Source organism: Georgenia sp. M64 (assembly GCF_038049925.1).
GTDB lineage: Bacteria > Actinomycetota > Actinomycetes > Actinomycetales > Actinomycetaceae > Georgenia.
Map to the genome: position 1 here is coordinate 1,778,511 of NZ_CP145809.1, position 55,663 is coordinate 1,834,173.

Sequence of the window (55,663 nt, forward strand, 5' to 3'; positions counted from 1 at the left end):
TCAGGACCGACTCCGAGCACCTCGTGAAGGTCGCGACGGTGTGGGGCCCCACCTGGCAGCGCAACGGGTGGAAGCAGCGCGACGGGCAGCGCCCGGAGAACCTCGACCTCGTCGAGCCGCTCCTGACCACCATCGCGAAGAGGGCCGGCCGCGCCAGGTTCGGGCTGGCCGACAGCGGAGACGAGTTCATCGTGGCCGCGAGCCGAAGTGCGCTTGAGGCCGCGCACGAAGAGAGCTCCTGACCGAGTCGCCGGCCGGCGGGGCATCCGAGGCGGTCGAGATCGCCCCGGCACGACGACCTCAATGACGGGTCCCCGGCAGCCGTGGCGCCCTGGCCGAGCAGTTCCTAGGGGTGCGTCGTCATGCCCAGAGCGGCACGGGCCAGGGCGGCGGCCACGGGGCTCATGCGGCGATGCTCACGCCGCACCGCCGGTTCGGGGGAGAGGTCCAGGAGCACGCCGTAGACGTTGCGGTCGTACGTGCGCACGGCGTGCTCGTCCACCACGGTGCCGTCGGAGTAGCGGTAGCCCAGGTCGGTCAGGGTTGCGGCGACCTGGCTCAGCGGCAGCACCTTGTCCTCGCCGACCGCTGCGTACGCCAGCACGAGCAGGTCGGCGTCGCGCTCGAACTCCCGACCCTCGCGCGGCCTCAGTCGCCCGGCGAGGTGCTCGAACAGCGCTCGCGGGTCCACGTGGGCCGCGGCACCGGCCCTGGTGAGCACGAGCCGGCCCCTGTGCTTGCGCAGCAGGCCCAGGTGGCGAATGAGCGACTCGCGGAAGGCGGCCACCGGCCAGGTCAGGTCCTCACGGTTGGCCTTGCCGATCCACCCCGCCATCCCCGGGACCAGGGGTGCGAGCGCCTCGACATCGGCCGGCTTGAGGTAGCCGGCCGCCGTGAGCGGGATCCCGTCGGAGGCGGCGCGGTCGAGCACCCACAGGTGCGGGCGCAGGACGGCGGCGATCTCCGCGGTGGAGGGCCCGGGCGCCGCTGGATCGAGGGAGGCCAGGCGGTGGGCCAGGTCGTCGGTGCCTGGCCCGGCGACGAGCTCGAGCACCGGGAGCAGCTCGAGCAGCCGCCGCGGCAGTCCGCGCTGCCGGAGGACGTAGTACGGCCGGGTGAGGCGGGCGTTGACATCGGCAGGGTCGAAGTAGGCCGGGTCGTCCAGCACCTCAGCAAGGGACTCCGCGTCCCGGATCGAGCCCGAGTCCTCCGGCGGTGCGCCCCGGTGACCGCCGACGCACGCGGCCGGGGGAGCGGTGGTGCGCGGGTGGCACACCTCCTCCAGGCGCAGCGTCAGGTCCCAGCTGTCGCCGTAGTCGTAGACGTACCGCAGCACGTCGCCCGGCTCGCCCATGGTCTCGTCGAGGCGGACCAGCTCCTCCGGCGTGCCGCCGTCCTCGTTCTCGGGGTCGTCCACGTCGTACGGGCACAGGAACGCCTCGCCCCGCGGGTCCCAGACGTCGTCGGCGCCGAGCACGAACCGGTGCAGGTGGGAGTCGGTCCAGGAGAAGGCGTCCTGCAGGACCTGGTGGACGACGTCGAGCGTGAGATCCGAGCGCACGTCGAGACGCCGCCAGATCGGCGGTGCCGCGTCGTTGAGGTCCACCCGGAGCCGGAACACGGCCGGTTCGGGCCGGGCCGGGCGCCGGCGCGATTCCACCGGCTCAGCGGCGGCCTGGCCGGCCTGGGTGAGGACCTGCCCGGTCAGCGCCCGCAGGTCCTCCAGGCCCATGCCGTCGATCATCGCCTGGAACCGGCGGAGCACCTCGTCCTCGCTCACGGGCGCCACCGTACCTGCCTCCAGGGCCGAGCTTCCGCGTGTGCCAACAGCCCGTCGGACGGAGCGGCACGGAGTACGGTCGAAAGACACAGCAGGGACGGACGCCGAGCTGCGCGGGTCCTCGTCACGACGCGGCCCGTCACGGCGACGGCGTACCCACGACGGCGAAGGGACTCCACATGCGCGCTGCCCGCTACCACGGCCGAGGGGACATCCGGATCGAGGAGCTGCCGGAGCCGGAGGTGAGGCCCGGCGAGGTCGGCATCGACGTCGCGTGGTGCGGCATCTGCGGGTCCGACCTCCACGAGTACCTGGAGGGCCCGATCTTCGTGCCGGCGCCAGGCCACCCGCACCCGCTCTCGGGCGAGTCGGCACCGATCACGCTGGGTCACGAGTTCTCCGGGGTGGTCTACGCCCTGGGCGAGGGCGTGGACGACATCGAGGTGGGCCAGCACGTCGTCGTCGAGCCGTACATCATCCGCGACGACGTCGACACCGGTCCGCAGAGCAAGGACTACCACGTCTCGCCGGACATGGGCTTCATCGGCCTGTCCGGCAACGGTGGCGGCCTGGGCGAGAAGGTCTCCGTCAAGCGCAGGTGGGTCCACCCGATCGACAACGACGTGCCGCTGGACGAGGCGGCGCTGCTGGAGCCGCTGTCCGTGGGCTACCACGCGGTGGACCGGTCCGGTGCGAAGGCCGGGGACTTCGTGCTGGTCGGTGGCGCCGGCCCGATCGGCCTGCTCACGGCCGCGGTGCTCAAGGCGAAGGGCGCCACCGTGGCGGTGACCGAGCTCAGCGAGCTGCGCCGGCAGCGTGCCCTCGACACGGGCGTCGCCGACCACGCGTTCGACCCCACGCAGGTCGACGTCGTCGAGGAGGTCAAGCGGCTGACCGGCGGACAAGGGGCCGACATCGCGATCGAGGCCACGAGCGCCCAGCCGGTGCTCGACACGCTCATGAACGCGCTACGGCCCACTGGTGTCCTGCAGGTGGTGTCCATCTGGAGCAAGCCGGCGTCCGTCGACCTCTTCCAGCTGGTCATGAAGGAGATCGACGTGCGCGGCTCCATCGCCTACGTCAACAACCACCCCGACACCATCGCGCTCGTGGAGTCCGGCACGATCGACCTCAAGCCGTTCATCACCGGCAAGATCGGTCTCGACGACATCGTCGACAAGGGTTTCGAGACGCTCATCCATCACAACGAGACCGCCGTGAAGATCCTCGTCTCCCCGTCGGGGAAGGGGCTCTGAGGCGGCGCGGTCGGCCTACGTCGGGGGCCGGAGGGGATCGTCGTCTCCTTGGCCGAGTGCATCGGTTGAGCGTCGACGGGCTCAGGCCGTGCGCGTGAACGTGAGGTGGGTGACGCCGGAGGGGGAGGAGACCGCCTCGATGGCGTAGGAGTCCTCAAGGGCCTCCAGGCCGTCCCAGAGGCGGACACCGCGGCCGAGGACGATCGGTACCTGGACGAGGTGCATGTGGTCGATGAGCCCGGCGGCGAGGCAGTCGCGGACGACGGTGGGCCCGCCGCCGATCCGGACGTCCTGGCCGTCGGCTGCCTGACGGGCGGTCTCGAGTGCCTCGGCCGGGGAGGTGTCGATGAAGTGGAACGTGGTGCCGCCCTCCATGGCGACCGGCGGGCGCGTGCGGTGGGTGAGCACGAAGGTCGGCGTGTGGAACGGCGGGTTCGGGCCCCACCAACCCGTCCAGTCCGGGTCGTCCTGCCAGCCGGGCGGACCGAACTTGTGGGCGCCCATGATCTCGGACCCGATGCCGGGGCCGTGGCGCTGGGCGAAGGCGTCGTCGACCCCTGCGGTTCCACCCTCGTGCCAGAAGCGGGTTGCCAGCATCCACTCGTGCAGTCGCTCGCCGGCGTGGCCGAACGGTGCCTCGGCGGACTGCGGCTCACCGGTGGCGAAGCCGTCGAGGGAGATGGACATGTTGTGGACCCTGACTGCCATCGCGCGCTCCTTCGTCGGTGCCTGCCGGCCTCCTGGTCGCACCCCAAGGTAGCGGGGGCGTCAGACACCGCCCGGCGCTGCGACCACGACGCGAGGTCTACCGTTGCGACCATGTCGAGCCGTCCGAAGTTCCAGACCACCCGATCCGACGACCAGTCGCACACCTATGACGGCCCGCTGAAGTTCAGGGCCTCCTGTGAGCGGTGCTCCCAGCCGCGCAACAGGCACTGCGGGTCCTGCAAGGGCTGCCCCGGTTACCACGCGGCGGCCTGCCGGTACGACTCCGCGCAGCCGACCGAGCGCTGACTCAGGCGACGCGGACGTACTCCGCGTCCCGGGCCAGCAGCGCCAGGGCGTCGCGGTCGTCCGCGTCGTGGAGCTCGCCGTCGCACGTCCTCAGCACGCAGGAGCGGCCGCGGCTCACCCCTCGGAACGTGAGCAGCAGGAACTGGTCGAGCGGGACGCCCAGGGTGTGGGCGGCGAGGACGGTGATGCTCGGGTCCATCGTGATCCATCTCCCGGCCCGGCGGGGTCGCCGCAGAGCCCGTTCATCTCGGTGGCCGACGGGTCGCGCCGACCACCTCCATCGTCCCGCGCGGCGAGGGCAGGCGCAGCGGACCTTGGTGCCGGGCGTCGTGCAGGCCGACATCCGGGTCCCCACCCGCAGGCCAGGGCGACACCGAGCTCGGCGGCGGCGTCGGTGACGCTGAGCCGTCCCCGGTCCCGCACGGGGCTGGGTCGAGGTCAGCCGTCCAGCGGAAGGCGCAGGATGACCTCGCCGTCGGGGTCGAGGTCTCCTCTCGGGACGAACCCGAGCCGGGCGTAGAAGCCGGCCGGGCCGCCCTCGCCCGGGACGTGGCTGGTGAGCACCTCGGTGCCGCCGTGGGCGCGCACGAGCTCGACGACCTGCCGCACGACCTCGCGGCCGTAGCCCGAGCGCTGGTGCCGGTGGTCGATGAGCAGCTTCCACAGGAACCAGGGTCCGTTGACCTCGGGCGGTCGAGGCTCGACGTCCCAGCTCAGCATGACGAACCCGACGGGGTGCTCGTCGGCGTAGACGGCCCGGAACCAGGGGTTGCCCTCCGGGTGGGCGGCGGCCTCCGCCAGTGAGTCCCGCACGGTGGTGACGAACCGCTCCTGGTCGCGCGTGATCTCCACCGCGAGGACGGACTCGTGGTTGTCCTCGGTGATCTCCCGCAGGGTGATCGTCACGCCCGTCACGGTAGCCGAGCGGGTCGCCAGGTGATCGACCTCCTGTCCACCGACCAGGAGGACGTCGTGAGGTTCTGCCGGGCCACGGGCGATGATGAGGATCCCCGCGCCGCACGCTCGCGGTCGCCGCCTGACCGGCGCGGCAGCGTCCGGGACCTGTGTTGTCCGGCTGTTGGTGGTGCGGACATCTCGTCCGTTCTCGCGGTCTCGGTGTTCGGTCCGCTCCCTCGTGATCGGTGGGCCAACAGCGGTGCATCGACCGGACGCAGGAGCCGCTTCGTCGAGCGCTACGTCGGCGTTCCCGACAGCGCGGCGGTGCCGTGCGGTGCACGTGCCGGTGCCGGCGCGGGGTACACGTGTCGGCGCGGACGGTCGACGCAGGCTCCGGTCTGCCGGTGAGTGGCGCAGGACGGGGCAGGTGTCCGGTCCGAGCCTGTTCGCGCAGATGCTGCGTGTGGGTCCCACGCCGGCTCACACCGGGTGGCGGCACGCGCGCCGCGGCCCCGCCGGGTGATCGCAGGACCCCGTCATCGCCCGGCGGACCGTCACGGTTCGCGCGGGGACGTGCCGTGCCACCAGGCGAGAAGGCGTCGCCCGGAGGGACGGCGAGCGTCTAGCCTGCGCCACGACGCCCCCGCCGCCAGGCCCGCCCGCCGGAAGGACCCACCATGAAGCGCCCCGCGCGCCTGCTCAGCTCCCTCACCGCCGCCGGACTCCTCCTCGCCGGGTGCGGCTCCGCCGACGGCGACGCCGAGCCCGCCGCGGACGGTACCGCCGTGGCCGGTGAGGCGGTCGAGATCGGCATCACCCAGATCGTCTCCCACCCGTCCCTCGACGCCGCGCGGGAGGGCTTCAAGCGCGCGCTCGAGGAGAACGGGGTCGAGGCCACGTACGACGAGCAGAACGCCCAGGGTGACCAGTCCACCGCCACGTCCATCGCCAACACGTTCGCCACGGACGGCAAGGACCTCGTCCTGGCGATCGCCACCCCCACGGCGCAGGCCGCCGCACAGGCGATCACTGACGTCCCGGTGCTGTTCACCGCCGTCACGGAGCCCGAGGAGGCCGGGCTGGTGGACAGCTGGGAGACGCCGGGGGGGAACCTCACGGGCACCTCGGACCTCAACCCGGTCCGTGAACAGCTGGAGCTGCTGGTCGAGATCGCGCCCGACGCGGAGACGATCGGCATCGTCTACAGCTCCGGCGAGGTCAACTCCGAGGTGCAGGTCGAGCTCGCCAAGGAGGCGGCCGACGAGCTCGGCCTGACGATCGAGGAGGCCACCGTGAGCACCTCCGCCGAGGTCCAGCAGGCCGCCCAGTCCCTCGAGGTCGACGCGTTCTACATCCCCACGGACAACGCCGTCGTCTCGGCGCTCGAGTCCGTGATCGCCGTCGCCGAGCAGCGCCAGGTGCCCCTCGTCGTCGGCGAGTCCGACAGCGTCGAGCGCGGCGGCCTGGCCACCTACGGCATCGACTACGACAAGCTCGGCTACCAGACCGGGCTCATGGCCGTTCAGATCCTCACCGAGGGCGCCGACCCGGCCGAGATGCCGGTGGAGACGCTCGAGGAGCTCACCCTCGTCGTCAACAGCGGCGCGGCCGAGCGCATGGGCGTGAGCATTCCGCAGGCGGTCCTCGACCGCGCGGACACGGTCGTCGAGTAGTGGTCGTCGCCGTCGAGCTGGGCCTCCTCTACGCCGTCATGGCGCTGGGGGTCTATCTCACCTTCCGGATCCTCGACTTCCCCGACCTCACGGTCGACGGGTCGTTCACCACGGGCGGTGCGACGGCGGCCATGCTCATCATCTCCGGCACCCCGCCGCTGCTCGCGACGGCGGCGGCGGGTGTGACCGGACTGGCCGCCGGGGTCATCACCGGCGTCCTGCACACCAAGGGCAGGATCAACGGCCTCCTCGCCGGCATCCTCACCCAGATCGGGCTGTACTCGATCAACCTGCGGATCATGGGCGGCAAGGCCAACCTGCCGCTGCTGCGCGAGGAGACGCTGTTCACCCCGCTGCGGGACTCGGCCCTGCTCGGCACCGCGGTCGCCGTCGGCATCTTCACCGTCGGCGCCCTCCTCCTCAAGCTCGTGCTCGACTGGTTCCTCCACACCGACACCGGTCTGGCCATGCAGGCCACGGGCGACAACGAGGAGATGATCCGTTCCTTCGGCGTCTCCACGGACTTCATGAAGGTGCTCGGGCTGGCGCTGTCCAACGGGCTCGTGGCGGTGTGCGGGGCGCTCATCGCGCAGTACCAGGGCTTCGCCGACGTCGGCATGGGGATCGGTCTCATCGTCGCCGGTCTCGCGTCGGTCATCATCGGGCAGGCGATCGTGGGACAGCGGGTCATCCTGGTGGCCACGCTGGCCGTCGTCGTCGGCTCGGTGCTCTACCGCGTGGTCATCCAGGTGGCCCTCGGCGCGGGCCTGAACCCCAACGACATGAAGCTCATCTCGGCCGTTCTCGTCGTCCTCGCCCTCGTCCTGCCGCGCTGGTCGGTACTGCGGCGGTTCAAGCCGGCCCGGCGGGTGCGGGACGTGACCGTAGGGGCGGAGGCCTGATGCTCCACGTCGACGGCGTCACCCAGACCTTCTTCCCGGGCAGCGTGAACGAGCGGGTCGCGCTGCGGGAGGTGGGGCTCCGGCTCTTCGAGGGCGAGTTCGTCACCGTCATCGGGTCCAACGGTGCGGGGAAGTCGACGCTGCTCAACGTCGTCTCCGGAAAGCTCCGGCCGGAGGCCGGGAGGGTACGGATCGACGAGCGGGACGTCAGCCGGCTCGCCGACTTCCAGCGGGCCCGCTACATCGGCCGGGTCTTCCAGAACCCGATGGCCGGGACGGCCCCGCACATGACGATCGAGGAGAACCTCGCGATCGCGTTCGAGCGTGGCCGTCGGCGCGGCCTGCGGCGCGGGGTGACGGGCGCGAAGCGGGAGCGGTTCCGCGAGGACCTCGCCAGCCTCGAGCTCGGCCTGGAGAACCGGCTGCGGGCGAAGGTCGGCCTGCTCTCCGGCGGTCAGCGCCAGGCGCTCTCCCTGCTCATGGCGACCTTCTCCGAGCCGCGCATCCTGCTGCTCGACGAGCACACCGCGGCTCTCGACCCGCAGCGCGCAGCCCTGATCTCCCGGCTCACCTCCGAGCTCGTCGAGCGCCACCGGCTGACGACGCTCATGGTCACGCACAACATGGAGCAGGCCCTGAGCATGGGCACGCGGCTCATCATGATGCACGAGGGCCGCATCATCCTCGACGTCGACGACGCCCGGAAGTCGCGCATGAGCCCGGCCGACCTGCTGGCCGAGTTCGAGAAGATCAAGGGCGGCGGTCTCGACGACCGCACCCTCCTGCAGTAGTACGGGTCCACGGCGCCCGAGAAGGACCTGGACCGCACGTCGCCCGGCGTCCGGTCGGACCCGCGTCCGAGCCCGGGGGCCGGACGGGAACCTACCGGCCACGGGGCCCACCGGCCGCCCGTCGAGACGCCTCCAGCGCCCGGGCCAGGGACTCGGTGTCGTGCGGGCCCGTGTGCCGGGCCGCGCCGACGAAGAAGGTGGGCGTGCCACGCGCCCCGCTGGCCTCGGCGCTCGCCACGTCAGCCCGGACCAGGGCAGCGGTGTCCTCCTCGTCCAGGTCACGCAGGAAGGCCTCGACGTCCAGGCCGAGGTCCCGGGCGTACCCGGCGAGGTCGGCGAGGTCGAGCCGGTCCTGGTGCGAGAACAGCAGGTCGTGCATCTCCCAGAAGTGGCCCTGCCGCTGCGCGGCGACCGCGGCACGGGCGGCCCGCTCGGCCCGGGGGTGCACGTCGACGAGGGGAAGGTGGCGGAAGACGTAGCGGAGGTCGTCGCCGAAGCGGTCCCGCAGCTCATCGGTCACCCCGGTGGCACGGGCGCAGAACGGGCACTCGAAGTCGCCGTACTCCACCAGCGTGAGGGGTGCGTCGACCGGGCCACGGATCTGGTCGCCGGCCGGGTCCACCGGCCGGTCGAGGAACCGGGGGAGGTCCGCGTCCGTCTGGCCGCGGAGGACGGCGGCGAGGCGGAAGACGGCCCAGCCGAGGGCGGTCGCGACCACGGCCGCGACGAGGACGCCGACCGTCGCCTGGTCGCGCAGCACCGGGTCGTCGAACGCGAGCCCGGCGATGAGGAGGGAGACGGTGAAGCCGATCCCCGACAGGGCTGCACCGCCCAGGACGTGCCCGAACCCCACGCCGGCGGGTAGGCGCCCCAGACCGGCACGGACCGCAGCCCAGGACGTCAGGCCCACACCGAGAAGCTTGCCGACGACGAGCGCCGCCACCACCGCCCACGTGAGGCGGGACGAGAGCGCCTCGACGAGCACGCCGTCGCGCAGGTCGACCCCGGCGTTGGCCAGGGCGAACAGGGGCACCACGACGTAGCCGGTCCACGGGTGCAGGGTGGTCTGCAGCCGCTCGTTGACCGACACGGCGCGGACCAGGCCCAGGCGCGCGGACCGGCCGACCACGACGTCGGGAGACTGGCGGAACGCGCGGAACCGCACCGCCGCTCCCTCGACCAGGTCGCGTGCGGGCGGGTGGGCCGCCACCAGCAGGCCGCCGAGCATGCCGGCGATCGAGGCGTGAAGACCCGCCTGGACGGCGGCCACCCACAGGCCGAGGCCGACCGCGACGTACGGGGCCGCCCGCCACACGCCGAGCCGGCTGAACACCGCCAGCAGCGCCCCGAGGGCCGCCATGGCGACGAGTGCGGCCACGTCGAGGGACTCGCTGTAGAACACGCCGATGACGCTGACGGCGACGATGTCGTCGATGACCGTCAGGGTGAGGAGGAAGACCCGCAGCTGGGTGGCGAACGTGGGGCCCACCACGGCCAGGGCGCCGAGCATGAAGGCCGTGTCGGTCCCGATCACCACACCCCACCCGCGGGCCGCGTCACCACCCGGTGCCAGCGCGAGGAAGAGCAGCGCCGGGACGGCCAGGCCGCCCAGGGCGGCGGCCACCGGGACGGCGGCGCGCCGGAGGTCGGTGAGCTCACCGACCGAGAGCTCGCGCCGGACCTCCAGGCCGATGACGAAGAAGAACAGCGCCATGAGGCCGTCGTTGACCCAGTGGCCCAGATCCGTCGACAGCTCCCAGCCGGCCACCGAGACGCCCGCCTCGACCGCCCAGAACGCGACGTAGGCGTCGGACCACGGCGAGTTCGCCCAGGCCAGGGCGACGACGGTGGCCGCCAGCAGCAGCCCTGCGCTCCCGGCCTCCGTGCTGAGGAACCGCCGGGCCGGTGCCGACAGCTGGGCGAGGAGGGCGCGCCGACCCGCCCGGGTCTGCACCCGTCCCCGTGGGTCGGCCGACATCGTGATGGTGGTGGTCGTGGTGGTGGTGGTCGGACGGGGCCGTCAGTTGCCGGCCGCGCGGTACCTCTCGACCACGTCGGCGCTGATGCGTCCGCGCGGGCTCACGGTGATGCCCTGGCCCACCGCCCACGCGCGGACGGCGGCGGGGTCGAACCCCCGCTTCGTGGTGCTCGACGCCGACGTCCGGCGGATCCCCACCTTCCGGGCGGCCTCGAGGTAGGGCGCCAGCGACTTCTCGAAGGCGGCGACCTCGTCGTTGGTCAGGTCGACCCGGCAGAGCACGCCCTCGTAGGAGAAGTCGACCGACCGGCCCCTGCCGCGCTCGATGGGCCTGCCGGAGAGGTCGGAGACCAGCTCGGTGATCGTCTTCGTCGCCATGGTCGTCAACCTAGCCTGCTCGGTGGTCCGTCGAGGCCGGCGAGGGCGCTGCCGTCACCGATCCTGTCGGCCGGGATGACGCTGAGGGTGCCGTCGCTCTCGAGGACGATCGCGGCGACCTCGGCCAGGGAGCCGGTACCGGTGCCGCGGACGGCCTGGCGCAGCTCGTCCATGGTGAGGCGCTGCTCGCGCATCGCCGCCGGGAGCGGCTCGCCGTCGCGCAGAACCAGGGTGGGTCCGGACGTCAGGGCGGACCGCAGACGCGGCCGCCGCGACGACGTCCAGGTCACGGCCAGCTGCAGGACCGCGAGGACGCCGAGAGCGAGCGCGCCCTCGCTCCACGAGATGTCCGAGCTGAGCAGGATGGTGGCCAGGGTCGATCCGAGCGCCACGGTGACCACGAGGTCGAAGGCGTTGAGCTTTGCCAGCGCCCGTTTCCCGGCGACGCGGAGCACGACGACGACCGTGACGTAGGCGGCCGTGCCGACGACGGCGATGCGGAGGAGGTCGGACCACGAGTCGAACCACATGCGGCCAGCCTCCCAGGGTCGCGAGCGACGTGCGGTCACCTCCGGGCCCTGTGTCACGGGAACGCCCCGATGTGAGCGCTAACCTGGCTCCGGACCCGGACAGGACGACGCCCGCGACGACGCAGGGCGAGAACGGAGCACTGCGATGGAGCACCAGGACGAGGCACAGGCACAGATCCGTGCCGCGCTGACCGAGGGGCGCACGGCGCTGGGGATCGAGCTGGGCTCGACGAACATCAAGGCCTCGCTCATCGGGCCCGACCAGGTCCCGCTCGCCAGCGGGAGCCACGCCTGGGAGAACGAGTTCGTCGACCGGGTGTGGACGTACTCCCTCGACGCGGTGTGGGCGGGCGTCCAGGCGGCCGTCGCGGCGGTGCTCGCCGACGCCGAGCAGCGCCACGGCGTCCGCCCCGCCACCGTGGGGGCGGTCGGCGTCTCCGCGATGATGCACGGCTACCTCGCCCTCGACGGCGGCGGGGAGCTCCTCGTGCCCTTCCGCACCTGGCGCAACACCAGCACCGGTGAGGCGGCCGCCGAGCTCACGGACGCGCTGGCCTTCAACGTGCCCCTGCGCTGGTCCGTCGCCCACCTGTACCAGGCCGTTCTCGACGACGAGCCGCACGTACCGCAGATCCGGTTCCTCACCACGCTCGCCGGCTACGTGCACTGGCGGCTGACGGGCGAGAAGGTGCTGGGCGTGGGTGACGCGTCGGGCATGTTCCCGATCGACCCCGCCACCGGTGACTACGACGCCGGGATGCTCGCCACGGTGGACCGACTGATCTCCTCGCACGGCGCCGACGTCCGGCTCGCCGACGTGCTGCCCCGGGTCCTGCCCGCGGGCGGCGACGCCGGGACGCTCACCGACGAGGGGGCGGCCCTCCTCGACCCGAGCGGCACCCTGCGCGCCGGGGTGCCGCTCTGCCCGCCCGAGGGCGACGCGGGCACCGGGATGGTGGCCACCAACGCGGTGGCCCCGCGCACCGGCAACGTCAGCGCGGGCACCAGCATCTTCGCGATGGTCGTCCTGGAGAGGGCGCTGGAGCGGGTGCACCACGAGATCGACGTCGTCACCACGCCGGCGGGCGACCCGGTGGCGATGGTCCACTGCAACAACGGGGCGAGCGAGCTCGGCGCCTGGGCCGGGATGCTCGGCGAGCTGGCCGCGGCGCTGGGGCACCCGGCCGAGCCGGCCGAGGTGTTCGGCGCCCTGCTGCGCAGCGCCCTGGAGGGTGAGGCGGACGGCGGCGGTCTGCTCGCCTACAACTACCTCTCGGGTGAGCCCATCACGGGGCTCGAGGAGGGCCGGCCGCTCTTCGTGCGCACCCCGGGCTCGCGCCTCACGCTCGCCAACTTCGCGCGCACCCAGGTCCTCGGCGTCTTCGCCACCCTCAGCCTGGGGATGCGGGTGCTGGCGGAGGAGGGGGTGGCCGTCGACTCGATGTTCGCGCACGGCGGCCTGTTCCGGACCGCGGGGGTGGCGCAGCGCCTGCTCGCAGCGGCGACGGGTGCGCCGGTGGCCGTCGGCACCACGGCGGGCGAGGGCGGCGCGTGGGGGATCGCGGTGCTCGCCGCCTACCGCCGGGCGGTCGCGGACGGCAGCGCGGGGGAGCGTGGCCTGGCGTCGTGGCTGACGGAGGAGGTCTTCGCGGACGTCACGCTCGACGTCGTCGAGCCGGACGCCGACGACGTGACGGGGTACGCGGCGTACCTCGAGCGCTACACCGCGGGGCTCGCGATCGAGCGGGCCGCCGTCGAGGCGGTCCACTGACCGTCACACGAGGAGCGACTGCCCGCCGTCGATCCACACCTCGGTGCCGGTGATGTGGGCGGCTGCGTCCGAGGCGAGGAACAGCACGAGGTCTGCGACCTGCTGCGCGCTGCCGGGCCGGCCGTGGGTGAGCGGGATCTGACCCTCCGGGTACTCCACCGGGACCTGGACGTCGTCGAGGTCGCGCTGCTCGGTGTTGTCGTCGATCTCGGTCTCGATGGCGCCCGGGCAGATGACGTTGACGCGCACCCGGTCCTGGGCGAGCTCGACGGCCACCATCTTGGCGAAGGCCACCTGGCCGGCCTTGCTGCTGCTGTACGCGGAGGCGCCGGTGTTGCTGAACGTCCGCGTGCCGTTGATCGAGGACGTGATGACCACCGAGCCCCCCTGCCGCCGGAGCAGCGGGGCGGCGTACTTGACCGTTATGAACGTGCCGGTGAGGTTGGTGTCGATGGTGGTGCGCCACTCGTCGACCGTCAGCTCGTCGAGCGGCGCCCACACGCCGTTGATCCCGGCGTTGGCGAGCACGACGTCCAGCCGTCCGAACCGCTCGTCGACCTGGTCGACGATGCCGGCCATGCCCGCCTCGTCGGCGACGTCCCCGCCCACCGCCATGCCGGTGCCCCCGGCGCGCTCGATCTCGGCGAGGACGTCGTCGGCGTGCTCCTTCCGGTGGCCGAGGACCACGACCGCGGCCCCGGCGCCGGCCAACGCAAGGGCAGACGCCCTGCCGATCCCCGAGCCGGCCCCGGTCACCAGCGCCACCTTGCCGTCGAGTCGCATGCGTGCCTCCTGATCGTCCGAGCCACCAGGGTGGGGCGCGTCGTGCGGGTCGGCAAGCGGGAACCCGGTTACGACGCCGGCTGGAGCTCGCCGTCGCTCTCCGCCGTGCGGTCCCAGTCACGGGGGGTGAGGTCGGGACGACGGTTCTCGTAGTCGCTGCCCAGGAGCGGCGACGAGATGAGCATGTCCGCCGTCGCGACGTTGCACGCCATCGGGACGTTCCACACGGCCCCGATCCGCAGGAGCGCCTTGACGTCGGGGTCGTGCGGCTGCGCCTCCAGCGGGTCCCAGAAGAAGACCAGCATGGTGATGCTGCCCTCGGCGATCCTGGCGCCGATCTGCTGGTCGCCGCCGACGGGGCCCGAGAGAAAGCGGTGGACGGGCAGGCCGAGCTCGAACTCGAGCATCGTCCCGGTCGTGCCGGTGGCGTAGAGCTGGTGCTGGGCGAGGGTGCCTCGGTTGTACTCCGCCCAGCGCAGCAGCTCCACCTTCATGTTGTCGTGGGCGACGAGGGCGATGTGTCGGGGCTTGATGTTCGGGCTCATGGCGAGCTCCTCCGGTCGAGCAGTGGTGCAGGACCGCCGCCGCGCCGTTGCAAGCGCCGTGGCACCAACACTGGCGCATGCCGGGCGGACTGTCACGAGTCGTGGCGCTGTCGTGCCCGGCGAACCATCGTCGTCCGTCGCTGACCTGCGCAGACGCCGCCGGAGGTGACCGAGGGCACGTACGCCGGGGTGGGACGACGTCGTCGACGCCGACGTCCCGGTCGTGTACGTCACCCAGGGACCGCGAATGCCGGACCCCCGCACCCCGGTGGTATCGGGCCTGTCCGACATGTGAGAACCGTTGACACCATGCGGACCGTCCCGCAAACTCGACACATGTCCACGGCCCGGCCTCTGAACTCGCTCTCCGCGAGCTCCGTCGACGTCTCGTCGATGTGCCGTTGCCTGTGTCGAATGTGCCGCTGACCTCTCGCGTCCGGTCCCCTCAGCTCTGAGGAGCCCCAGGCATGACGCCTGGACCGCGTGGACCCTACCGCTGCATCGCGGCGCACCCCGACACCGCAGGACCTGGCAGGAACCAGGGCGCCCGGCGTCGGCCCGGACCAGTGCATCACCGAACGCCGAAGGAATCGACGTGTCGAACCCCAGCCGTACCGACGTCCTGCCCATCCAGGAAGTGGTCGCCAAGGCCTCCCCGAGCGCGTGGCTCGACGGCCTCGTCCTCTCCAGCCGTCCCGCTGAGCTCACCGTCGTCCTGCTGGACGGCGGCGTGCGGACGCTGACCACCGGGGCCGGCGCGCCCGTGGGCGAGCCCGTCGCCGTGCACCCCGTCGCCGAGCTCGTCGCGGTCGGCGGGGTGTGGTTCTCGGCGCGAGCCGAGGTGATCGTCGAGGCTTAGGCGCTCGTCATCGACGACATCATCGACGAGCACGCCTCGACCATCGCACGGCACGCCATCGCGCAGATCCGGCAGTGCTCGGACATGGCGGCGTGCGTCTCGCACTCCGCCGCGCAGGCCTCGCCCATGCTCATGCAGGCCGATGTCATCGCGGTCATGACGGTCATGTCGTAACCGGTCGGCCGCATCATCATGCGCATCATCGCCGTCGCGACGTCGGCGGTGTTGGTACACATGGCGGCGCAGCGCCCCATGCCCTCGCCCGCATCGGCGTCGGCGCACATCGTCGCCGCCATCGCCGCCGCGGAGCACGCCTCGATGCACTGCTGCATCATGGGCATCTCCATGCCGGCCTTCTCCGCCATCGGCATGGACTTCATCATGTCGGCCATCATGTTCATCGCAGCTCGCCCGCCCTCGTCGTCACGTGACCTCTGTCACGTGACGACGTTACGCCGGGCGTGATCCGCCACGCCAGAGGGCGGTTTGCCCGGAACCTACGGTGTGAGCTCGACGTCCTCGCCGCGGAGCAGGGCCCGGAACCCGTCGTCCTGGACCGTGACGTCCCGGAGCACGAGACCCTCGGGCAGTCCTTCGAGCTCGTGCTCGATGGTGACGAGCTCGCGCACGAGCGCGGCGAGGGCACCGGAGAGGAAGGACGGGCCGCCGACGTCGATGGAGAGTGGCTCGACGACGAGGCGGCCGTCCTCGACCTCGACCGTCCCGGTGGCGACGACGGGGAGCTCCCGGCCGAGGACCTCCACGGTCCGGACGACGCTCGCCTGGCCGCCGTCGGCCTCGCGCACGGTGGTCCCCTCGCCCAGCTCGGCCGCGACGACGTCGAACGGCACGGTCGCCTCGAGGGTGAGCCTCGCCGCGACGATCCGCTCGTCGCTCGTGACCACGTCCCGGCCGACGGCGGTCACGTCGAGGAACGTCGAGCCCGCGGCCGTGACGGCGCCGGCGTCGAGGGTGAGGTCGCTCAGCCACACCTCGTCCTCGCGGAGGTCGGCCGGTGGGCCGGTGGCCGGCGACCCGGCGCCCGGCGCCGGCGGGGCGGGGTCCCGGTCGTCGCGGGCCGGCTCGGTCACCGCCCACCACGCGAGGACCAGACCGAGCGCCAGGACGAGGAGCATCGCCGTGGCGCCGATGAGCCAGTCCTTCACGCGTGCCCGGTCCATCCGCACAGTCTGGGGGGTCGGCGGCCGGCCCGCCGCCCGGCGGCGCAAGCCGGACGCGCCACGGAGCACCTCGCCGGCCCCGCACCACCGGCGGGGCGGTAGGATGACGCTGCACAGACGCGCAGTCGGGACGCCGGGAACGGACGGACCGGTGCCGGACCGTCGACCCGGCGAGCTGCCGTCCGTGGCCGGCCCCTGACCGGGGGGCCGGAGCGTTCTGCCCTGCGGGGACGAACAGATCATGGTGGGCCGCCCGCGACCGTCACGTCGATCTCCCGAGATCCGTGCGGCGGGGTCACCACCGCAGGCGGCCGGCCAGGCCGCTCGAGTCGACGGTTCCCGGGCAGCGGGTCCCCGTGGGTCCCTCACCCCGGCCGTCAACGCAGGAGGAGCACCGAGTGGCGCAGAGAGCCCAGCGACAGTCCGGCACGCGCCGTCCCCAGCGCGACCAGCGACGCGCCCGCCACCACGACAACGAGGGCATCATGCCGGTGCTCGCCCGCCTCGTCCGTGAGGTCGAGGCGTCCGTCCAGCGCGGCCGGGTGGTGCCCTCGGTGCGTTCGAAGTTCCAGGTGGTGGCCCTGCTGGTGCGCGAGGAGCGGGCCCGCCTCAAGGCGGAGACGACCCTCCCGGAGGCCCGGCGCGCCGAGGAGCTCAAGCGCCTGGACGGCATCGCGGGGATCCTGGCCCGGACCGCGGTGCGTGACTCCTCCCTCATGGCGCTGCTCGACGACGACGCGGTGGTCTCCGACGCGGCGAAGGAGCTCCGGCGCGAGCTGCTGCAGGGCCTGGGCGTCGAGGTCGAGCCCGACGAGGACGACGAGCCCGAGGCGGTCGAGACCGCGGCGACCGCACGGCGGGTGGTGCCGCAGTCGGTCGTCTCGCGCCAGCTCGCCAACCCCTTCCTCGCGCCCGACTACTCCGCCGCCGGACGGCGGGCCGTCCGGCCGCGACGCCTCGCCGGCTGGGAGCTGCTCGGCCCGCTGTTCCGATCCTTCGAGCTGGGTGGGGCGTCGTCCTGCATGGACCTGCCCGAGCCGTCGCCGGTGCGCCTGCCGGGCGGCCTGGAGCTCATGCCGCACCAGGCGCGGGTCGTCGCCGCGGCCGCGGCGGGGCACCGCACCTTCCTCCTGGCCGACGAGCCGGGCCTGGGCAAGACGGCGCAGGCGCTGCTCGCCGCGCAGGCCGCCGACGCCTACCCGCTCCTCGTCGTCGTGCCCAACGTCGTCAAGACGAACTGGGCCCGGGAGGTCGGGCTGTGGACGCCCCACCGGCGGGCCACGGTCGTCCACGGTGACGGGCACACCGTCGACGCGTTCGCCGACATCGTCGTCGTCAACTACGAGGTGCTCGACCGGCACGTCGGCTGGCTGGGCGACCTGGGGTTCCGGGGCATGGTGGTCGACGAGGCGCACTACATCAAGAACAAGAGGTCGCAGCGCTCCCAGCACGTCCTGGAGATCGCCGAGCGGATCCGCTTCCGCACCGGCAACCCGCTGCTCATGGCACTGACGGGCACCCCGCTCATCAACGACATCGAGGACTTCCAGGCCATCTGGGAGTTCCTGGGCTGGATCGACGACAAGAAGCCGCTCGGCGAGCTCATGGCCGCGCTGGAGGAGACGGGTCTGACGCCCGCCGACCACGAGTTCTACGCCGCGGCGCGGGCGGCGGTCATCGACCGGGGGATCGTGCGCCGGCGCAAGATCGACGTGGCCGCCGACATCCCGGCCCGCCGGGTCGCCGACCTGCCTGTCGAGCTCGACGGGGAGGCCGGCCGCTCCGTCCGGGCGGCCGAGCAGGCCCTGGCCCGGCGCCTCGTGCGGCGGTACGACATGGCGCTCGAGGCGCGGCACGGCGCCGAGGTGGTCGAGGGCCTCGACCTCGAGCTCGTCCGCCAGGTCGCCCGGTGGGAGCGCAACGACAAGGCCGCGGCGAAGTCGGACGAGAACGTCTTCTCCATGATGCGACGCATCGGCGAGGCGAAGGCGGGTCCCGCGGCGGACTACGCCGCCCAGCTGGTGCGCAGCGTCGGCAAGGTGGTCTTCTTCGCCAAGCACATCGACGTCCTCGACGCCGCGGAGGAGACCTTCGCCCAGCGCGGGATCCGGTACGCGTCCATCCGGGGCGACCAGACGGCGTCGGCCCGGCAGAAGCACATCGACGCGTTCACGAACGACCCCGACGTCGCCGTCGCCGTCTGCTCGCTCACGGCCGCGGGGGTGGGGATCAACCTCCAGGTCGCGTCCAACATGGTGCTCGCGGAGCTGTCGTGGACCGACGCGGAGCAGACCCAGGCCATCGACCGCATCCACCGCATCGGTCAGGCGGAGCCCGTCACCGCGTGGCGGATCATCGCCGCGCAGACGCTCGACGCCAAGATCGCCGAGCTCATCGACGCCAAGGCGGGCCTCGCCGCCCGGGCGCTGGACGGGTCGGACGAGGAGATCGGGTCCTCGAGCGACGTCCAGCTCGACGCGCTCGTCGCCCTCCTCACCGACGCGCTCACCGAGCGCGCCGCCGGGTAGCGGCGCGGCGTCAGCGTCGCGCCAGGGCGCCGGCCATGCGCTCGACCGCCTGCTCGAGCAGCGGCCGCGGCAGCGCGAAGTTCAGGCGCACGAAGCCCCGGCCGGCGCGGCCGCACGCCGCGCCGTCGGTCAGCGCCACGTCCGCCTCGTGGAGGAAGAACTCCTGGGGCGACGTCAGTCCCAGCGTTCGGCAGTCGAGCCAGGCCAGGTAGGTCCCCTCCGGCGGGATGTAGCCGACCTCCGGCAGGCGCTCGGCGAGCAGGCGGCGCAGCAGCGTCTCGTTGCCCCGCAGGTACTCCTTGACCTCCGCGAGCCACTCCCGTCCCTGGTCGTACGCGACCGTCGCGGCGATCGCCCCGAGGGTTCCCGTGAGGTTCTGGGTCCGGCCGCCGACGGCGTCCCACCGCTCGAGGTCGGCATCGGCGGTGAGGACGAGCTGCCCGCACTTCAGGCCGGGCATGTTCCAGGCCTTGGAGGCCGAGGTCGCGGTGATCGTGTGGCCCGCCGCGACGGGCGAGACGTCGGCGTAGGGCAGGTGCCGGCGTCCCGGGCCGACGAGGGGCGCGTGGATCTCGTCGGCGAAGACCCGGCCGCCGTGGCGGGCGACGAGCTCGGCGACGGCGAGAAGCTCGTCCCGGTCGAACACCCGCCCGGTGGGGTTGTGCGGGTTGCACAGGACGAGCAGCTCCCCGCCGGCGGAGAACGCGGCGTCGAGCGCCTGGAGGTCGTGGACGTACCGGCCGTCGACGACGCGGAGCGGGACCTCGAGCACCTCCCGGCCCAGCACCGGTGGCAGGGTGAGGAACGGCATGTACGCCGGCGTGGGCACGATGACGGGCGAGCCCGGGGAGGTGAAGTGCTCGACGGTCGCCTGGAGACCGGCGAGGACGTCCCCGACCGGCCGGACCCGGTCCGGCTCCACGGCCCAGCCGTACTCCTCGAGCATCCACCCGGCGGTGGCGCGGGCCATCTCCTCGGCCACGCCGCGCGAGACGTACCCGAGCTCGCCGCGCTCCACCGCCCGGAGCAGGGCGGCCGTGACCGGCGGTGCCGTCCCGAAGTCCATCTCGGCGACGAACGCACCGATCTTCCCGGGGTAGCGCGTCCACTTCTCGCTGGACGCGGCCCAGTCGGCGGAGAGGTCGTCGAGGGGGTGAACCATGGCGCCATGTCTACGCCGCCCGGCTCAGGGCCGGCCGGGTGTGCCAACCGGTGGAACGCCGTCGTGCTGGGCCGCCGCCATCCGGGAAGATCACGGTGGCCCAGGCGTGCGCCGACGATCTGCGGTAGGGCTCACGCGCGAGCCGCGGGCGGGTGGACACCCGCGGGCCGCCCGCACCACCCCGACCACGGAGGACGACATGCCCGAGCTGCCCCAGCCAGCCATCGACCCGGCTGGCCTGCGTCCGGCCACCCTGGCCGTGCGGGGCGGGCAGTACCGCAGCGCCTTCCAGGAGACCTCTGAGGCGCTCTACCTCACCCAGGGCTACGTCTACGACCGGGCCGCCGACGCCGAGGCCGCCTTCGCCGAGGAGATCGAGCGCTACACGTACTCGCGGTACGCCAACCCCACGGTGACGACGTTCGAGGAGCGCCTCGCGCTCATCGAGGGCGCGGAGGACTGCTGTTCCACCGCCTCGGGCATGTCCGCCGTGTTCACCACCCTGGCGTCGCTCGTCTCGAGCGGTTCCCGGATCGTCGCCGCCCGGGAGCTCTTCGGCTCCTCGCTGGTCGTCCTCGACGACGTCCTCGGACGCTGGGGCGTGCGCACCGACTACGTCCGCGGCACCGACCTCGACCAGTGGGCCCGCGCCCTGGCCACCCCGGCGGACGTCGTCCTCCTCGAGTCGCCCTCGAACCCCATGCAGGACGTGCTCGACCTCCCGGAGATCGCCCGCCTCGCCCATGCGGCGGGCGCCGTCGTCGTCGTCGACAACGTCTTCGCGACGCCGGTCCTTCAGCGCCCGCTCGAGCTCGGCGCCGACGTCGTCGTGTACTCCGCCACCAAGCACATCGACGGGCAGGGCCGGGTCATGGGCGGGGCGGTGCTCGGCAGCCGTGACCTCGTCCGTGGACCGTTGCAGCAGATGGTCCGCAACACCGGACCCACGCTCGCCCCGTTCAACGCCTGGGTGCTCACCAAGGGCCTGGAGACGATGGCGCTGCGGGTGCGGGCCCAGAGCGCCGCCGCGCTCGACCTCGCCACGTGGCTCGAGGAGCAGCCGGGGGTGGCGTCCGTGCGGTACCCGTTCCTGGCCTCCCACCCGCAGCACGCGCTGGCCCGCGCGCAGATGAGCGGCGGCGGGACCGTGGTGACGATGACCCTCGAGCGCTCGGGCGGCGACGACGAGCACGAGAAGGACCGCGCCTTCGCCTTCCTCGACGCCCTGCGCGTCATCGACATCTCCAACAACCTCGGCGACGCGAAGTCCCTCGTCACCCACCCGGCGACGACCACGCACCGCCGCGTCGACCCGGCGGTGCGCGCGGAGCTGGGCATCACGGCGACGACGGTCCGCCTGTCCGTCGGCCTGGAGGACGTCGAGGACCTGCGCGAGGACCTCGACGGCGCGCTGGCGGTCCTCCGCGGCGGCGACCGTCCCCGCGCAGCGGCGAAGATGGACCCGTGAGACAACGACGAGCGATCTTCCTCGACGTGGACGGCACGTTCGCCGACCGCGGCGTCGTCCCGGCCGGGCACGTGGCAGCGGTGCGCGCCGCCCGCGCCGCGGGCCACCTGGTCCTGCTGTGCACCGGCCGGCCGCGCTCCATGCTGCCCGAGCGCATCCTCGAGGCCGGCTTCGACGGGTTCGTCGCCGCTGCCGGCGGCTACGTCGAGGTGGCGGGGGAGGTCCTGGTGGACCGGCGGTTCCCGGCCGCGCTCGCCGCCCGGGTCGTGGAGGTCCTCGACACCCACGACGTCGCCTACGTCCTCGAGGCGCCCGACGCCCTCTACGGCCCGGTCGGCATCGACGAGCGGCTGCGGTCGCTCCTGTCCGGCCAGCTCGGCGGCGACGACGAGCAGGAGGGCCCGGTGGACATCCTCCGGGCGCTGCGCATGTCGGCGGACCTCACCGGCGCCTCGTTCGGGAAGGTCACGATGTTCGACTCCCCGGTGCCGGTCGCCTCGCTCGGCACCACCCTGGGCGAGGAGGTCGGGGTGCTGCCGAGCTCGATCCCGGGCATGGGCGACTCGGCCGGCGAGCTGTTCCTCACCGGCGTCCACAAGGCCGCCGGCATGGCGGTGGTCGCCGAGCACCTCGGGGTCGCGCAGCACGACACGGTCGCCTTCGGTGATGGTCTCAACGACCTCGAGATGCTCCAGTACGCCGGCGTCGGCGTGGCGATCGAGGGTGCCGACCCCAGGGTGCTCGCCGTCTCCGACCGGACCGCCCGAGGACCCGGCGAGGAGGGCCTCGCCGACGCGTTCGCCGCGCTCGGGCTCCTGTGAGCCGATGACACCCGGGGACCACTGAGGGGGTCCGAAGGTCCTCCGAGTGCGGCGTCAGGCGACCGGACAATGGTGGCGTGAGCACCAAGGCCCCCTGGTCCAGCCCGACACCGGCGTTCGCCCGCGCCCGCCAGGCGTTCCAGCAGCGTCGTGAGGCCGAGCGGCGTCGCGCCGAGCCCGCCCGGCGGACCGCGGCGCCCCGCCGGAGCGGCACCTCGGAGCGCCACGGAGGCTGACCGTGCGGGCGTCGGCGTTGCCGCCCACGGCGGGCCGGAGGACAGTGGGACGGGCAGGGCCGCCACGACGGCACCCTCGCGCCCCAGCCCGAACCCACCGCACGCAGCCGGACCGGCCGCCGGACCGGCGAGAAGGGACCTGCCATGGCGTTCACGATCGGCTACTTCGTCGGGAGCCTCGCGACCGGCTCGATCAACCGCACCCTGTCCAAGGCGCTGATCCGGCTCGCTCCCGAGGAGCTCGAGTTCACCGAGATCCCCATCAAGGACCTCCCGCTGTACAGCTACGACTACGACGCCGACTTCCCGCCGGAGGGTCGGGCGCTCAAGGAGGCGATCGAGGCCTCCGACGGGATCCTCTTCGTCTCCCCGGAGTACAACAGGTCCATCCCCGGCGCCCTCAAGAACGCCATCGACTGGGGTTCGCGGCCGTGGGGGACCAACTCGTTCGCGCGCAAGCCCACCGGCATCATCGGGGCCTCGCCCGGAGGCATCGGCACCGCGGTGATGCAGTCCTCGATGCGCAGCGTCCTGAGCTTCCTCGACGCGCCCCAGCTCAACGCCCCCGAGGCGTACATCACCTACAAGCCGGAGGTGTTCGGCGACGACGGCGAGGTGACGGATGAGCCGACGGCACAGTTCCTGCGGCACTACATGGAGGAGTACTCCGCGTTCGTCCAGCGCGTGCTGGCCGTGACGGCGCCCGGTCACATCGGCGACGAGGACCCGACCTCGCGCAAGTGAGCCGGGCTCGCGCGCGGGGCGCCGGCCGGTGCGTGCGCGCGGCTGGCCGGGCCTGCTCGCGCGGCTGGCGGGCTCGCGCGCGTGCGGCGGGCCGCCGCGGCTAGGCTTCGACGATGAGCAACCGGGAGACCGCGCCGGTCGAGACGCTCTGCGTCAGCGGTGACGGCACCGCGGGCGTCGAGCTGTTGGAGCCTCGCGACGTGCCCCTCGGCGGGCCGCGCGCGATGGGGGTGCGCCGCACGCTGCCGCAGCGGCGCCGCAGCCTCATCGGCGCCTGGTGCTTCCTGGACCACTACGGCCCGGACCGGGTGGGCGAGACCGGCGGGATGTACGTCCCGCGCCACCCGCACACCGGCCTGCAGACCGTCAGCTGGCTCTTCTCGGGGGAGATCGAGCACCGTGACTCCGCGGGCCACCACGCGCTCGTGCGCCCGGGTGAGGTCAACCTCATGACGGCCGGCCGGGGGATCAGCCACTCCGAGCTCTCGACGGCCGGCACCGAGGTCCTCCACGGGGCGCAGCTGTGGGTGGCGCTGCCCGACGCCGCCCGGCACACCGCTCCGGGGTTCGAGCACCACCGGCCCGAGCCCGTGTCCGGACCGGGCTGGGAGGTCCGGGTCTTCCTCGGCTCGCTGGCCGGGAGCGTCTCGCCGGTGCGCACGCACACGCCGCTCCTCGGCGCCGAGGTGCTGCTCCGGCCCGGTACCGAGCTGCGGCTGGACGTGGCGACCCCGTTCGAGCACGGCGTCCTCGTCGACGACGGCGACCTCGCCCTCGACGGCCGGGCGGTGCCGGTGGACCACCTCGCCTACGTGCCGACCGGCCGCACCGGGATCACGCTCGCGGCGGGGGAGCGGCCCGTCCGGGCCCTGCTCATCGGCGGCGAGCCGCTCGGTGAGCAGATCGTCATGTGGTGGAACTTCGTCGGTCGCGACCACGACGAGGTGGTGCGCTACCGGGCGGAGTGGATGGCCGAGATCGGCGCCGACGGCGACGTCGTGACCGACGACCCGGCGCTCGTCGGCCCCGGCGGTGAGCGGCTGGCCCGCTTCGGCACCTTCCCGCCCGGGGAGCCCCCGCCCCTGCCCGCACCGGAGCTGCCGCAGGTGCGGATGCGCCCGCGGGGCTGAGCACCGTCGCCCTTCCTGGTGTCGGTGCGCCGTGGTTGTCTGGGTCCACCGACCGAGGAGGACCCGTGGCGGCCACCGTCCAGATCACGTTCGACGCCCACGACCCCGGCACCCTCGCCCAGTTCTGGGCGCAGGTGCTCGGCTACGAGCTCGACCCGCCCCCGCCCGGGTTCGCCACCTGGGACGAGGCGCTGGAGGCCTGGGGCGTCCCCCCGGAGCGTCGCAACGACCGCTCGGCGCTCAGCGACCCCGAGGGCGCAGGACCCCGGCTGTTCTTCCAGCGCGTGCCCGAGGGCAAGACGGCGAAGAACCGCGTGCACCTCGACGTCCGCGCGGCACCGGGGCTCACCGGGGAGGAGCGGATGGCCGTGCTCGAGGCCCGGTGCGCCGACCTCGTGGCGATCGGCGCGCGGCGCGTGACCCGGTTCGAGCCGGACGCGATGGACGCCGGCTGGATCGTCATGCAGGACCCCGAGGGCAACGAGTTCTGCCTGGACTAGCTCGCGACGGCGTCGGCGTCTGCGTCGGCCCGGCTCCGCAGGTGCTGGACCGCCTGGCGGAGGGCGCCCGCGACGTCGTCCGGCCCGCCGACGACCTCGTACTCCACCGCCCGCCCGGGCTCCCCCCGGTGGAGGTAGTGCAGGACCCAGCCCTCGCGGCGCCGCCAGACGAGGACGGGGGCGCCGAGGGTGCTCGGGTCGTCGTCCGGTTCGAACCGGACGTCCAGGGTCGTCGTCGCGCTCATGCCCACCTCCGGGGATTGCCAACACTTTGCTCAAGCAACACTGTGGCGTGAGACTAGCGTGGTCCGATCAAGACCCGGGCGGGACGTTCGGCCCGGCGGCCGCGCGGAGGAGGGACCGCAGGACCCGGCGGGTGTGGGGCTCGTCGAGCACCTCGCCGACCCAGGCGGCGGAGTCCGCCCGGTCCGGCGAGCGGACGTTGGGCGCCAGCCAGTCCTCGGCCGCGACCTCGGTGATGTGCCCGAGCTGGGCGATGAGCATGGTGAAGTGACCCGGCCGCTCGACCCGGCCGGGTCCGCCCGCGTCCTCGTACGCCGCGAGCAGCGCGCGGACGCGACCGGGATCGGTGCGGGCGAACTCGAAGAGCACGGCCGCGAGCTCGTTGCTGGGGTCGGCCGGCCCGGCCTCCTCCCAGTCGATGACGCACAGGCCGTCGGTGGTGGGCAGGAGGTTGTCGGCCCACAGGTCGCGGTGGCAGGTGCGCAGCGTCCGTGGCGGCTCGATCCAGGACTCGAGCGCGACGAGCTCGTCGCGCAGGGCGGCGAGCCGGCCGGCGAACGGGGCGCCCCCGGCCCGCAGCCTCTGGAGCAGGTCGTCCCACCGGTCGGCGCCGACGGGAGCGTGCGACCAGGGGTCCGGGGGGACGCTGGGACCGTCGTCCCGCACCTGGTGCAGGGCCCCGAGCACGGCCCCGACCAGGTCGGGGTCCACGAGGGGGTCGGGCGGGAGGAGGTCCACCCACTCGAAGACGCGGACCGGGACGCCCCCGACCTCGGCCAGGACCTGTCCCTCGGTCGTGCGCACGACCGCCGGGGTCGGCACGCCGGCGGTGTGGGCGGCCTCCTGGAAGTGGGTCGCGGGCAGGACCTCGGCCTCCCGGCGCGGGCGGAACGAGGTCTTGACCGCCCAGGCGCCGTCGCTGGTGGTCAGGCGCCAGACCTCGCCCTGGCGCCCGCGCGCCACGGGCCCTGCCGACAGGCGCGGCGCGGCGCCGAGCCCGAACCGTCGGGCCACCTCCGCCGCCTCCACGGGCCCACTGCACCACACCGGCGCGCCGTGGGGTAGTGGTACGGGTGATCCGGGCCCGGCGGGGCCGCCGCCGGTTGCGGCGCACGGGGGTCTCAGCGCGGCGGCAGGTACGTGTCGACGAAGTCGTTGCGGAACGTCCCGGTCGGGTCCAGGTGGTCGGCCAGCGCGGCGAAGTCGCCGATCCGGGGGTACGCGGACCGCACCACGTCGGGCGCGATCGTGAAGACCTTGCCCCAGTGCGGCCGCGGCGCGTACGGCGCGAGAGCCTCCTCGACGGCGGGCAGCACCGCCGCGACGCCGCCCGGATCCTTGTGCCACGTGAAGTGCAGCGCGACGCTGTCCCGTCCGTAGGCCGGGCTCAGCCAGAGGTCGTCGGCCGCGACCGTGCGCACCTCGGAGACGTGCAGGACCGGCGCGACCCGCTCCCGGAGGCCCCGTAGCGCCGTGAGCGCGGCGGCGGCGTCGGCGCGGGCGACGAGGTACTCCGACTGGATCTCCTCGCCGCTGCTGGGGGTGAAGGCGGCACGGAAGTGGGGGAGTCGCTCGTGCCACGGACCGGGGTCCCCGCCCTGGACGGTGCAGCTCTCGGCCGGCATCCCGGGCACGGGGTGGACCGGCCCGGCGGCGAGCCGCGCGCCGTGGAAGGTCGTGGCCCGGGGAGCCCAGGGCTGGTCCGTGCCGGCGTCGTCGGGGCGGTGCTTGAGCCAGACCTGGTCGACGTCGTCACCGCGCCAGCGGGTGAACAGGCTGACGCTGTACGCCCCGGCCAGCACCTCGTCGAGCTCGTCCTGGCCGAGCGACGTCGCCGGCAGGTCCTCGTAGACGACCTGGCTGACGTCGTACGTGGGGACGACGTCGAGGGTCAGGCGCACCACGACGCCGAGCGACCCGAGGGCGACGACGGCGCCGGGGAAGTCCTCCGGGTCGTCCGCGCGGCTCAGCGTGCGCAGCTCGCCGTCGCCGGTGACGAGCTCCACGGCCGACACGGCGGAGGCGAGGCCCTGGTTCGTGACCCCGGAGCCGTGCGTGCCGGTCGCACACGCCCCGGCCACGGAGATGTGCGGCAGGGACGCCATCGCCCGCAGCGCCAGACCCGCCCGGTGCAGCCGCTCGGCGAGCTCGCCGTAGCGCACGCCCGCCGCGACGGTGACCCGCGAGCGGGCCGGGTCGATCTCGACGGTCGGCGGCAGCCCCGCCACCGAGACGAGGTCCGCGGTCGTGTCCGCGACGCGGCTGAACGAGTGCCCTGTGCCGAGGGCCCGGATGCGCTCGCTCGTCCTCACGAGCTCCTGCAGCTCGGCGACCGAACCGGGGCGGTGGACGGCGCGAGCGCCGAAGGTCAGGGTCCGGGCCCAGTTCGTGAGGGGCGCGGCAGGGGTGGCGGTCATCGTCGGCCTCCGGGGACGTGGGTTCTGGTCGTGGACGCCGTGCCCGCCCGGGCTGTCGGGCAGGAACGCGAGAACCCCAGCACCGAGGGTGCTGGGGTTCTCGAGGTCTACGCGCGAGGCGTCAGAGCGGACGGACGTTCTCCGCCTGCGGGCCCTTGTTGCCCTGCGTGACGTCGAACTCGACCTTCTGGTTCTCCTCGAGCGAGCGGTACCCGGAGGTAGAGATCGCCGAGTAGTGGACGAAGACGTCCGCGGTGTTGTCGTCGGGGGCGATGAAGCCGAACCCCTTCTCAGCGTTGAACCACTTGACGGTTCCGGTGGCCATGGCTACTCCTTCTAGAGCGGTCAAACGACCCCGCGTGTCGGGGCCGCTTGTCACGGTGTTTCTCTGTCTGCTCCGCAAAGGAATAGCTAACCCGGACGGGTCCGGGGGCACACAAGACTTCGACGCACTGCAACTGTTCCCTGAGCCTACGGCAATCCCGGCGGTTGTGCGAGCGCCCGGGTGTGGGGCGTGTCTCCACGGACCTGCCGCCTGAGACGGACGTCGCACCGGGGGCGGGCCGAGGTCTGGTTTACTAAGGTAATGCTTACCTTACCTACGCCGACGGTCGGCGTGCGCAAGGACGACCGACCCGCCTACCGCCCCTTCGCGGTCCGTGTGCGCGCCGTGCGCGAGCTCACCCCGCACTTCGTCCGTGTGACCTTCGCGGGCGCGGACCTCGCGTGGTTCGGCACCGACGGCCTGGACCAGCGGGTCAAGCTCGTCCTGCCCGGGCCGGACGGCACCCTCCCCGACGTCGGTGCCGAGGACCCCGAGGTCATCCTCGCGGGCACGTGGTACGCCAGGCTCCGGGCGCTGGCCGACCCGCCGCCCTTCCGGACCTACACGGTCAGGCACGTTCGCCCCGACGCCGGGGAGATCGACGTCGACATGGTGCGCCACGACGACGCCCACGGGCCGGCCGCGCGCTGGCTCGCCGGGGTGCGGGCCGGCGACGAGGCGGTCGTCGTCGGCCCGGACGTGCGCTCACGCAGCTCCGCCACGGGGATCGACTGGGCCCCCGGCAGCGCCGCCGACCTCCTGCTCGCCGGTGACGAGACCGCCGCGCCGGCGATCTGCTCGATCCTGGAGTCCCTCCCGGCCGGGCGTCGCGCCCGGGCCTTCATCGAGGTGCCCACGGCCGCGGACGCCCTCGACGTCACCGTGCCGGCCGGCGCCCAGGTCACGTGGCTCGGCCGCGAGGGCCGGCCGCACGGCGACCTCCTCGTCCCCGCCGTCCAGCAGTGGGTGGGCGCCAACGCCGAGGTGGTCGACGACGCCCGCGCCGTCGCGGCGCAGACCCTCGACGACGTCGACGTCGACCGCGAGACCCTCTGGGACTCGCCCGTGGTGCAGGTGCTGCCGGTGGACCTGTGCGGCCGCGGGGGCGAACGGTGCGGGAGCGACTTCTACGCATGGTTCGCGGGGGAGGCCGCGGTCATCCGCGCGCTGCGCCGGACGCTCGTCTCCGAGACCGGCGTGTGCCGGCGCCGGGTCGCGTTCATGGGGTACTGGCGCCTCGGCCGCGCCGAGGCCCAGTGAGCCCCGCGGCGTCCTTGGAGAGGTCGCAGGCGCGGTCCACGTCGCCCCGGACGCCCGCGACCGGGGCGGCGCCGCCGAGGACGGCACCGGCGAGCTCGGGCGCGGCGGGCTCGCGCGCGGCGAGGCCGAGGCCCGTGCCCTCGCGGACGCGGCGGGCGACCGGGCTGCTGCTGGCCGGAGCCGTGCTCGCCCTGGTCGTCCTCGCCTCGCTCGCCCTCGGTGCGCGCGACATCGCCCCGGGCGTGGTCCTCGGCGCGCTCGTCGACCCGACCGGCAGCACGGACCACGCCGTCGTCCTCGACCAGCGGCTGCCCCGCACGGTCGTCGGCCTGGCCGCCGGTGCCGCCCTGGGCCTGGCGGGCACGGTGATGCAGGGCATCACCCGCAACCCCCTCGCCGACCCCGGCCTCCTGGGCATCAACGCCGGCGCCTCTCTCGCCGTCGTGCTCGCCACCGCCGTCGTGGGCGTCACGAGCCCGTCGCGGTTCATCTGGTTCGCCCTGGCCGGCGCCGCCGTGGCCGCCGCGATCGTCTACGGCGTCGGTGCCATCGGCCGCGAAGGGGCGACCCCCGTCAAGCTCGCCCTGGCCGGCACCGCGGTGACGGCCGGGCTCACCTCGGTCATCACCCTCCTGCTCATCACCGACACCGACACCATCGCCGCCTACCGGCGCTGGTCGGTGGGCTCCCTCGCCGGACGCGACCTCGACACCGTCGTCACGCTCGTGCCCTTCCTCCTCGCCGGGGCCGGGCTGGCCCTGGTCACCGCGCGCGCCCTCAACCTCCTCGCCCTCGGCGACGACCTCGCTCGCGGCCTGGGGCAGAACGTCCATCTCGCCCGGGCGGCCGCCGCGGGCGCGGTGGTCCTCCTCGCCGGCGCGGCGACGGCCATGGCGGGGCCGGTCGTCTTCGTCGGCCTCGTCGTCCCGCACCTCGCCCGTCCCCTCACCGGCCCCGACCACCGGTGGCTCCTGCCGTACTCGGTGGTCCTGGGGCCGGTGGTGCTCCTCGCCGCCGACGTCGTCGGGCGGCTCGTCCTGCGCCCGGGCGAGCTCGAGGCCGGCCTCGTCGTCGCCGTCGTGGGAGCCCCCGCGCTGGTCGCGATCGTCCGGCGCACCAAGGTGGCCGGCCTGTGACCGCCGCGACGGCTCTCGCCGGGACGGCCGCGCCCCGGCCGGCCCCCGACCCGCCGGGTGCGCTGCGCCGGGCGGTGCGCCGCCGGCGGCTGGTCCTCGCCGCGCTCGTGGCGGCCGGCCTCGTGCTCGCCTGGGTCACCCTCACCGTCGGCGGGTACGCCGGCGACCTCCTCCGCCTGGTCTCCGGGCAGGCCGGGGCGGGGGAGTCCTTCGTGCTCGAGCGGCTGCGGCTGCCCCGCCTCGCGCTCGGCGCCGGGGTGGGCGTGGCCCTGGCCCTGTCGGGGGCGCTGTTCCAGACCGTCCTGCGCAACCCGCTCGCCAGCCCGGACATCCTCGGCGTCAGCGGCGGGGCGAGCCTGGCGGCCGCGGCGGCGATCCTCCTCGGCGGGCTCTCCGGCGCCGGCGTCTCCCTCGCGGCCCTCGCGGGGGCGGTCGTCGCCGCCGTCGCGATCTACCTGCTCGCCTGGCGCGACGGCGTCTCGGGCTACCGCTTCGTCCTCATCGGCGTCGCCGTGGCATTCGTCGTCAACGCGGGCCTGGGCTACCTCGTCAGCCGTGCGGGCATCAACGACGTGCGGGAGGTGCTCGTGTGGACGGTCGGGAGCATCGGCACCCCCGCCTGGGACGAGGTCGCGGTCCTCGCGGTCGCGCTCGCCGCCCTGGTCCCTGGTGTGGCGCTGCTCGCCCCGCGGCTGCGGATCCTCCAGCTCGGCGACGACGCCGCCGCCGGGCTCGGGGTCCGGGTGGAGACCGCCCGGCTGACGGCCCTCGGGGTCGCCGTCGCCCTGGCGGCCGCGGCGACGGCGCTGGCCGGGCCGGTGGCGTTCGTCGCCTTCGTCAGCGCCCCCGTCGCCCGGCGCCTGCTGCCCGGGCTGGCCCTGGTGCCGAGCGCCGTCGTCGGGGTCGTCCTCGTCCTGGCGGCCGACCTCGCCGGGCAGCACCTCCTCGCCCAGCCGGTACCGGTCGGGATCGTCACCGGGGTGGTCGGCGCCCCCTACCTGCTGTGGCTGCTGGCGACCGGCAACCGGGAAGGACGCGGAGCATGAGACCCGCCCACCACCTCCAGGCGCGGGGCCTGAGCCTGGCCTACGACGGCGACCTCGTCGTGCGCGACCTCGACCTCGTGGTGCCGGACGGCGCCACCACGGTGGTCGTCGGGGCCAACGGCTGCGGCAAGTCCACCCTGCTGCGGGGACTGGCCCGGCTCCTGCGGCCGCGCGCCGGGCAGGTGCTCCTCGACGACGCGCCCGTGCACCGGATGCCCGCGAAGGAGGTGGCGCGCGTCGTCGGCATCCTGCCCCAGTCGCCGACCGCCCCGGAGGGCATCACGGTCGCCGACCTCGTGGGCCGGGGCCGCTACCCCCACCAGGGCTGGTTCCGGCGGTGGAGCAGCACCGACGACGACGTCGTGGCCGCGTCGCTCGCCGCGACGGGCACCGCGGAGCTGGCGGCCCGCCGGGTCGAGGAGCTCTCGGGCGGCCAGCGCCAGCGGGTGTGGATCGCGATGGCGCTCGCCCAGGACCCCGACATCCTCCTGCTGGACGAGCCCACCACGTTCCTCGACGTCGCCCACCAGCTCGACGTGCTCGACCTGCTGCGCGCCCACAACCGCGAGCGCGGGACAACCGTGGTCATGGTCCTGCACGACCTCAACCTCGCCGCGCGCTACGCCGACCACCTCGTCGTCATGGCGGACGGTGAGGTGGTGGCGGCGGGCGCACCGGACGAGGTGATCACCCCGGACCTGCTGCGCCTGGCGTTCGGTCTCGACGCCGAGGTCCTTCCCGACCCGGTCACCGGTGCGCCCATGGTCGTCCCGCGCGGCCGGGTGACGCAGGTCACGTCCTGACGGCTCGGTGTCCGGTCCGATTTAGGTAAGGTAAGGCTTGCCTAAGTCGCCGACCGGCGACGTTCGTCCGGAACACCCTGGAGACTTCATGAACTACCGGCTCGCGGCCGTGGCCGTCCCGCTGGTCCTCGCCCTGTCCGCCTGCTCCGGCCCTGAGGGCGAGGAGGCGGACGCGCCCGCCACGACCGCTGCCGGCGTCACGCTCACGCACGCGTTCGGGCAGACCGAGGTGCCCGCCGACGCCCGGCGGGTGGTGACCCTGGGCTGGGGGAGCACCGAGGCGGCGCTGGCGCTCGGCGTCGTCCCGGTGGGGATCGAGACCCAGACCTACGCCGCGGACGAGGACGGCCGGCTCCCGTGGGTCGCCGAGGCGCTCGCGGAGACCGGCGAGGAGCCGACGATGGTGCCGGCGAGCGTGGAGGAGCCCGCCTACGAGGAGATCGGCGCGCTCGAGCCCGACGTCATCCTCGCCCCGTACTCGGGCCTGACCGCCGAGCAGTACGAGATCCTCAGCGAGATCGCCCCCACGGTCGCCTTCCCCGAGGAGCCCTGGACGACGCCGTGGCGCGAGGTCATCACCATCGTCGGCGAGGCGCTGGGCCGCACCGCCGAGGCCGAGGAGCTCGTCGCCGACCTCGACGCCCGGATCGGGGAGGAGGCCGCCGCCCACCCCGAGCTCGAGGGGAAGAGCGTGGCCGCGGTGTGGGACGTCGGCGGGACGTTCTGGGTGTACAAGCCGCAGGACTCCCGGGTGGACTTCCTCCTCGACCTGGGGCTGGTCAGCGCCCCGGCCGTCGAGGAGCTCGCCACCGGCGAGGAGAGCTTCGTCTACACCCTCAGCTACGAGGAGACCGACCGGCTCGAGTCCGACATCCTCGTCACCTACGCCAGCACCGAGGAGGAGGTGGAGACCTTCCTCGGGCAGTCCTACGCCCAGGTGATCCCCGCCGTGGCGGAGGGCTCGGTGGCCGCGATCACCGGCGACGAGCTCGTCGCGGCGATGTCCCCGCCCACGGCGCTGTCGGTGGACTGGGGCCTGGACACCTATGTCGAGCTGATCTCCGCCGCCGCGGCCGACTGATCCCGGCCGAGGCTGCCGAGCACGCGGCCGGCGGCGTCGCGGACCTCGAGGCGGCCCGTGACGACGCGGGCCGCCGCCGCGCCCGAGAGCCACGTGTCCACGCCGTCGCAGGCCATCCGGGTCGAGGCGAGGGGTCCGAGGACCACTGCCCCGTCGGGCCCGGACGACCAGGAGCCGGCCAGGCGGTTGCACCCGTCGCTGCCGTGCACGGCACCGTCGGGCTCGAGGACCAGCGAGGGCCGTCCGCGGCTGCGGACGCCCCAGGCCCCCACCGGGGTGTCGCGCTCCGCCGGCGCGCCCGCCGCCGTGTGGTGCCTGTCCGCGCCCACCCGCTCGAGCATGACGATCACCTCGTAGTGGTCGGTCTGGGGGAACATGTCCAGCACCCGGGCCCTGCGCACGGCCAGGGACGGCATGGCGGCGAGGTCCCGGGCGAGGGAGGCCGCGTTGCAGCTGGAGTACACCACGTGCCGGGCGTCGGAGGACTCCAGCCAGGCGGCGAGGTCGGGCCCGACGCCGCGCCGTGGCGGGTTGACGACCACGAGGTCCGGGGCCTCGCCGGCGGAGAGGGCGAAGGTGGTCGCGTCGCCGGCCAGGAAGCGCACCGACGTCAGCCCGGCGGCGTCCCGGGCCGCCTCCGCACTGGCGACCGCCTCGCGGCTGGTCTCGATCCCGACCACGTCGCGCCGGCCGTCCGCCAGGTGCAGGGCGAACCCGCCGACCCCGCAGTACAGGTCCCACACCGTGGCCGGGTCGACCTCGGCCACCCACTCCGCCGCCTGGCGGTACAGCGCGGCCGCGACGGCGGTGTTGGTCTGGAAGAAGCTCTGCGGACGCAGGTGGAGGTCGACGTCGCCGACGCGCATCCGCAGCGCGGCGGCCTCGGTCAGCACGATCTCGCGCGGGCCCTCGAGGACGGCCTTGTGCTCGGGCTGGAGGTTGACCGAGACGACCTGCAGGCGCGGCAGGGCGGCCCGGAGCCAGGGCAGGTGCTTGCGCAGGCGCGTGACCGGCTCCTGGGAGCGCAGGACGAACCGCAGCATGAGCTCGCCGTCGGGGGAGCCGGTGAGGAGCAGGTACTTCAGCTCCCCGCGGCGGGTGGGGACGTCGTAGGGGGTGAGGTGCGCACGGGTGACGAACGCGGCGAGGACGTCGAAGGTGGCGCGCAGGTCGGCGGCGGTCACCCCGCACCCGCGTAGGTCCACCCCGCGTCCGTCCGCGTCGAGGATGCCCAGCGTCGGGTGCTCGACGGTGCCGGCGACGACCATCTTGGCCTTGTTGCGGTACCCCGACTCCTGGCCCGGCACCGGTGGCAGCCACTCGACCCCGGCCGGGAGCAGCTGCTCGCCGTGGCGCTGCTTGCCGGCGAGCTGGTCGCCGTAGGGCCGACCCATGAGGGAGCAGGAACGGCAGCGGCCCGCGTCGAAGTAGGAGCACTGCACAGGGGGGAGTCTACGGCGGCGGGCCCGCAGGAGCTGCCGACCGCCGGGCCGCCCGGTACATCTCACGGGCCTGCTCGAACCCGATCACCCAGCCGGTCTGCCGGATGCTGCGGTACAGGGCCGTGGTGAGCATGGCGCCGTCGGCGTCGTAGACCTCGGGGAACCCACCGTTCTCGACCATCGCGGCCTCGTAGGCGGCGAGGTGCCGGCCGGCCTCCTCGAGGTGGCCGGGGTCCCCGGTCGCCCGGTGGAGGAGGACGAGGACCTTGACGTACTCCATCCCCCAGAAGCTCCAGATCGCGTCACCGCCGTAGGACGGCACGGCCAGGCGCACCACCGGGAACTGCCGGGCGGCGCGCGTCTCGCGCTGGTACCGGATCGCGAAGGGCTCGGCGACGCCGGTGACGCGCACGTGCTGCACGGCGCGCTCGTAGTAGGGCCGGTCACGGGGGTCGGCGGGGTCGAGGAACCCCGTCGACAGCACGATGAGCCAGTCGGAGGAGTAGTAGCGCCGGGTCAGCGCCTCGGGGGAGAGGTCCTCGAGGAAGTGGCCCTCGGCGGGCAGCCAGAACCGCTGCAGGATCCGCTCGCGCAGGGCGTGGTCGAGCTCCTCGTCGTGGTCGACGAGACCGAGCCCGGCGGCGAGGCGGGCGGTCTTCCACAGGACCACGTTGTCGTAGAGGGCGGAGCGGCGCCGGGTGATGTCCTTCGCCCCGGACAGGTGGCGCCGCGTGGTGACCAGACCGGTGCGCTCGTCGAGCACCGCCGCCCGGTAGGTGCGGTAGTGGTGCGTGAGGCGCGACCCGTACCGCTGGAGGAGCTCCTCGGCGGCTGCGCGGGTGTCGAGACGGTGGACGTCGTCGCCGTAGGGGGCCGGTCTGGCGGGCTCGTCGCCCCGCAGCGCCGCCAGGGCGAAGAGGATGCCGTACAGGGTGTCGGAGGGGTAGGCGTAGATGTTCACGCACGCCACCGAGCGGCGGCCCACCGGCACGACCGTCGTGGTCAGCTCGTGACGGTCGAAAGCGCCCAGCGCCAGTCCGACGGTCTGCAGGTACACCGTCTCCCGCGCGCGCCAGTCGGGCCCGGGGATCGCCCGGTCGAGCACCGGGTAGTAGAAGACCCCGAGGTTGCGCACGAACAGCGCCGGGAAGTTCTCGCCGGAGACGAGCAGCAGCCTGTCCGGGTCGAAGCGCAGGCGGTGGACGTCGGCGACGACCCCGTCGACCGTCGCCGACGGCGAGCGGGGACTGCCGAGGTAGCGCGAGCCGAGCACGTCGAGCCCGCACGCCACCAGGGCCAGCGCACGCCAGAGCGGGCCCCGGCGCACGACCAGCCGGTCGTTGTGGTCGCTCACGGACGTCCCGCCTGCGGTGACGTTCGCCCGGAACGTCGGCCGCACGATCGTCAGGCGCGTGAACGGGTTGGTGAGGTAGGTGAAGGCGGCGAGCACGCCGGCCACCGCGGTCACCACGCGCAGCACGAGCCGGCCCACCGCTCCTCCTCCCGGCGCGTCCTCGACCCGCCCGGGGCAGGCTATCGGGCGTCCGGCGGCGGCGCGGGGCGCCGGGGTCTGGCGGGGCGTCGCCCGGCGACGTACCGTCGTGCCATGAGGCGCGAGGCGTGGACGAGGTGGGTCCCGGCGATCGTCGTGCCGGCGGCGATCGGGGCGGGCTCGCTCGTCGTCGCCGCTCAGGCCGGCGCGGCCGTGGACCTGCCCGACCTCACCGCCGAGGAGGTCCTCGTCCTGGCGGCGGAGCACGGGGTCGAGTCGTTCTCCGGCGCCTTCGAGCAGACCTCGGACCTGGGCCTGCCCGAGCTCCCCGGCGGGTTCACCGGCCCGGGCGACCCCTCGGCGGGCCCGTCCGGGGCCGACCCGGCCGCGGCGGTCGGCGAGGTGCTGGCGGCGCTGACGCAGGACCGGTCCGGCCGGGTCTACGCCGACGGGCCCGAGCGGGTGCGCGTGCAGCTCCTCGACCGCTTCGACCAGGTCGACCTCGTCCGCTCGGGCACGCAGGTGTGGCTCTACGACTCCGCCGAGAACACCGCCACCCACCTCACCATCCCGGCGGACGCGGTCCACGGCGGCGCGACGACGGAGCACGCGCTCACCCCCGAGGAGGTGGCCGCGCGGTTCGTCGCGGCCGCCGAGGACGGTGCGGACGTCACGGTCGGCGAGGACCGGCTCGTCGCCGGCCGGCCGGCGTACGAGCTCGTCGTGGACCCCCGCACCGAGGACACCCTCGTGGACTCGGTCAGCCTCGCCGTCGACGCCGAGACGGGCTTCCCGCTGGCGGTCGCCGTCCGCGCCGTCGGCCAGCAGGACCCCGCCCTCTCCCTCGCCTACACCTCCTTCGACCCGGTCGCCCCCGACCCGGGCCTGTTCGCCTTCGAGCCCCCCGAGGGCGCCGAGGTCGTCGAGAAGGAGCTGCCCGAGGAGCTCGCGGGCGCACGGCCGGAGGGACTGCACGGCACCGACCGGCCGTCCGGCAGCGACGCCGAGCACGCCCTGCCCTTCGCGGACGGCGTCCGGCTCGACGGCTCGGGCTGGGACGCGGTGCTCGTCGCCGCGGCGGGCGCCGACCTCCTGGACGACCCGCTGCTCGAGCAGCTCACCACCGGGACGGAGGGCGGCCGGGCGCTGACGACGTCGCTGCTCACCGTCCTGCTCACCGACGACGGACGGGTGCTCGCGGGCGCCGTCCCCCTGGAGCGGCTGCTCGCCGTCGCCGCGTCCTGACGTGGGCACGGCCGCGGCGCCCGCGACGGACGACCTCCCTCACGGCTCGACCGACCTCGCGATCCGGACCGCCGGCCTGACCAAGGTGTTCGGTCGGCAGCGGGCCGTCGACGCGGTGGACCTCGCCGTCCCCCGAGGTTCCGTGTTCGGCTTCCTGGGGCCGAACGGGTCGGGCAAGACGACGACGATCCGGGTGCTCCTCGGCCTCGCCGCCGCCACCGACGGCAGCGCGCGGGTGCTCGGGCAGGAGGTGCCGCGCGGGCTGCGCGAGGTGCTGCCCCGGGTCGGCGCCCTCGTGGAGGGACCGGCGTTCTACCCGTTCCTCTCCGGCGCCGCGAACCTCGAGCGGCTCGACACCGCGAACCGTTACGCCCCCTCGGCCACCCGGGCCGAGCGGGTCCACCGTGCCCTGGAGCGGGTGGGGCTCTCGCACGCGGCCGGCAAGCGGGTGCGCGCGTACTCCCTCGGCATGAAGCAGCGCCTGGGCATCGCGAACGCGCTGCTGTCCCCGCGTGAGCTCCTCGTCCTGGACGAGCCCACCAACGGCCTGGACCCCCAGGGCACGCGCGAGGTGCGCGGCCTGGTCCGCTCCCTCGCCGCGGAGGGCTCGACGGTGTTCGTCTCGAGCCACCTGCTGGCCGAGGTCGAGCAGATGTGCACCCACGTGGCCGTCATGAGCGCGGGGTCCCTCGTGGCGCAGGGCAGCCTGGCGGAGCTGCGCCGCTCCGGCGGGGCGGCCCGGGTGCGGGTGCGCACCCCCGACGGCGCCGCCGCGGCCGCCGAGCTCGCCCGGCTCGGGCTGGACCCGGAGCCGGCCGGTGACGCCGTCCTCGCGCGGTTCGACGGCGCAGCCGGGGACGCCGCCCCCGGCCCGGCGCCCGAGACGATCGTCGCCGCGCTCGTCGCGGCCGGGGTCCGGGTCCGCGGTTTCGCGGTGGAGGAGCCCACGCTGGAGGAGCGGTTCGTGGCCCTGACGGGGGAGGGGTTCGACGTTGCCCAGTGAGGCCTCGCCCGGGTGGGCCCTGCTGGGCTCGGAGCTGTCCGTGCTGTTCCGCCGTCGCCGGACGTGGGCGATGCTCCTGGCGCTCGCCGCCATCCCCGTCCTCATCGCCGTCGCCGTGCGGCTGTCGTCCTCTCCGCCAGGGCCCGGGGAGGGACCGCCCTTCATCGACCGGATCACGCAGAACGGCCTGTTCGTCTCGGTGACGGCCCTCGTGGTCACCGTGCCTTTGTTCCTCCCCCTCACCGTCGGGGTCGTCGCCGGCGACACCATCGCCGGCGAGGCCGGCCTGGGCACGCTGCGCTACCTCCTCATCGCCCCGGCCGGGCGGGTCCGGCTGCTCCTGGTCAAGCTCGCCGGGGCCGCGGCGTTCTGCGTGGCCGCGACCCTGACGGTCGTGCTCACCGGCGCGGCGATCGGCGCCGCCCTCTTCCCGGTCGGCCCGGTGACCCTGCTCTCCGGCGACACCGTCGGGACGGGCGAGTCGGTGGTGCGGTCGCTGCTCGTGGCCGGCTACGTCACGGTCTCGCTCCTCGGGCTCGCGGCCGTCGGGCTGTTCGTCTCCACCCTCACCGAGGTCCCGGTCGGTGCCATGGCCACCACCGTCGTCCTGGCCATCGTCTCCCAGGTCCTGGACTCCCTCGCCCAGCTCGAGTGGCTCCACCCCTGGCTGCTCAGCCACCACTGGCTCGGCTTCGCCGACCTCCTGCGCAACCCGGTGGCGTGGGGGTCCTTCACCGACAACGCGCTCCTGCAGGCCGGGTACGTGCTCACCTTCGGCGCGCTCGCCTACGGGCGCTTCGTGACCAAGGACGTGCTTTCCTGATCTCCCCACCATCGTCGGAAGGCACCCTGTGGACACGACCGGCCTCATCTATGCCGCCGCGGGCCTGGCCGCCCTGCTCGCGGCACTCCTGCCCGTCGCGCTGCGGCGTGCCCCGGTCTCCATGCCCATGGCCTTCCTCGGCGCCGGCGTGCTGGCGTTCGCCACGATCCCCGAGCTGCCCGACCCGGACCCGTTGGCGCACGGCGGGGTCGCCACGCACCTGACCGAGGCGGTCGTCATCATCTCCCTCATGGGGGCGGGCCTGGCGCTCAACCGCCCGATCGGGTGGCGGCGGTGGATCACCACCTGGCGGCTGCTCGGCATCACCATGCCCCTGACCATGCTGGCCGTGGGTCTCCTCGGCGGCTGGCTGCTGGGCCTGGGGGCGGCCGGCGCCGTGCTCCTCGCCGCCGCCCTGGCCCCCACCGACCCCGTCCTGGCCAGCGAGGTGCAGGTGGGCGAACCCTCCGACGACCCGTCGGACGAGGACGAGGCCCGGTTCGCGCTGACCTCCGAGGCCGGCCTCAACGACGGCCTGGCCTTCCCCTTCACCTACGCCGCGATCGCCATCGCGACGGCGGGCGTGGCGCCGTCGGGCTGGCTCGGCGAGTGGCTGCTCCTCGACGTGGTGTGGCGCCTGGCGGCCGGAGTGCTCGTCGGCGTCGGGGTCGGGTGGCTCCTGCGCACCCTGTTCTTCCGAGCCCCCTCGGAGCGGTTCCGGCTGGCCGAGCACGGCGAGGGCTTCGTCGCGCTCGCGGCCACCTTCGCCGCCTACGGCGCGGCGGAGCTCGTCGAGGGGTACGGGTTCATCGCCGTCTTCGTCTGCGCCGTGACCATCCGCTCGGCCGAGCGAGACCACGGCTACCACAAGATCCTCCACGAGTACGTCGAGCAGATCGAGCGGCTCCTCACGATCGTCGTCCTCATCCTCCTCGGTGGTGCCGTCGCGCGCGGGCTCCTCGCCGAGGTCGGCTGGCCGCACGTCGCCCTGGCGCTGGCGGCGGTGCTCCTCGTGCGCCCCCTCACGGGCTGGGTGGGGCTCGCCGGCGGGAAGACCGGGCCCCGGGAGCGGGGCGCGATCGCGTACTTCGGCATCCGCGGGATCGGCTCGCTCTACTACGTCTCCTACGCCCTGGGGAAGGCGGAGTTCGACGAGGCGGGGACGCTGTGGGCCACCGTCGGGCTCGTCGTGGTGACCTCCGTCGTCGTCCACGGCGTGACCGCCACACCGTTCATGGCCGAGCTCGACCGCCGCCGGGAGCGGGCGGCAGCGGTCGCCGGCAGTCCGGAGACGGCGCCGGCCACCCCCGTGTGACCACCCCCCCGGGGCCGCTACCCCACGCCGAGCCGTCGGAGCATGAGGACGCACACGTCGTCGTGGCCCTGCGCGCCCTCCAGGAGGCGGGCGGTGAGGGCGGTGACGAGCTCGGCGGGCGGCAGGGCGGCCACCTCGTCGACGTGGGTGGTGAGGCTGGCCAGTCCCGTGCGCAGCGACCGGTCGCGCCGCTCGACGAGCCCGTCGGTGAAGAGCAGGAGGCGGTCCCCGGCCGCCAGGTCGAGCGTGTCCTCGACGCGGCGCCGGCGGGGGTGCTCGAGCCCGAGCGGCGTCGAGCGCCCGCCCCACACCAGGCGCCCCGGGCCGTCGACGGGCAGCAGGAGCGGCGGCATGTGGCCGGCGCACGCGTACCGCGCCCGGCCGGTGCCCAGGTCGAGCTCGACGTAGGCCAGCGTCGCCGACGCGGCGCCGTCCACCTGCTCGACGAACCGGTCCAGCCGCGTGAGGACCTCCGCCGGGGACGTCCCCGGCCCGGCGACCGCACGCACCGCGCTGCGCAGCTGTCCCATCGCGATCGCGGCCCCGAGCCCCCGGCCCACCACGTCCCCGACGACGACGGCGAGGGTGTCCTCGTCGACCCGGAACGCGTCGAACCAGTCCCCGCCCACCGCGAGGGTGTCCACGCCCGGGTGGTAGGCGGTGGTGACGTCGAAGCGTGGGTCGCTGGGCGGCTCGCCGGCGAGCAGCGAGCCCTGGAGCTGGTGCGCGATGCTCGTGCTCCGCTCGTAGAGCAGGGCCCGGTCCAGGGCGAGGCCGGCCTGGGCGGCGACGGCGGTGACGATCTCGGGGTCGAGCGGCTCGGCGCCGGGCGCGGGGTCCGGCAGGAGCGAGACGAAGCCGTGGAGGCGGGTCTGGCCGTGGAGCGGGGCGACGAACCACTCGCCCCGGGTGGATCGTCCCTCCCGGGCCGGCCGGGGGCGGGGCGAGGCCGGTCCGAGGTGGGAGTGCAGGACCAGGCCGTCGGGGTCGGTGAGCCAGAGGCTCGCGGCAGCGGCGCCGAGCCGACCGGTGGCGGCCTCGAGCACCGCCGCGCCGACGCCGTCGACGCCCACGCCCAGCGAGAGGGCGGAGGTCGCGGCGAGCAGCGCCGCCGTCCGCGCCGCCGAGGTCTCCGCCGCGCGGCGGGCGGCGAGGAGGTCCCGCTCGTACCGGGTGCGCTCCCGGGCACCCGAGACGGCGACGACCACCTCGTCCTGCCCGGCGCCGCCGGGACGCACGGTGGCGGCGACGAGGACCGGGAGGCGGCCGTGCGGTGTCCTCAGCTCGAGGGCGACCTCGTCGAACCTGCCGTCCACGAGCAGCAGCGGGGAGAGGTGGGTCTCCCAGAAGATCCGCCCGCCCACGGACAGCAGCTCGGTGAACCGGGCACCGCCGAGGACCTCCGCCCCGGGCCGCCCGAGCCAGGTGAGGAACGTCTCGTTCGCGGCCGAGACGGTCCCGTCGGGCCGGAGGCGGACGAGCCCGCACGGCGCACCGTCCCAGGGGTCGGGTGGCGCGTTCACGCGGCGAGGTACCTGCGCATCGCGGCGACGAGCTGGTCCGGCGCGCTGAGGTTGGGGCAGTGCCCGACGGCGTCGAGGGTGACCAGCTCGCTGCCGGCGAGGTGCCGGTGGACGAACGCGCCCACCGACGGCGGGGCGATGACGTCCTCGCGGGACTGGACCACCAGGGCCGGGGTGGTCACCCGGGCCAGGTCGGCGCGGTTGTCGGAGCGGAACGTCGTCCGGGCGAAGTGGCGCGCCACGGCGGGGTCGGTGCGGCAGAAGCTCGAGGTGAGCTCCTCGCCGAGCTCGGGCCGGTCGGGCACGCCCATGATCGTCGGGGCGACGGACGCCGACCAGCCGAGGTAGTTCTCGTCCATGGTCTCGAGCAGCTCGTCGATCTCCGCGCTCGTGAACCCGCCGCGGTACTCGCCGTCGTCGGTGTAGCGGGGGTTCGGGCACACCAGCACCAGGCGGGCGAAGCGCTCGGGGCGCCGGGCGGCGGCGAGCGCGCCGATCATCGCGCTGACCGAGTGCCCGACGAACGCCACGGGGGCGAGGTCGAGGGCGTCGAGGATCTCCAGGACGTCCTCGGCGTAGCCGTCGAGGGAGGAGTAGCGGTCGGGGCGGAAGGCGGCGACGTCGGACCCACCGGCACCGACGTGGTCGAACAGCACGACCCGGTGGGAGCGCTCGAACGCCGGGGCCACGTGACGCCACATGCCCTGGTCGCACCCGAAGCCGTGCGCGAGGACCAGGGGCGGGGCGCCCTCGGGCCCGCTGAGCCGGACGTTGTTGCGCTCGAGCACACTCACCTCGGCAGGCTACGGGACGGCGCGCCGACCCCGCGCGCCGGCCCGGCGCACCGGCGGACCGGCACCCGCGGAGGCAGCCTGACGCCGCTAGAGCCAGCGCCGGATCGGGGCGACGGCCGTCTCGAGTGCACGCTGCCGGCCGGACCGGTTCCGCCACCGGTCGAGGTCGATCTCGCGGCTGCGCCCGAGGTCGTCGAGGAACTGCTGCTCGAGGACCTCGACGACGGCGGCGTCGAGGACGACCATCGCGACCTCCTCGTCGTGGTCGAGGGAGCGGCGGTTGAGGTTGCTCGACCCCACGAGGGCGGCCGCGCCGTCGACGACCATGATCTTCGTGTGCAGCATGCTGGGCTGGAAGTTCCACACGCGCACCCCGGCGTCGGCGAGCTCGGCGTAGACCGCCTCGCCGGCGAGCTGGGCCACGCGCTTGTCCGCGTGCGGCCCGGGCACGAGGACGTCGACCTCGACGCCGCGCGCGGCCGCCTCGCGCAGCGCGGTCCGCATCGCCTCGTCCGGGGCGAAGTAGGCGCTCTGGAGACGGATGCGCCGGCGGGCCGAGCGCATGAGGACGTACCAGACGGTGTGGATGTCGTCCCAGCCGATGCTGGCCGAGCCGCGCACGACCTGGACCACCGCGTCGCCGCGGTGGGGGTGGTCGGGGAACCGGTCGCGGTCGTCGTAGAGGGACCGGCCGGTCTCGGCCCAGTCCTGGACGAAGGCCGCGGCGAGGCCGTCCACCGCCGGGCCCTCGACCCGGAAGTGGGTGTCGCGCCACTGCGTCTCGTCGCGGGCGTCCCCGGCCCACTCCTCGGCGATGCCGACCCCGCCGGTGAACGCCACGGACTCGTCCACGACGCACACCTTGCGGTGGCCGCGGTGGTTCTGCTTGAACGGCGAGCGCACGAGGGGACGGCGGAACCACTGGACGTCCACGCCCGCGGCCTCCATCGCCTCGACGAGGCCGGACTCGATGTGGAAGCCGCCGAGGGCGTCGATGAGCACCCGCACCCGCACCCCCGCGCGGGCCCGGTCGGACAGCGCGTCGGCGAACGCCCGGGCGGGCCAGCCCTTCCAGTACACGAACGTCATGAGGTCGACGCTGCGGCGGGCACCGCCGATCGCCTCGAGCATGGCGGGGAAGATCTCGTCGCCGTTGTGCAGCACCTGCACGGAGTTGCCCTCGGTGAAGTGCACCCCGATGAGGCACTCGAGGGTGCGGCGCAACCGGCGGCGCGAGTCCTCCCCGCCCTCGGCCCCCGGGCCGGTCGTGCCCTCGTCCGGCCCGGGGCGGGGCAGGCTGTTGCCGGGTCCGGCGCCGGTCACGCCGTCGCCGGGTCCGGCGCCGGTCACGCCGTCGCCGGGCCGGGTCGCCTCGCTCATGGTGGTCAGGCCCGGCGGAAGCCCGCCCACAGGTCGATGCCCGCGTCGCGCGCGTGGTCGTCGATCGTGGCGAGCTCGTCGTCGGTGAAGGAGAGGTTCTCCAGGGCGCCGAGGTTCTGCTCGAGCTGGGCCACGCTGGAGGCCCCGATGAGGACCGAGGTCACCCGCTCGTCGCGCAGCGCCCACGCCAGGGCCATCTGCGCCAGGCCCTGACCGCGACCCTCGGCGATCTCGGCGAGCTTGCGCACGTGGTCGAGGGTGGCGTCGGTGAGCAGGTCGGGGGAGAGGGACTTGCCCTGGCTGGCGCGCGACCCCTCGGGGATGCCGCCGAGGTACTTGCCGGTGAGCATGCCCTGCGCCAGCGGCGAGAACGCGATGCACCCGGCCCCGACGTCGGCGAGGGCGTCGAGGAGCCCCTCGCTCTCGACCCAGCGGTTGAGCATCGAGTACGACGGCTGGTGGATGAGCAGCGGGGTGCCGAGGTCGGCGAGGATCTGCGCGGCGCGCCGGGTGTCCTCGGGGCCGTAGGAGGAGATCCCGGCGTACAGCGCCCTGCCGCTCGTGACGGCGGTGTGCAGGGCCCCCATCGTCTCCTCCAGCGGGGTGGAGGCGTCGAAGCGGTGGGAGTAGAAGATGTCGACGTAGTCCAGGCCCATCCGGGCCAGGGACTGGTCCAGGCTCGCGAGGAGGTACTTGCGCGAGCCGCCGCCCTGACCGTACGGGCCCGGCCACATGTCGTACCCGGCCTTGGTCGAGATGACGAGCTCGTCGCGGTAGGGACGGAGGTCGTCGGCGAGGTGACGGCCGAAGTTGCGCTCCGCGGAGCCGTAGGGCGGGCCGTAGTTGTTGGCCAGGTCGAAGTGCGTGACGCCCAGGTCGAAGGCGCGACGCAGGATCGCCCGCTGGGTCTCGAACGGCATGTCGTCGCCGAAGTTGTGCCACAGGCCCAGCGACACCGCGGGGAGGTCGAGGCCGCTGGCGCCGGTGCGGCGGTAGACCATGTCGTCGTAGCGGGCGGAGGAGGGGGTGTACGTCATGGCGACGAGTCTGGCCCGTCCGCGACGCCGTGTCCAAGGACCGGTCGCAGGACCACGACGGCGATCTCCCGGCTCGTCCGTTCCTGGTACCGGGCGTACAGCGGGTGCCCGGCGACGATCCGCGGCCACAGCTCCGCCCGTTCCGTGGGGCCGGCGACCCGGGCGTGCATGGGGCGGCCCGGGTCCCCGGGCGGGCGCACGTGGACACGGGGGTCCGCGGTGAGGTTGACCAGCCACGCCGGCGGCCGGTCGTCACCGCCCCGGGACGCGACGACGACGTAGCCGGCGTCGTCGTGGAGCGGGGCGGTGAGCAGGACGGCGTGGCGCCGGCCCGTGCGCCGCCCGGTCGTGGTCAGCTCCAGGACGGGCATGCCGGCCGCGACCCGGCCCACCCGGCCGCGGGAGAGGACCAGGAGCGCGCGGTGGCCGGCGTTCATCGCCCGGAGCAGGGCGTCGGCGGGCATCGGGCCTCCTCGGTCCGCGCGGGGGGCGCGTTGCGGGCACACTACCGAAGGTGCCCGTCGACCCCCTCGCCCGGCTGCTCGCCGACCCGCCCGACCTGCCCGTTGCGGGCGCGCTGGCCGAGCTCGTCGACGCCGTGCGCGACCGTGGCGCCGCCGTCGTCCAGGCCCCGCCGGGCACCGGCAAGACGACCCTCGTGCCGCCCGCGCTCGCCGCGCACGTGCCGGGCACGGTCGTCCTCACCCAGCCCCGGCGGGTCGCCGCCCGGGCAGCGGCCCGCCGGCTCGCGCACCTGCTGGGCGAGCCCCTCGGAGCGACCGTGGGCTACAGCGTCCGGGGTGACCGCGTGGTCGGGCCGCGCACGCGCGTGGAGGTGGTCACCACCGGGGTGCTGATGCGCCGGCTCCAGCGCGACCCCGAGCTGCCCGGCGTCGGAGCGGTCGTCCTGGACGAGGTCCACGAGCGCCACCTCGACGCCGACCTCGCCCTGGCGCTGCTCGTGGACGTCCGCGCCAACCTGCGCCCGGACCTCCCGCTCGTGGCGATGTCCGCGACCGTCGAGGCCGCGAGGACCGCCGCCCTGCTCGGCGAGGGGGTCCCGGTGGTCTCGGTGACGGGCGCCCTGCACCCCGTCGAGATCCTGTGGTGCCCGCCGCCCGCAGCGCGGGCGGACCACCGGGGGGTGACCCCGGCGTTCCTCGGTCACGTGGCCGCGACGGTCCGCCGGGCACTGGCGGAGCGGTCCGGCGACGTGCTCGTCTTCCTGCCCGGCGCCGCTGAGATCGGCGCGGTGGCCCGCCGGCTCGCGGGGGTCGACGCCGACGTCCGCCCCCTCCACGGCCGCCTGCCCGGACCCGAGCAGGACCGCGCGCTCGACCCGGGCCCGCGCCGGAGGGTGGTGCTGTCCACCGCGGTGGCGGAGTCGTCCCTCACCGTCCCGGGCGTGCGGGTGGTCGTCGACGCCGGGTTCTCCCGCGAGCCGCGCACCGACCACCGCCGGGGTCTGGCCGGGCTGGTCACGGTGGGGGTCAGCCGGGCCGCGGCCGAGCAGCGTGCCGGGCGGGCGGGCCGGGAGGGCCCCGGCGCCGTGTACCGGTGCTGGTCGCCGGCGGAGCACGCCGGGCTGCGCGAGCACCCCGCCCCGGAGATCGCCACCGCCGACCTGGCGTCCTTCGTCCTCGAGGTCGCGTGCTGGGGCGGGGGCGACCTGGCCCTGCTCGACCCGCCGCCCCCCGCCGCGACGGAGGCCGCCCGGGCGACCCTGCGCCGGCTCGGGGCCCTCGACGACGCCGGCGCGGTGACCGCCCGCGGGCGGGCGATCGCCGCGGTCCCGGCGGACCCGCGCCTGGCCCGGGCGCTGCTCGACGCCGCCCCGGTGCTCGGCGCCCGGCGCGCGGCCGAGGCGGTGGCGCTGCTGACCGAGTCCTCCGCGGGCGGGGACCTCGTCGCGGCCCTGCGAGCGCTGCGCCGCGGCGGCCCGGAGTCGGCCACGTGGGCCACGCAGACCCGGCGCCTGCGCACCATCGTCGACGAGCGGCGTGGCCGGTCCGACGACGCGCCGGGTGCCGCGCTGCCGGACGACCTCGCCGTCGGGCTCGTCGTCGCCCTCGCCCACCCCGACCGCCTGGCCCGGCTGCGTCCCGGCGGGTCGGGGTACCTCATGGTCTCGGGCACGGGGGCGGTCCTGCCGCCCGGTTCGGGCCTGGCCGGCTCGCCCTGGCTCGCGGTCGCGGACGCCGAGCGCACCGCCGGGCGGCGCGACGCCCTCATCCGCTCCGCCGTCCCCGTCGACGAGGACCTCGCCCTGGAGGCGGCCGGCGCGACGCTCCACGAGGAGGAGGAGGTGCGCTGGGAGGGCCGGGTCGTCGCCCGCCGGACCCTCGCCCTCGGGGCGGTGGAGCTGACCTCGACCCCGTTCGACCCGGGTCCCGCCCAGGTGGTCGGCGCCGTGCGGGAGGCGCTGCGCAGCGACGGCCTCGACACCCTCGCGTGGTCGGCGGCGGCCCGGGCCCTGCGCGCCCGGCTCGCGTTCCTCCACCGCGCCCTGGGCGAGCCCTGGCCCGACGTCGGTGACGACGCCCTGCTCACCGGGCTCGACTCCTGGCTCGGCCCCGACCTCGCCCGGGTCCGGGGCGCCGGCGACCTGCGGCGGCTCGACCTTCTCGGTGCCCTGCGCCGGCTCCTGCCCTGGCCCGAGGCCGCCCGCCTGGACGAGCTCGCCCCGGAGCGGGTGGCCCTGCCCAGCGGCTCGTCCGCCGCGGTGGACTACACCGGGGAGCGGCCTGTGCTGGCGGCCCGGATCCAGGAGGTCTTCGGCTGGCAGGAGGCCCCGCGTCTGGCCGGTGGGCGGGTGCCGGTGCTGGTGCACCTGCTCTCCCCGGCCCGTCGCCCGGCCGCGGTCACCGACGACCTCGCGTCCTTCTGGGCCACCGGGTACGCCCAGGTGCGGGCCGAGCTGCGCGGGCGCTACCCGCGCCACGCGTGGCCGGAGGACCCGCTCACCGCGGCGCCCACCCGTGGCACCGGGCGGCCCCGGCGTGCCTGAGGGGAACGCAGCCGCGGCGCCGGCCGGCCCCGGCGTGCCTGAGGGGAAAGCGGCCGTGGGAGCACGCCCCGCGCGGACCGGCTGGGCGGACTCCGGCAGACGGAGGCCGCCGCCTCCCGCCGCTGATCACCCCGTCGCCGAGTGAGAGTGGTCTACCGGGATCGTTCGGCGACGGGGTGATCGCTCGGCGACGGAGGGATCGGTCGTGCAGCGGACCGCCGCCGCCGGCCGGTCCGTTCACCGTCGGGCGGAGCCGTAGCGGGCGAGCGGCTCGGTCAGCGGCGGGCGGCCTCGTAGCGGGCCAGCGCCTCCGCCCGCTCGGCGGCGTGGTCGACGACCCGCTCGGGGTACCCCGGTGCCCCGCCGTGGCGCCAGGGCTCGTGCGCGGCGGCGCCGGCCAGGTGCGCGAGCTCGGGGACGTACCGGCGCACGTAGCCGCCGTCGGGGTCGAACCGCAGGCCCTGCGTCACCGGGTTGAAGACGCGGAAGTAGGGCGCGGCGTCCGTGCCGGTGCCGGCGGTCCACTGCCACCCGTGGCTGTTGGAGGCGATGTCGCCGTCGCGCAGGAGGTCGAGGAAGTGTCGGGCACCGTGCGGCCACCACACGTGGAGATCCTTGACGAGGAAGGACGCCGTGACCATGCGGACCCGGTTGTGCATCCATCCCTCGGCGAGGAGCTGGCGCATGCCCGCGTCGACGAACGGGTAGCCCGTGCGTCCGGCCCGCCACGCCTCGAACCGGGTCGTCGTGGGCTCGGTGGCGGGGTCGTCGTACACGAGCGACCCGAGGTCCGAGCGCAGGTCGGCCCATGCCGAGGCGGGGTGGTGGTGGAGGACGTCGGCGTAGAACTCGCGCCAGCACAGCTCGCTGACGAAGGTCTGCGCGCCCCTGCCGCCGCCCGCCGGGTGCGCGGCGATGTCGGCGAGCAGCGTGCGGGGGTGGACCGTGCCGAGCTTGAGGTCGGCCGACAGGCGCGACGTGCCGGCGAGGTCCGGCCGGTCCCGGCGCTCGGCGTAACGCTCGAGCCCGTCGTCGAGGAATGCCTCCCACCGGCGCAGGGCGGCGTCCTCGCCCGCCGCTCCGGCCCGGTCGGCGTCCGGGTCCGCGAGGACGCGCCCGCCCGCGGCGTCCTCGGGCGCCGCGCCCCACCGGACCGCGGGCAGGGGCGCCGGGCAGGGCGCACCGTGGTCGCGCCAGGCCCGGGAGAACGGGGTGAAGACGCGGTAGGGGGTGCCGTCTGCCTTGCGCAGGACCCCGGGCCCGACGGCGTAGGGGGTGCCGGTGGCCACGAGGTCCACCCCGAGCGACCGCTCCACCTCGGCGTCGCGCCGCCGCCCGTACGGGGTGGTCTCCCGGGTGACGTGCACCGCGGCCGCCCCGGTCTCGCGGACGAGAGCGGGGAGGACCTCCTCGGGTCGGCCGCGCCGCACGACCAGGGCGCCGTCGGTGGCCTCGTGCAGCGACCGCAGGGCCGCGTGGAGCGCCTCGCGCCGGGCCGCGCCCGCGCCGTCGAAGGCCGGGTCGAGGACGAAGACCGGCACCACCGGGCCCGCCGCCGCGGCGGCGAGCAGGGCAGGGTGGTCCCGCAGGCGCAGGTCGCGGCGGAACCACAGGACGGTGGTGGACACGTCCGGACACTATCCGCGCCTGCGGCCCCGCGCCCCTGGGCCGAGACGGCAGACGGGGTTCCTGCGCCGGGGACCGCAGAGGACGCCGGCGCAGGATCGCGAGGAGGACGGCTCGGACCGCGAGGAGGACGGCTCGGGACCGCAGAGGAGCCCGGCGCCGGACCGCGAGGGACGTCGGCCCGGGACTGCTGGGGCGTCGGGCCCGGCGTCGAACAGGCGTACGATAGCCGACATGACGGTCGGGGCGGACGGCGTCGCCCCGTGGTGGGCGGGCCGGCAGAGGATCCTCAACAGCCGTGGCGTGCCCGGGCGCTTCACGACCGCCTCGGCGCCGGTCCCCGTCGTCGTCCGGCTCGTGTGGGCCGACGACGGGGAGGAGCTGGTGGAGACCGTCGCCACCGCCTGGACGTCGCCGCTCGTCCTCGTGGCGGTGGGTGACCCGCGGTCGGCCTACCGCGGGGTGTGGGTGCCCGCCCGGGACGTCACCCGCCGGTGAGGACGGCGCGACTGCTGTGGCGCGAGTGCCGTGCAGCGCCGCGCCGGACGCGACGCGCGCCTCTCACCCGGACCGCCCGACGCGCTACGCGCGCCGCTGCTCGCGGTAGCGGCGGATGAGCGCGTTGGTGGAGGAGTCGTGGGCGGGCTCGTCGTCCCCGGCCAGCTCCGGCACGATCCGCCCGGCGAGGACCTTGCCGAGCTCGACCCCCCACTGGTCGAAGGAGTTGATGCCCCACACGACGCCCTGCGTGAACACCCGGTGCTCGTACAGGGCGACGAGCTGGCCGAGGACGGACGGCGTGAGGGCCGGCGCCAGGATCATCGTGGTCGGGTGGTTGCCGGCGAACGTCCGGTGCGGCACGAGGTCCCCGGCGACGCCGTCGGCCCGTACCTCGTCCGCCGTCTTGCCGAAGGCCAGCGCCTCGGCCTGGGCGAGGAGGTTCGCGGTGAGGAGGTCGTGGTGCGGGTCGATCTCCACGGCCGGCCGGACGAAGCCGAGCAGGTCCGCCGGGACGAGCTGGGTGCCCTGGTGGATGAGCTGGTAGAACGCGTGCTGGCCGTTCGTGCCCGGCTCACCCCACACCACAGGGCCGGTCTCGACGCGCACGGGCTCGCCGTCGACGGTGACGGACTTGCCGTTGGACTCCATGTCGAGCTGCTGGAGGTAGGCGGGAAACCGCGCGAGGTGCTGGTTGTACGGCAGGACCGCGTGCGTGGCCGCGCCGAGGAAGTTGCGGTACCAGATCCCGATCAGACCCAGCAGCGCAGGGACGTTGCGCTCGAGCGGGGTGGTGCGGAAGTGCTCGTCGACGGTGTGGAACCCGTCGAGCATCTCCCGGTAGCGCTCCGGGCCGATGGCGATCATGAGCGACAGGCCCACCGCCGAGGTGAACGAGTACCGACCCCCGACCCAGTCCCAGAACCCGAACATGTTGGCCGTGTCGATGCCGAACCCGGCGACCTCGGTGGCGTTGGTGGAGACCGCGACGAAGTGCTTGGCGACCGCCGCGTCGTCGCCGAGGCCCTCGACCAGCCAGGCGCGGGCCGTGCGGGCGTTGGTGATGGTCTCGATGGTGGTGAAGGTCTTCGACGCGACGACGAAGAGGGTGCTCGCGGGGTCGAGGCCGTCGAGCGCGTCCGCGATGTCGTCGCCGTCGACGTTGGAGACGAACAGCGACCGGATGCCGGGGTGGCTGAAGGGCGCCAGGGCACCGGCGGCCATCGCGGGCCCGAGGTCGGAGCCGCCGATGCCGATGTTGACCACCGTGGCGATGCGCGCGCCGGTGTGGCCGGTCCAGGCCCCGGAGCGGACCTGCTCGGCGAAGGCGGCCATCTTGTCGAGGACGGCGTGGACGTCGGCGACGACGTCCTGGCCGTCGACGACGAGCTCGGTCGAGCGCGGGGCGCGCAGGGCGGTGTGCAGGACGGCGCGGTCCTCCGTGGTGTTGATGTGCTCGCCGCGGAACATGGCCTCGGTGCGCTCGGGCAGCCCGGCGGCCCGGGCCAGGTCCACCAGAAGCGCGAGCGTCTCGTCGGTCACCCGGTTCTTCGAGTAGTCGACGTAGAGGTCGCCCACCTCGGCCACGAGACGCGTGCCCCGCTCGGGGTCGGCGGCGAAGAGGTCCCGCAGGTGCGCGTCGCCGGTGGTCGCCGCGTGCGCGGCCAGGGCCTGCCAGGCGGGGGTGGTGGAGATGTCGGGTCGGCTCACGGGGCGCGCTCCTCCGCCGGGCTGGCCCCGGCCTCGTCGGTCCGCCGGGTCCGGCCCGGCCTTGACGAGGACCATCATGGCGCGGTGAGCGCGCCGGGACGAACCCGCGGCGCGGGTGGGCTCAGCCGACGGTGACGGTGCGGGAGTCGACCGTCGGCTCACCGCCGGCGCCGCCGGAGGGGTCGTCCTCGATGATCTCCACCGTGTAGGTCCCCGGGTCGAGCTCCACCGTGAAGGAGAAGGGCGCGAAGGTCTGGCCCTCGCTCGTCATCGTGAAGCCCGCCTCGACCTCGGTGCCGGCGTCGTCGAGGACCCGCCACGGCAGGTTGGCCTCGAAGACTGCCGCCTCGCCGGAGACGGTCACCGGCGAGGTGACCTCCGCGCCCTCGGCGGGCCGGTCGATCTGCACGAGCTGGCGCACGTCGAGGGGGTCCTCGGCCGCGACCGGTTCGTCCCAGACGAGCGTGCCCCACACCTCACCGGCCGGCTCGCCGTCGATGAGGAGGAGGACCTCGGCGTCCTCGGCGCCGGCGGCGCCGAGGACCGTGTGGACGAGCTGCTGGACCATCATGGCGGCGCCCTCGGAGCCCACGTTCGCGGTGCGGGCCTCGGCGGAGAGGTCCACGACGAGCGTGCCGTCGTCGTCCTCGACGCCGAGGACCTCGGTGGCCGGGTCCCACGTCGTCGTGTAGTCGGGGTCCTGCGGTCCCGCGACCATCGTCTCGACGGCACCGACGACGGGGTCGCCGTCGACCTCCCGCAGCTCGCGCGCCAGGCGGATGCCGTTGCGCGTGTCCACGACGAAGTACACCGGCACCTCGTCCGTCCCGGCGGGCTCCGTGGCGGGCTCCGTGGTCGGCTCCGCGGGTTCGGTGGTGGGCTCGTCGGTGGCGGTGGCGGTGGCGGTGGCGGTGGCGGTGGCGGTGGCGGTGGGGGTGGGCGGCGGCGGCGCGCTCGTCGTCGGGTCGGTGCCGGGGTCGACGTCGGTGCATGCCGCCAGGACGAGGACGAGGGCGGCGACCGGTCCCCGTCGTCGAAGGGATCCGGCCATGGCAGCCTCCTCGGTGCGGTGGCGGGCGGCCGGACGGCCGGAGCAGCGCGGGCCGCACCCTCTCAGTGTGGCACCGCCGGGCCGCTGCGGGCGGCTGTTGGGAGACGTAGGCTCGCCCGCGGAAGGGGGCCGCGGGTGATCCACGTCGGGACGTCGGGCTGGAGCTACGACCACTGGGACGGGGTGCTGTACCCCCCGGGCTCGCCACCGCGCGACCGGCTGGCGCACTACGTCGAGCGGTTCGGCACGGTCGAGCTCAATGCCAGCTTCTACCGCTGGCCGCGCGAGGCCGCGTTCGCGAGCTGGCGCCGCCGCACGCCCGAGGGCTTCCTCCTCTCGGTCAAGGCGCCCCGGGGGCTCACCCACGCCCGGCGCCTGTACGCCCCCGAGCCCTGGGTCGAGCGCCTTGCGGCGGCGTGGCACACCCTGGGACCGCGCCGGGGTGTGGTGCTCGTCCAGCTCCCGCCCGGGCTCGAGCGCGACGACGCCCGGCTCGGGTACTTCCTCGGCCGGCTCCCGCCGTGGATGCGGGTGGCGGTCGAGATGCGCCACCCGAGCTGGCACGACGAGGCCGTGCTGGGAATGCTCGAGCACCACGGCGCCGCCTACTGCGTGATGAGCGGCGCGGGTCTGCCGTGCCTGCTGCGCGCCACCGCGCCGCACGTCTACGTCCGCCTCCACGGGCCCGACCACCACCACCTCTACGCGGGGGAGTACACCGACGACGACCTGCGGTGGTGGGCCGACCGGCTCCGGGAGTGGGAGGGGGCGGGCCGGGAGGTCTTCGCCTACTTCAACAACGACGGCGGCGGCAACGCCGTGCGCAACGCCGGCCGGCTCCGCGAGCTGCTGGACGGCTGAAGCCCGACGGAGCCGACCCGCCGGGCCGTCGCGGCCGTCGCGGCGCGCGCACCGGCGGCCAGGGCGGCCAGCCGGTCGACGCCGGTGACCGGCACGAGGGCGGCCCGCAGCCGGGCGCGGCGCGAGGCCACCGCCCTGACCTCGGCCAGGACGGTCTCGACGTCGGCGGTCATGGCGCCCTCACGGACCGGGCCGGGTGCGTAGCGCACGCGCTCGACCCGGTCGGTGATCCGCGCGAGCGCCTCGGCGCCGGCGCCGTGCAGCGCTGCGGCCCCGACGAGCAGCTCCCGGGAGCGTCGGGGGCTCGCACCCACGGGCACGTCGACGCCCAGGTCGCGCAACGAGGCCACGAGCAGGTGCCACCGCCCCTCGACCCGGTCCGCGTCGTCCTCGGCGCGTCGCAGCGGCGCGGTCCGTGCGCGCCGGCCGGCGAGAGGTACCAGGAGGAGGAGCGCGGCCAGCGCGACGACCACCGCGAGGGCGGGCAGGAGCAGGCCACGGACGCGGTCGGTCCAGGAGGAGGTCGTGCCCACCGTGGTGACGTCGCCGGCGTCGAGCCCCGGGGCCGTCCGGTCGGGGACCACCGGCGCGGCGGTCGAGCCCGGGACCTCGGCCGTCTCGGGTGCGTCCTGGACGAAGTACAGGGGCCGGTTGCCCGCCCGCTCGGCCGGCGTCGGCTCGAACCGGGTCCAGCCCAGGCCGGTCACGTAGAGCTCGGGCCAGGCGTGCGCGTCGGCGGCGACGACGGTCCACGCACCGTCCTCGTCCTGCTCGCCCGGCAGGAACCCCACGGCGAGCCGGGCGGGGATGCCGCTCGCCCGGGCCATCATCACCATGGCGGTGGCGAACTGCGTGCAGTAGCCGCGACGGGTGGCCAGGAAGTGGCTCACCGGGTCGAGCTCCGCGCCGTCGGGGCCGACGACGGGGTCGGCCAGGGTGAGGCTGTAGACGAAGGCCTCGCTGCTGAGGAAGGCCTGGATGGCGGTGGCGGCGTCGACCTGGTTGGTGCTCCCGGCGGTGATCTCCCGGGCGAGGGCGGTCACGGTCTCCCGGGACGCGTCGTCGACGCCGAGGAGGTCGGGGTCGCCCAGCTCCGGCACGGTCCAGGCGCCGGTCCCGGGCGGGAGGCTGCCCACCGTCCGGTAGGACGTCGCCTCGTAGCTGGCGGGCTGGTCGGTGACGAGGGCGGTGCCGGTGGCGGCGTCCAGGCCCCACGCGATCTCCCCGACGTCGGCGGCGACGAGCGGGTGCGGCATGGCGACCTGGGGGGCGCTGAGCCGGTTGAGCAGGACGGTCATCGACCACGGTTCCGTCTCGACGCCGACGGGCAGGAGGGGCTCGGGCGGCGGCGGGTCGCCCATGCGGCGGGCACTGGGCAGCCACCGCCCGTCCTCGTACCGGCTGCTCACCGTCACCCGCAGGGGGCTCGGGCGGCTGGAGTCGGTCCGGAAGCGCAGCACCGGGGCCTCGCTGCGGGAGGTGAGGTCCTGGGCCAGGTCGAGGGTCTCGGTGAAGGTCACCGGACCCCGCGCCCCCCCGGCCGCCCGGGCCAGGCCCTCCACCACGGTCGTCGGTGGCAGGTGCGGGACGACCGCCGGGAGGACGGCAGCCAGCGCGA

The 55,663-nt window shown here is 74.6% G+C and carries 53 protein-coding genes and 1 pseudogene (2 of these 54 only partly in view); 26 read left to right on the plus strand and 28 right to left on the minus strand.

Annotated elements, in window-relative coordinates; all coding sequences use genetic code 11:
* On the plus strand, positions 1 to 242 hold the end of the coding sequence (locus AAEM63_RS08030) for an RNase H family protein (RefSeq protein WP_341361019.1). 535 nt of this gene lie to the left of the window's left edge; the window shows 242 of its 777 coding nt (coding positions 536-777); its start codon lies off the left edge, out of view; it ends in the stop codon at positions 240 to 242.
* A 104-nt stretch (positions 243 to 346) separates the two neighbouring features.
* Here AAEM63_RS08030 and AAEM63_RS08035 read toward each other — a convergent pair whose 3' ends face one another.
* Positions 347 to 1,780, minus strand: a complete 1,434-nt coding sequence (locus AAEM63_RS08035; protein WP_341361020.1) for a plasmid pRiA4b ORF-3 family protein — start codon at positions 1,778 to 1,780, stop codon at positions 347 to 349.
* 179 nt (positions 1,781 to 1,959) lie between these two features.
* On the opposite strand from AAEM63_RS08035, the gene AAEM63_RS08040 reads away from it, so the two are divergent.
* Entirely contained in the window at positions 1,960 to 3,036 is a 1,077-nt protein-coding gene (locus tag AAEM63_RS08040; protein ID WP_341361021.1) for a 2,3-butanediol dehydrogenase, read from the plus strand.
* A gap of 81 nt (positions 3,037 to 3,117) precedes the next feature.
* Here the strand turns inward: AAEM63_RS08040 and AAEM63_RS08045 are convergent, their stop codons facing one another.
* From AAEM63_RS08045 to AAEM63_RS08055, 3 genes are all read right to left on the minus strand, one after another.
* Positions 3,118 to 3,744: a dihydrofolate reductase family protein gene (locus tag AAEM63_RS08045; protein ID WP_341361022.1), complete on the minus strand. Its 627-nt coding sequence runs from the start codon at positions 3,742 to 3,744 to the stop codon at positions 3,118 to 3,120.
* A gap of 307 nt (positions 3,745 to 4,051) precedes the next feature.
* Positions 4,052 to 4,249 (minus strand): hypothetical protein, encoded by a 198-nt coding sequence (locus tag AAEM63_RS08050; protein ID WP_341361023.1) that lies wholly within the window; start codon positions 4,247 to 4,249, stop codon positions 4,052 to 4,054.
* A gap of 239 nt (positions 4,250 to 4,488) precedes the next feature.
* Entirely contained in the window at positions 4,489 to 4,956 is a 468-nt protein-coding gene (locus AAEM63_RS08055) for a GNAT family N-acetyltransferase (RefSeq protein WP_341361024.1), read from the minus strand.
* A gap of 668 nt (positions 4,957 to 5,624) precedes the next feature.
* On the opposite strand from AAEM63_RS08055, the gene AAEM63_RS08060 reads away from it, so the two are divergent.
* The 3 genes from AAEM63_RS08060 to AAEM63_RS08070 are packed head-to-tail and all read left to right on the plus strand — an operon-like array spanning position 5,625 to position 8,313.
* A complete protein-coding gene (locus tag AAEM63_RS08060; protein ID WP_341361025.1) occupies positions 5,625 to 6,620 on the plus strand; it encodes an ABC transporter substrate-binding protein in 996 nt (331 codons plus the stop codon).
* Complete coding sequence (locus AAEM63_RS08065; protein WP_341361026.1) at positions 6,620 to 7,522, plus strand: ABC transporter permease; 903 nt, start codon at positions 6,620 to 6,622, stop codon at positions 7,520 to 7,522. The genes AAEM63_RS08060 and AAEM63_RS08065 overlap by 1 nt, the downstream gene beginning before the upstream one ends.
* A complete protein-coding gene (locus AAEM63_RS08070; RefSeq protein ID WP_341361027.1) occupies positions 7,522 to 8,313 on the plus strand; it encodes an ATP-binding cassette domain-containing protein in 792 nt (263 codons plus the stop codon). Before AAEM63_RS08065 ends, AAEM63_RS08070 begins: the two co-directional genes overlap by 1 nt.
* A 91-nt stretch (positions 8,314 to 8,404) precedes the next feature.
* On the opposite strand, the gene nhaA is transcribed toward AAEM63_RS08070, so the two are convergent.
* Genes nhaA through AAEM63_RS08085 form a run of 3 tightly spaced genes read right to left on the minus strand, consistent with a single transcriptional unit; the run spans position 8,405 to position 11,199 of the window.
* Entirely contained in the window at positions 8,405 to 10,291 is a 1,887-nt protein-coding gene (gene nhaA / locus AAEM63_RS08075; RefSeq protein ID WP_341361028.1) for a Na+/H+ antiporter NhaA, read from the minus strand.
* A 42-nt stretch (positions 10,292 to 10,333) separates the two neighbouring features.
* Positions 10,334 to 10,669, minus strand: a complete 336-nt coding sequence (locus AAEM63_RS08080; protein ID WP_341361029.1) for an Lsr2 family protein — start codon at positions 10,667 to 10,669, stop codon at positions 10,334 to 10,336.
* A gap of 5 nt (positions 10,670 to 10,674) precedes the next feature.
* Complete coding sequence (locus AAEM63_RS08085; protein WP_341361030.1) at positions 10,675 to 11,199, minus strand: YetF domain-containing protein; 525 nt, start codon at positions 11,197 to 11,199, stop codon at positions 10,675 to 10,677.
* A 145-nt stretch (positions 11,200 to 11,344) separates the two neighbouring features.
* On the opposite strand from AAEM63_RS08085, the gene AAEM63_RS08090 reads away from it, so the two are divergent.
* Positions 11,345 to 12,970 (plus strand): FGGY-family carbohydrate kinase, encoded by a 1,626-nt coding sequence (locus AAEM63_RS08090; RefSeq protein WP_341361031.1) that lies wholly within the window; start codon positions 11,345 to 11,347, stop codon positions 12,968 to 12,970.
* A 3-nt stretch (positions 12,971 to 12,973) separates the two neighbouring features.
* Here the strand turns inward: AAEM63_RS08090 and AAEM63_RS08095 are convergent, their stop codons facing one another.
* Both AAEM63_RS08095 and AAEM63_RS08100 read right to left on the minus strand, forming a co-directional pair.
* A complete protein-coding gene (locus tag AAEM63_RS08095; RefSeq protein WP_341361032.1) occupies positions 12,974 to 13,753 on the minus strand; it encodes an SDR family NAD(P)-dependent oxidoreductase in 780 nt (259 codons plus the stop codon).
* 68 nt (positions 13,754 to 13,821) lie between these two features.
* Positions 13,822 to 14,298, minus strand: coding sequence for a methylglyoxal synthase (locus AAEM63_RS08100; protein ID WP_123918487.1), 477 nt, complete (start codon positions 14,296 to 14,298; stop codon positions 13,822 to 13,824).
* Between the two features lie 595 nt (positions 14,299 to 14,893).
* Between AAEM63_RS08100 and AAEM63_RS08105 the strand changes: the two genes are divergently transcribed.
* Positions 14,894 to 15,157 (plus strand): nuclease, encoded by a 264-nt coding sequence (locus AAEM63_RS08105; protein WP_341361033.1) that lies wholly within the window; start codon positions 14,894 to 14,896, stop codon positions 15,155 to 15,157.
* Here AAEM63_RS08105 and AAEM63_RS08110 read toward each other — a convergent pair.
* Both AAEM63_RS08110 and AAEM63_RS08115 read right to left on the minus strand, forming a co-directional pair.
* Complete coding sequence (locus AAEM63_RS08110; RefSeq protein WP_341361034.1) at positions 15,154 to 15,558, minus strand: aldehyde dehydrogenase; 405 nt, start codon at positions 15,556 to 15,558, stop codon at positions 15,154 to 15,156. The two genes, AAEM63_RS08105 and AAEM63_RS08110, sit on opposite strands and share 4 nt — an antisense overlap.
* Positions 15,559 to 15,654: 96 nt before the next feature.
* A complete protein-coding gene (locus tag AAEM63_RS08115; RefSeq protein WP_341361035.1) occupies positions 15,655 to 16,338 on the minus strand; it encodes an LmeA family phospholipid-binding protein in 684 nt (227 codons plus the stop codon).
* 398 nt (positions 16,339 to 16,736) lie between these two features.
* On the opposite strand from AAEM63_RS08115, the gene AAEM63_RS08120 reads away from it, so the two are divergent.
* Positions 16,737 to 18,866 carry a DEAD/DEAH box helicase gene (locus AAEM63_RS08120; RefSeq protein WP_341361036.1) on the plus strand — a complete coding sequence of 710 codons (2,130 nt, stop codon included), beginning with the start codon at positions 16,737 to 16,739 and terminating at the stop codon, positions 18,864 to 18,866.
* Positions 18,867 to 18,876: 10 nt separating this feature from the next.
* On the opposite strand, the gene AAEM63_RS08125 is transcribed toward AAEM63_RS08120, so the two are convergent.
* The gene (locus AAEM63_RS08125) at positions 18,877 to 20,028 is read right to left on the minus strand and encodes an aminotransferase class I/II-fold pyridoxal phosphate-dependent enzyme (protein ID WP_341361037.1); all 1,152 of its coding nucleotides are present in this window, start codon (positions 20,026 to 20,028) and stop codon (positions 18,877 to 18,879) included.
* Between the two features lie 199 nt (positions 20,029 to 20,227).
* Here AAEM63_RS08125 and AAEM63_RS08130 point away from each other — a divergent pair, with 199 nt between their 5' ends.
* The 6 genes from AAEM63_RS08130 (at position 20,228) to AAEM63_RS08155 (ending at position 24,927) form a co-directional block, all read left to right on the plus strand.
* Positions 20,228 to 21,496, plus strand: a complete 1,269-nt coding sequence (locus AAEM63_RS08130; protein ID WP_341361038.1) for an O-succinylhomoserine sulfhydrylase — start codon at positions 20,228 to 20,230, stop codon at positions 21,494 to 21,496.
* Complete coding sequence (locus AAEM63_RS08135) at positions 21,493 to 22,317, plus strand: HAD family hydrolase (protein WP_341361039.1); 825 nt, start codon at positions 21,493 to 21,495, stop codon at positions 22,315 to 22,317. Before AAEM63_RS08130 ends, AAEM63_RS08135 begins: the two co-directional genes overlap by 4 nt.
* Before the next feature lie 77 nt (positions 22,318 to 22,394).
* Entirely contained in the window at positions 22,395 to 22,553 is a 159-nt protein-coding gene (locus AAEM63_RS08140) for a hypothetical protein (RefSeq protein WP_341361040.1), read from the plus strand.
* A gap of 144 nt (positions 22,554 to 22,697) precedes the next feature.
* Positions 22,698 to 23,297 carry an NADPH-dependent FMN reductase gene (locus AAEM63_RS08145; RefSeq protein ID WP_341361041.1) on the plus strand — a complete coding sequence of 200 codons (600 nt, stop codon included), beginning with the start codon at positions 22,698 to 22,700 and terminating at the stop codon, positions 23,295 to 23,297.
* Between the two features lie 113 nt (positions 23,298 to 23,410).
* The gene (locus tag AAEM63_RS08150; RefSeq protein ID WP_341361042.1) at positions 23,411 to 24,427 is read left to right on the plus strand and encodes a pirin family protein; all 1,017 of its coding nucleotides are present in this window, start codon (positions 23,411 to 23,413) and stop codon (positions 24,425 to 24,427) included.
* 65 nt (positions 24,428 to 24,492) lie between these two features.
* Complete coding sequence (locus tag AAEM63_RS08155; protein WP_341361043.1) at positions 24,493 to 24,927, plus strand: VOC family protein; 435 nt, start codon at positions 24,493 to 24,495, stop codon at positions 24,925 to 24,927.
* Here the strand turns inward: AAEM63_RS08155 and AAEM63_RS08160 are convergent.
* From AAEM63_RS08160 to AAEM63_RS08175, 4 genes are all read right to left on the minus strand, one after another.
* A complete protein-coding gene (locus AAEM63_RS08160; protein WP_341361044.1) occupies positions 24,924 to 25,172 on the minus strand; it encodes a hypothetical protein in 249 nt (82 codons plus the stop codon). The genes AAEM63_RS08155 and AAEM63_RS08160 overlap by 4 nt on opposite strands.
* Before the next feature lie 67 nt (positions 25,173 to 25,239).
* Positions 25,240 to 26,184, minus strand: a complete 945-nt coding sequence (locus AAEM63_RS08165; RefSeq protein WP_341361045.1) for a phosphotransferase — start codon at positions 26,182 to 26,184, stop codon at positions 25,240 to 25,242.
* Positions 26,185 to 26,291: 107 nt separating this feature from the next.
* On the minus strand, positions 26,292 to 27,587 hold the full coding sequence (locus tag AAEM63_RS08170) for an FAD-binding protein (RefSeq protein WP_341361046.1): 1,296 nt from the start codon (positions 27,585 to 27,587) through the stop codon (positions 26,292 to 26,294).
* A 121-nt stretch (positions 27,588 to 27,708) separates the two neighbouring features.
* Positions 27,709 to 27,912 carry a cold-shock protein gene (locus AAEM63_RS08175; protein WP_123918513.1) on the minus strand — a complete coding sequence of 68 codons (204 nt, stop codon included), beginning with the start codon at positions 27,910 to 27,912 and terminating at the stop codon, positions 27,709 to 27,711.
* Positions 27,913 to 28,173: 261 nt separating this feature from the next.
* Here AAEM63_RS08175 and AAEM63_RS08180 point away from each other — a divergent pair, with 261 nt between their 5' ends.
* From AAEM63_RS08180 to AAEM63_RS08200, 5 genes are all read left to right on the plus strand, one after another.
* Positions 28,174 to 29,172: a siderophore-interacting protein gene (locus AAEM63_RS08180; protein ID WP_341361047.1), complete on the plus strand. Its 999-nt coding sequence runs from the start codon at positions 28,174 to 28,176 to the stop codon at positions 29,170 to 29,172.
* 134 nt (positions 29,173 to 29,306) lie between these two features.
* Positions 29,307 to 30,308: an iron ABC transporter permease gene (locus tag AAEM63_RS08185; protein ID WP_341361048.1), complete on the plus strand. Its 1,002-nt coding sequence runs from the start codon at positions 29,307 to 29,309 to the stop codon at positions 30,306 to 30,308.
* Positions 30,305 to 31,354, plus strand: coding sequence for an iron chelate uptake ABC transporter family permease subunit (locus tag AAEM63_RS08190; protein WP_341361049.1), 1,050 nt, complete (start codon positions 30,305 to 30,307; stop codon positions 31,352 to 31,354). The genes AAEM63_RS08185 and AAEM63_RS08190 overlap by 4 nt, the downstream gene beginning before the upstream one ends.
* Positions 31,351 to 32,157 carry an ABC transporter ATP-binding protein gene (locus AAEM63_RS08195; protein WP_341361050.1) on the plus strand — a complete coding sequence of 269 codons (807 nt, stop codon included), beginning with the start codon at positions 31,351 to 31,353 and terminating at the stop codon, positions 32,155 to 32,157. The genes AAEM63_RS08190 and AAEM63_RS08195 overlap by 4 nt, the downstream gene beginning before the upstream one ends.
* 88 nt (positions 32,158 to 32,245) lie before the next feature.
* Positions 32,246 to 33,238: an iron-siderophore ABC transporter substrate-binding protein gene (locus AAEM63_RS08200; RefSeq protein ID WP_341361051.1), complete on the plus strand. Its 993-nt coding sequence runs from the start codon at positions 32,246 to 32,248 to the stop codon at positions 33,236 to 33,238.
* Here AAEM63_RS08200 and AAEM63_RS08205 read toward each other — a convergent pair.
* The 3 genes and pseudogenes from AAEM63_RS08205 to AAEM63_RS08215 form a co-directional block, all read right to left on the minus strand.
* Positions 33,202 to 33,579, minus strand: a complete 378-nt coding sequence (locus AAEM63_RS08205) for an META domain-containing protein (protein WP_341361338.1) — start codon at positions 33,577 to 33,579, stop codon at positions 33,202 to 33,204. The genes AAEM63_RS08200 and AAEM63_RS08205 overlap by 37 nt on opposite strands.
* Positions 33,568 to 34,680 (minus strand): annotated as a pseudogene (gene rlmC / locus AAEM63_RS08210) (23S rRNA (uracil(747)-C(5))-methyltransferase RlmC); the annotation flags it as partial. The pseudogene rlmC and the gene AAEM63_RS08205, both read right to left, overlap by 12 nt.
* Positions 34,681 to 34,690: 10 nt before the next feature.
* The gene (locus tag AAEM63_RS08215; protein ID WP_341361052.1) at positions 34,691 to 36,172 is read right to left on the minus strand and encodes a hypothetical protein; all 1,482 of its coding nucleotides are present in this window, start codon (positions 36,170 to 36,172) and stop codon (positions 34,691 to 34,693) included.
* A 114-nt stretch (positions 36,173 to 36,286) separates the two neighbouring features.
* Here AAEM63_RS08215 and AAEM63_RS08220 point away from each other — a divergent pair, with 114 nt between their 5' ends.
* The 4 genes from AAEM63_RS08220 to AAEM63_RS08235 are packed head-to-tail and all read left to right on the plus strand — an operon-like array spanning position 36,287 to position 40,558.
* On the plus strand, positions 36,287 to 37,417 hold the full coding sequence (locus AAEM63_RS08220) for a DUF2092 domain-containing protein (RefSeq protein WP_341361053.1): 1,131 nt from the start codon (positions 36,287 to 36,289) through the stop codon (positions 37,415 to 37,417).
* A gap of 1 nt (position 37,418) precedes the next feature.
* Positions 37,419 to 38,420 (plus strand): ABC transporter ATP-binding protein, encoded by a 1,002-nt coding sequence (locus tag AAEM63_RS08225; protein ID WP_341361054.1) that lies wholly within the window; start codon positions 37,419 to 37,421, stop codon positions 38,418 to 38,420.
* A complete protein-coding gene (locus AAEM63_RS08230; protein ID WP_341361055.1) occupies positions 38,410 to 39,243 on the plus strand; it encodes an ABC transporter permease in 834 nt (277 codons plus the stop codon). The genes AAEM63_RS08225 and AAEM63_RS08230 overlap by 11 nt, the downstream gene beginning before the upstream one ends.
* Before the next feature lie 28 nt (positions 39,244 to 39,271).
* A complete protein-coding gene (locus AAEM63_RS08235; RefSeq protein WP_341361056.1) occupies positions 39,272 to 40,558 on the plus strand; it encodes a cation:proton antiporter in 1,287 nt (428 codons plus the stop codon).
* Between the two features lie 17 nt (positions 40,559 to 40,575).
* Here AAEM63_RS08235 and AAEM63_RS08240 read toward each other — a convergent pair whose 3' ends face one another.
* The 5 genes from AAEM63_RS08240 to AAEM63_RS08260 form a co-directional block, all read right to left on the minus strand.
* On the minus strand, positions 40,576 to 42,081 hold the full coding sequence (locus AAEM63_RS08240) for a SpoIIE family protein phosphatase (RefSeq protein WP_341361057.1): 1,506 nt from the start codon (positions 42,079 to 42,081) through the stop codon (positions 40,576 to 40,578).
* Positions 42,078 to 42,875 carry an alpha/beta hydrolase gene (locus AAEM63_RS08245; RefSeq protein WP_341361058.1) on the minus strand — a complete coding sequence of 266 codons (798 nt, stop codon included), beginning with the start codon at positions 42,873 to 42,875 and terminating at the stop codon, positions 42,078 to 42,080. The genes AAEM63_RS08240 and AAEM63_RS08245 overlap by 4 nt, the downstream gene beginning before the upstream one ends.
* Before the next feature lie 87 nt (positions 42,876 to 42,962).
* Positions 42,963 to 44,255 carry a phospholipase D-like domain-containing protein gene (locus tag AAEM63_RS08250; protein WP_341361059.1) on the minus strand — a complete coding sequence of 431 codons (1,293 nt, stop codon included), beginning with the start codon at positions 44,253 to 44,255 and terminating at the stop codon, positions 42,963 to 42,965.
* A 5-nt stretch (positions 44,256 to 44,260) separates the two neighbouring features.
* The gene (gene mgrA, locus AAEM63_RS08255) at positions 44,261 to 45,292 is read right to left on the minus strand and encodes an L-glyceraldehyde 3-phosphate reductase (protein WP_341361060.1); all 1,032 of its coding nucleotides are present in this window, start codon (positions 45,290 to 45,292) and stop codon (positions 44,261 to 44,263) included.
* The gene (locus tag AAEM63_RS08260) at positions 45,289 to 45,756 is read right to left on the minus strand and encodes a nitroreductase/quinone reductase family protein (RefSeq protein WP_341361061.1); all 468 of its coding nucleotides are present in this window, start codon (positions 45,754 to 45,756) and stop codon (positions 45,289 to 45,291) included. The genes mgrA and AAEM63_RS08260 overlap by 4 nt, the downstream gene beginning before the upstream one ends.
* Before the next feature lie 50 nt (positions 45,757 to 45,806).
* Here AAEM63_RS08260 and hrpB point away from each other — a divergent pair, with 50 nt between their 5' ends.
* Positions 45,807 to 48,299, plus strand: a complete 2,493-nt coding sequence (hrpB, locus tag AAEM63_RS08265; RefSeq protein WP_341361062.1) for an ATP-dependent helicase HrpB — start codon at positions 45,807 to 45,809, stop codon at positions 48,297 to 48,299.
* Positions 48,300 to 48,574: 275 nt separating this feature from the next.
* On the opposite strand, the gene AAEM63_RS08270 is transcribed toward hrpB, so the two are convergent.
* Positions 48,575 to 49,927 carry a deoxyribodipyrimidine photo-lyase gene (locus tag AAEM63_RS08270; RefSeq protein WP_341361063.1) on the minus strand — a complete coding sequence of 451 codons (1,353 nt, stop codon included), beginning with the start codon at positions 49,925 to 49,927 and terminating at the stop codon, positions 48,575 to 48,577.
* A 232-nt stretch (positions 49,928 to 50,159) separates the two neighbouring features.
* Here AAEM63_RS08270 and AAEM63_RS08275 point away from each other — a divergent pair, with 232 nt between their 5' ends.
* Positions 50,160 to 50,423 (plus strand): hypothetical protein, encoded by a 264-nt coding sequence (locus AAEM63_RS08275; protein ID WP_341361064.1) that lies wholly within the window; start codon positions 50,160 to 50,162, stop codon positions 50,421 to 50,423.
* Between the two features lie 84 nt (positions 50,424 to 50,507).
* Here the strand turns inward: AAEM63_RS08275 and pgi are convergent, their stop codons facing one another.
* Together pgi and AAEM63_RS08285 are read right to left on the minus strand one after the other, a co-directional pair.
* Positions 50,508 to 52,133 (minus strand): glucose-6-phosphate isomerase, encoded by a 1,626-nt coding sequence (pgi, locus tag AAEM63_RS08280; protein WP_341361065.1) that lies wholly within the window; start codon positions 52,131 to 52,133, stop codon positions 50,508 to 50,510.
* Positions 52,134 to 52,254: 121 nt separating this feature from the next.
* Complete coding sequence (locus AAEM63_RS08285) at positions 52,255 to 53,184, minus strand: Gmad2 immunoglobulin-like domain-containing protein (protein ID WP_341361066.1); 930 nt, start codon at positions 53,182 to 53,184, stop codon at positions 52,255 to 52,257.
* A gap of 135 nt (positions 53,185 to 53,319) precedes the next feature.
* On the opposite strand from AAEM63_RS08285, the gene AAEM63_RS08290 reads away from it, so the two are divergent.
* Positions 53,320 to 54,045 carry a DUF72 domain-containing protein gene (locus AAEM63_RS08290; protein WP_341361067.1) on the plus strand — a complete coding sequence of 242 codons (726 nt, stop codon included), beginning with the start codon at positions 53,320 to 53,322 and terminating at the stop codon, positions 54,043 to 54,045.
* On the opposite strand, the gene AAEM63_RS08295 is transcribed toward AAEM63_RS08290, so the two are convergent.
* Positions 53,973 to 55,663: the 3' portion of a DUF3488 and transglutaminase-like domain-containing protein gene (locus AAEM63_RS08295; RefSeq protein WP_341361068.1), read on the minus strand. The gene runs 688 nt beyond the window's last position; 1,691 of the gene's 2,379 nt are visible here — the last part of the coding sequence; its start codon lies beyond the right edge, outside the window — the gene reads right to left on this strand; its stop codon occupies positions 53,973 to 53,975. The genes AAEM63_RS08290 and AAEM63_RS08295 overlap by 73 nt on opposite strands.

Coding starts and splice junctions, on each gene's coding strand:
- AAEM63_RS08040 (WP_341361021.1), top strand. CDS start 1,960: ATGCGCGCTGCCCGCTACCACGGCCGAGGGGACATCCGGATCGAGGAG.
- AAEM63_RS08045 (WP_341361022.1), bottom strand. CDS start 3,744: ATGGCAGTCAGGGTCCACAACATGTCCATCTCCCTCGACGGCTTCGCC.
- AAEM63_RS08050 (WP_341361023.1), bottom strand. CDS start 4,249: ATGGACCCGAGCATCACCGTCCTCGCCGCCCACACCCTGGGCGTCCCG.
- AAEM63_RS08060 (WP_341361025.1), top strand. CDS start 5,625: ATGAAGCGCCCCGCGCGCCTGCTCAGCTCCCTCACCGCCGCCGGACTC.
- AAEM63_RS08070 (WP_341361027.1), top strand. CDS start 7,522: ATGCTCCACGTCGACGGCGTCACCCAGACCTTCTTCCCGGGCAGCGTG.
- nhaA (WP_341361028.1), bottom strand. CDS start 10,291: ATGTCGGCCGACCCACGGGGACGGGTGCAGACCCGGGCGGGTCGGCGC.
- AAEM63_RS08080 (WP_341361029.1), bottom strand. CDS start 10,669: ATGGCGACGAAGACGATCACCGAGCTGGTCTCCGACCTCTCCGGCAGG.
- AAEM63_RS08085 (WP_341361030.1), bottom strand. CDS start 11,199: ATGTGGTTCGACTCGTGGTCCGACCTCCTCCGCATCGCCGTCGTCGGC.
- AAEM63_RS08090 (WP_341361031.1), top strand. CDS start 11,345: ATGGAGCACCAGGACGAGGCACAGGCACAGATCCGTGCCGCGCTGACC.
- AAEM63_RS08095 (WP_341361032.1), bottom strand. CDS start 13,753: ATGCGACTCGACGGCAAGGTGGCGCTGGTGACCGGGGCCGGCTCGGGG.
- AAEM63_RS08100 (WP_123918487.1), bottom strand. CDS start 14,298: ATGAGCCCGAACATCAAGCCCCGACACATCGCCCTCGTCGCCCACGAC.
- AAEM63_RS08110 (WP_341361034.1), bottom strand. CDS start 15,558: ATGAACATGATGGCCGACATGATGAAGTCCATGCCGATGGCGGAGAAG.
- AAEM63_RS08115 (WP_341361035.1), bottom strand. CDS start 16,338: ATGGACCGGGCACGCGTGAAGGACTGGCTCATCGGCGCCACGGCGATG.
- AAEM63_RS08125 (WP_341361037.1), bottom strand. CDS start 20,028: ATGGTTCACCCCCTCGACGACCTCTCCGCCGACTGGGCCGCGTCCAGC.
- AAEM63_RS08130 (WP_341361038.1), top strand. CDS start 20,228: ATGCCCGAGCTGCCCCAGCCAGCCATCGACCCGGCTGGCCTGCGTCCG.
- AAEM63_RS08145 (WP_341361041.1), top strand. CDS start 22,698: ATGGCGTTCACGATCGGCTACTTCGTCGGGAGCCTCGCGACCGGCTCG.
- AAEM63_RS08150 (WP_341361042.1), top strand. CDS start 23,411: ATGAGCAACCGGGAGACCGCGCCGGTCGAGACGCTCTGCGTCAGCGGT.
- AAEM63_RS08160 (WP_341361044.1), bottom strand. CDS start 25,172: ATGAGCGCGACGACGACCCTGGACGTCCGGTTCGAACCGGACGACGAC.
- AAEM63_RS08170 (WP_341361046.1), bottom strand. CDS start 27,587: ATGACCGCCACCCCTGCCGCGCCCCTCACGAACTGGGCCCGGACCCTG.
- AAEM63_RS08175 (WP_123918513.1), bottom strand. CDS start 27,912: ATGGCCACCGGAACCGTCAAGTGGTTCAACGCTGAGAAGGGGTTCGGC.
- AAEM63_RS08180 (WP_341361047.1), top strand. CDS start 28,174: ATGCTTACCTTACCTACGCCGACGGTCGGCGTGCGCAAGGACGACCGA.
- AAEM63_RS08195 (WP_341361050.1), top strand. CDS start 31,351: ATGAGACCCGCCCACCACCTCCAGGCGCGGGGCCTGAGCCTGGCCTAC.
- AAEM63_RS08200 (WP_341361051.1), top strand. CDS start 32,246: ATGAACTACCGGCTCGCGGCCGTGGCCGTCCCGCTGGTCCTCGCCCTG.
- AAEM63_RS08205 (WP_341361338.1), bottom strand. CDS start 33,579: ATGCTCGAGCGGGTGGGCGCGGACAGGCACCACACGGCGGCGGGCGCG.
- AAEM63_RS08220 (WP_341361053.1), top strand. CDS start 36,287: ATGAGGCGCGAGGCGTGGACGAGGTGGGTCCCGGCGATCGTCGTGCCG.
- AAEM63_RS08250 (WP_341361059.1), bottom strand. CDS start 44,255: ATGAGCGAGGCGACCCGGCCCGGCGACGGCGTGACCGGCGCCGGACCC.
- mgrA (WP_341361060.1), bottom strand. CDS start 45,292: ATGACGTACACCCCCTCCTCCGCCCGCTACGACGACATGGTCTACCGC.
- AAEM63_RS08260 (WP_341361061.1), bottom strand. CDS start 45,756: ATGCCCGCCGACGCCCTGCTCCGGGCGATGAACGCCGGCCACCGCGCG.
- AAEM63_RS08275 (WP_341361064.1), top strand. CDS start 50,160: ATGACGGTCGGGGCGGACGGCGTCGCCCCGTGGTGGGCGGGCCGGCAG.
- AAEM63_RS08285 (WP_341361066.1), bottom strand. CDS start 53,184: ATGGCCGGATCCCTTCGACGACGGGGACCGGTCGCCGCCCTCGTCCTC.